The sequence below is a fragment of the Sporosarcina sp. SAFN-010 genome, from assembly GCF_059415065.1.
Genome location: NZ_JBPFDS010000004.1, coordinates 127,707 through 185,377 on the forward strand (window position 1 = coordinate 127,707; position 57,671 = coordinate 185,377).

Here is a 57,671-nt window from a genome sequence, read left to right on the forward strand (position 1 = left end):
CCACCGATTTGTCCCTGCATACCATCGAATTGCCCTTGCATACCATCGAATTGTTCTTGCATACCACCGATTTGTCCCTGCATACCATCGAATTGCCCTTGCATACCACCGATTTGTCCCTGCATACCATCGAATTGCCCTTGCATACCATCAATTTGTCCTTGTATACCACCGATTTTTCCCTGTATACCATCAAACTGTTCATCAACTCGATCAAACCGTTTTTCCATATCAAGTTGACCCGTTTGTATATCTTTTAGTTCAGACAGTATTTGGTGCAACAATACCTCGCTCAATATTTCCACCTCCTTCATCGATAACAAAAGTATAGCATGTGATGAAGAAAAATTGGCTGGAAAAAGTAAGCTGAAATTGTTTGGACATTTTTCAGAGTGGTTATTTATTGACATGATATAATACAAGTGAGTGAAAAATTAGTTAATGAGAATAGAAAAAATAGGAGGAATTAGAATGGGATTTTTAGATTCATTTCTAGGTAATGCATCGACGGTAGAAACAGCGACGGTGGAAAAAGAGTTAGCACCTATTTTAGTTACAGATGAGACTGTGGAAGCAGCGTTCAAGTTATTTCGAGACATGATGGTATTTACGGAAAAGCGTTTGATTTTGGTTGATAAACAAGGGATGACTGGGAAGAAGACAGAGTATCATTCTATCCCTTATAAGAGTATATCTCATTTCAGTATTGAAACTGCCGGAACGTTTGATATGGATGCCGAACTGAAAATTTGGATATCGAGTGCGACAGAACCACTTGTAAACAAGCAATTCAAAAAGGATGCTAGCATCTATGATATTCAAAAAATATTAGCGGCTGTCTGTTTGTGAAGAGGAGAGTTAAGAAAATGGATTCTTGATGACTGTAGAACCAACAAGGGAAAAAATACGTCCGTAGTAATAAGATGGTGAATGTGGAGGTAACAAAGTGGATGAAGTTTTACTGTTACATGGATTCAATAAGACTGCGAAAGACATGGAGACGCTAGCTAATCATCTTGAAAAGTTAGGATTTCGTTGTCATTCTATCACCCTTCCGTTGACCCGCCGTGAGTTCGATTATTCGGTCCATTTTGTTTTGGATAGATTGAAGGATATTGAGGAGAATCATCCCGAAAGAATCCACCTTGTAGGTCATAGTACAGGTGGTTTGCTCATTCGTAAGGTGCTTACCCATTCTGACATTCCTGCTCGTATCGGTCGCTGTGTACAACTTGCAACACCAAACCAAGGCAGTCAACTTGCAGCACTTGCAGGGTCCTTAAAAGGATATAGCTCTTTGTTCCGTACTGTTAAATCCCTGCATGCAACCTATATTCAAAAGCTAAACATGACGAATGTCGCAGGGGTTGAAATTGGTGCAATTGCGGGTACAAACAGTAATTTATGGTTAGGACAACTAATCAAAGGACAAAATGACGGGCGCGTAGAAGTTTCCTCTGTGCATTATGCAGACCTGACAGACTTTACAACCCTTCCGTATGGACATAAAGATATTCATCATCAACGAGAAACAGCTGCGCTAACCGCACAATTTTTACAATCAGGTCACTTTTTAGCTGAACAAGAAGGGGATTTATGAGATGTGTAAGAAATCAAACGAATTCACAGTAATTGCAGAAACTAAGCGGATCTGTCTTGTAAATCTTGAGGAGTCCCACATAGAACCATTGAACCTGATTTGGGGTGATGAATCTGTCATGAAACTTTGCGGTGGCGCTTCAGATTTTTCGAAGTTCCACAAAACGATTCAAGCTTATAGCGAACAGCAATTGAATTATGGTTTGTCCGTCTATGGTGTGATGGATAAGAAAACGGGAGAGTTAGTAGGGACTGCTGGATTTAATTGGTACGGGGACCCTACGGAAACCGAGCTCATCTACCATTTCCGAAAGAAATCATGGGGACTTGGATTTGCATTTGAAGCTGCTTCCCTTTGCTTAGAAATCGCTAAAAACCATTCATCGCTTTTACGAATTTCCGCATCTGTTGATTCCCGAAACGCTGCATCTCTCCGTATTTTAGAGAAGCTTGGATTTAGGTTTAAAGCCATTCAATGGTTTGAGGATACACAGCAAGAAGAACCGACATTTGAATTGTTGATAAATGACATTAAATCAAAAGGAATGGAGGAGATGTAATGCGCCTTGTAAGACCGTCTCTTGAGTGGAAAGAGGAACACGAAGCATATATGAAGGAATGGGATGAGGAACGGATGACACCGAGTAGCTTTCATTTAAAAGAAGGCATCTCTTATGAAGACTATTTAAAAGAGTTAGAAAAGAGGGAAGCTGGTCATGATAAATGGCTGCCATGCACAAACTACTTTCTCGTAGACGATACAGATCGGGTTGTTGGGATGATTGATATCCGGCACGACTTAAACGAATATTTGCACCAAGTAGGCGGACACATCGGCTATGGCATTCATCCATCAGAGAGACGTAAAGGGTATGCAACCTGGATGCTTGCAGAAGCATTGAAACTAACGGATACGTTGGGGATAAATTCTGTGCTCATTACATGCAACGAAGAGAATATTGGATCTGCGAAAACGATTCAAAATAATGGCGGAGTAGAAGATGAAAGCTTTACCGAGGACGATGGTACCGTTGTAAGACGATTTTGGATTCATCGATAGACTATTTCAAAAACGCTTGTTTTTTACAGGAGGAATATTGAACATGTACGATCCGACGATATTTGATAACTTGAAAGTTGCTCTAGAAAATCAGCTATATGATTTGGACACTATAGAAGAACAAATCGAAATTAGAAATCGCCGGGATGTGATGGACTTTGCGGTGCTATCTCGCGAGTTTGCTTTACGGTTCGTCCTTCGCAACCATCCTGAAATTGAAGTGGAAGTCACGCTGCGTGCAAGTGTCCGTGATCTTGCCGGTGAAATCACGGAGGACCCTAATGCGAATCCAGCCTGTTCGTTGTCACTCTGTTTTCAAAAAAGTGTTGTCGATCCTGACGCTGAATGTGCTGGGATTGAACAAGTGATGGCATCGATTTGGGAACAGGATGTAGAACTCACGCAAACGATTCGTTACGTGTATGGTGAAGAAAATCCCAAGTTGATGAATTCCATTGAAGCTGCATTCAAACCACGGCTCACAGAGGACCACATGACTGAACTCTCGCTCTTTTTAGAGCATGTTTTGGATACGTTACATGTATTGAGCCGCATGCAGCACTGAGGAAGGAGAATGAAATGGAAGAAACTATTTTTATCGTAGAAGACGATGGAGCAATTTTTTCTTCATTGAGAGACCATTTGGAACAGTGGTCGTTTCGTGTAGTTGGACCAAAAAGTTTTCAAGACATCATGACTCCATTCACAAAAGTTAATCCGCAACTCGTCATTATGGACATTCAACTCCCCGCGTATGATGGCTTTCACTGGTGTCGGGAAATCAGAGCGGTGTCCAATGTACCCATCATCTTTCTTTCTTCGAGAGATCATCCGATGGACATAGTCATGGCGATGAATATGGGTGGAGATGATTACATACAAAAACCATTTCACATGGATGTACTACTTGCTAAGATTCAGGCGACGCTACGACGTGCCTACTCATATACAGAGACAGAAGAATCTAGTGATGAATTGAAATGGAATGGGACGACCATCGATTTAAAACGGTGTGTTATCCAAGGGAATGACCAGGAAATCGAGCTCACGAAAAATGAGTTTTTCATCCTTTCTATCCTGGTTGAGTCAAATGATGAAATTGTGTCACGGGATGATTTAATCAGAAAGTTATGGGATGATGAACGCTTTGTCAATGACAATACGTTGACTGTTAACGTGACACGTTTACGCCAAAAACTGAGCGATTTAGGTTTGGAAGAAGCAATTGTCACAAAAAAGGGAATGGGCTATATGGCGGTTACTCTACAGGGGAAATCCTGATGGTACGCTCATATATTGCTGATAAGAAAAGCTGGATTGCCCTATTTGTAGGATCGCTCCTATTAACGGATCTGTTGTTAGTTTTGGATAAAGGACTGTCTATCAGTAGTGTATCCATCGGGTATTTGAACCTATTGTTGCTCACAATCTTCATATTGTTTTTCATATGGCGGTATCGCAAGGAGACTGCCTACCTACGAAATCTAGACCGTCTCTTAGAAGAGTTGCCCGATGACTGGCAAGAAGGACTTCCTATTTCTGTTTTTCGTCAAGAGGCAATGATGTCCGAACTGCTTCAGAAAGTTGACGTTTCCTACCGTAAGCGGATGGCACGGATGCAGGAATTTGTGCATGCTGGGCAAAATGATACTGCAGCTTGGGTTCATGAGGTGAAAGCGCCACTTACTGCAATGAAGTTGATAATTGATGCAAATCGTCAACAGCCAGTGTTTCGGAAAATCGATGCAGAATGGTTGCGGATCCATTTACTTATTGATCAGCAATTGTATATTTCTCGACTTCCTTCATTAGAATCTGATTATGTTTTGGAAGAAACCGATGTTGTCAGATTGGCCGCTGAAGAAGTACGTCAACTGATGCCATGGTGTTTGGAAAAGAATATTGCTGTCGAAATCGAAGGAGTACAAGTGGAAGTTGTGACTGACCAAAAGTGGTGCCGTTTCATCCTCCGACAACTGTTGACGAATGCTGTGAAATACAGTCCGGTTGGCGGTACGGTGACCATTCAAGCGAAATTAGATGAAACAGGGTACGTTTCACTAACTGTAGCAGATGAAGGGCCAGGGATTCCGGCACACGAAATGCCACGCATATTCGATAGAGGATTCACAGGAAATGTAGGTCGAATCCAACACGGTGCGACGGGACTGGGTCTATATTTAGCCAAACAGACGGCTGAAAAAATAGGAGTGCGATTGCACGGACAATCAGATGGTTCATCTGGCACAAAGATGGTGATGACGTTCTCTACAGAAAATGACTTTGACGCAACACGTAAGTAGCGAGTTTATGATCACATTTAGAGTTTTATGATCATTTTCATTGGTTTATGATCACAAATCGAGTTTTATGATCACATTTCGGAATTTATGATCACTTTCATGGATTTATGATCAATTTATCGTTTTTATGATCACTTTCCATGATTTATGAGCACATCGCAAAGCGTTGAGTCGTCCGGAATTGTTTCTCACTATGAAGAATACTTTCACCTCCCGAATACTGGTAGTAAATGCTTTGCAAGACGAGGCACACAACCTGAGTCTTTGTTTTGATTGGTGAAGAGCACTTTTGGAGAGAGCAGGTTTGTTGCTTGCCTTTAGTCATGCCGGGAACAAGGATGACGCTGGTATTTTCAAAGGGAAATGATTTGGTTCAACCCGTAAGTGACAAAACTGTAAGGTTGCCCGCGCAGTTTGTCATCCAAATCGAACGACCCCACTGTATTTCTGCAGTAAAGTGAGTGTATAGAAATCAGGGAGGCGTTTTAAGTGTCACAACAAATAACTATGTTAGAAGCCACTTCACTTCGTAAGTCGTTCGGAAAACGTGGACAAATACAGCACGTATTAAAAGGAATCGACTTCCGGGTGATGGAAGGTGAATTCGTAGGAATCATGGGTCCTTCTGGTGCCGGAAAGACAACATTGCTCAATGTACTCGCGACGATTGACCGTACGACTGAAGGCTCGATTAAGATAAATGGAACAGATATTTCTTCGATGAACGACCGCAAACTATCGCAGTTCAGACGCGATCAACTTGGGTTCATCTTCCAGGATTATAATTTGCTCGATACATTGACAGTGAAAGAGAATATATTGCTGCCGATTTCAGTGGGAAACGTAAAACGTGTGGTGGCGGAAGATCGCTTCAAATCAATTGCACGTACTCTTGGGATTCCGGAGCTAGCAAATAAATACCCAGGTGAAATTTCAGGCGGCCAAAAGCAAAGGACTTCTGCTGCACGGGCTTTGATCAACGAACCTTCGATTGTGTTTGCGGACGAGCCAACAGGTGCGCTCGATTCGAAATCAGCGGCGTCCTTGCTCGGAACATTAGCGAAAGTCAACGACGAACGGGATGTTACGATCATGATGGTAACTCATGATCCAGTCGCTTCAAGTTACTGCAATCGCGTTGTATTCCTGAAAGACGGTACGATTTACTCCGAGCTTTATCGAGGGGATCAGACGAGGCAGCAGTTCTTTCAAGAAATCCTGAAAGTGCAAGGGATTCTTGGAGGTGACAGCGTTGACGCTCTTTGACCTCGTTGTCCGCAGTATGCGGAAAAACTTGAAACATTACTACTTATACTTTTTTGCATTGATTTTAAGTGTTGTGCTGTATTTTGTATTTGCTTCGCTGCAACATGACACAACTGTGATGGAGAGGACCGCTACTTCTTTTAATATGTCATTAGCTTTTAAAGCAGCGGGAATTTTATTGCTGTTCATCTCAGGTGTATTTGTACTCTATGCGAATTCAATCTTCTTGAAACGCAGAAGCCGGGAAGTAGGACTTTATCAGCTGATAGGCTTGTCAAAATTCACAGTGGCACGAATGCTTATTACGGAAAACTTTTTGCTTGGAACCGGAGCACTTGCGATTGGTATTGGAATAGGTTTACTCGTTTCTAGAGTATTTCTACTTCTATTGATGAAATTAGTAGGGATAGATGGAGTGTTGACGTTGTCGTTTTCTGTAGCAGCGATTCTGCAAACTGTCATCGTGTTTGTCGCGCTTTTAGCGCTAACCTCACTACAAATGGCGTTTGCAGTTAAACGCAGTACATTGCTGGAATTGTTCAAAGCAGACCAGTCCGGAGAACGCATCAAAAAGCCGAAAGTAATTACTTCTGCAGTACTTGGAATTTTGGGCATTCTCTTAATTGGATTCGGCTATTGGCTGTCAGGAAATATGCTCAATAATATGCTGTTTTACAATATGATTGCTGTATTAGTTTCAGTCATTCTTGGTACGTATTTACTGTTTCGAGTTACGATTGGATGGGTACTTTACCAAATTCGGGTGTCTAAAAATGGTCATCTGGGATTGTCGAATAGCTTGTCATTAGCACCATTGATGCATCGAATGAAGGCTAATGCGAATTCATTGACGATTATTACAGTGTTGTCTGCAATGACGTTGACAATGCTAGCTGCTGCGTATTCTGTTTACTACTCCACAGAAAAAGAATCACGCTTGCTGCAACCATTCGATTATATGATTCAGGACAATGAAGAAGCTATAAATCAGTTTACGACATCACTGGATGAAGCTGGAATTGGATACAAGGCTGCCTCGATCGAAGAACTTCAGTTGAAAGCGAATTTTGAAGAGGCACCAAATCCCTTGCTGATGGGGACGGGGGTAAATATTCGAGTTGTAAGTGAGGATCAATTAGGTAATGCAGGCCACCTGATAGATGTAAAAGATCGGAATTCAGGTGTGTTTCTTGAAAGCTCGCTTTACTGGATGCTAAAGTCTGTTGATGTACCATTTAAACTGATAATGGATCCCCGCGATTTAAATAAGACAATTCCTATAGAACGATTCGCAGAAGGAAATGCATTCAATAGTGTGGAATTTTTCTCCACACTTGTTGTGAAAGAAAAGCAATTCCAGTCAATGAAATCTGAATATCTAGCACACGAGGATAATGAGCTGCATCATTCAACAGCAATTAATTTGAAAGACGAAGTACAATTTGAGGAAGCGACGAGACTCTATGATGAAATCGATGCTCGCTGGAAGAAATGGGACTACTATACACAATACCAAAACGCACTGCAGTCTAGCGGTATGCTAATTTTCATTGCCGGATTCCTTGGTCTCGTGTTCCTCATCTCAACAGGAAGTATTCTCTACTTCAAGCAGATGACAGAAGCTGAACAAGAGAAAGCAAGTTACACAACGTTGCGCCAGTTAGGATTCAGTGTTCAAGAAATCATGAAAGGCGTTGTGAAAAAGCAACTATTCGTATTTGGACTGCCACTTGCGATAGGATTGCTGCACTCGATTTTTGCTTTGAAATCTGCTTCATTTATCTTTATGAGTGATGTTACGGTACCGACCGTAATTACAATGTCTGTCTATATAGGAATCTATTTAGTATTCGCATTCTTGACTGTCGGATATTATCGTAAAACGATTCAAGCTGCGTTATAATCAAGTTATCGAAACGTCCACTATTCAAAATGAGTAGTGGGCGTTTTTTTAGAAGGGGGGATTTACATATGAAGGGGTTGCTTCATCACATTGAATTTTATGTATCTGATTTGGAGAGTTCAGTAGAATTTTGGGGATGGCTGCTCGATGAGTTAGGATACAAGGTGTACCAAGACTGGCCAGAGGGGAAGAGTTGGAAACTAGGTGATACCTATCTAGTATTTGTTCAAACGGAAGAACGTTTTCTGGATGTTCCGTATCATCGATGTAGGACTGGCCTAAATCATCTAGCGTTCCATGCGGATTCCAGAGAGCACGTGGATTTAATCACAAGGCAACTGGAGGGTCGTAACGTGCGCATTCTTTACCCTGATACCCATCCATACGCAGGTGGTGAATCTCATTATGCTGTGTATTTCGAAGATCCAGATCGCATGAAGGTGGAAGTAGTCGCTCCAAACGAATGAGTTAGGAGGTAGTTTGATGCGCTATTTGTTCATGGTAAGCATAGCTGTTTTTCTGCTGTCCTCATGTGTGCCTGATGAAAAAGACGGGAATACCGACACTAGACTAGGAGGAGATTTAATGACAACTGAGCTATTGAAAGCTGCCGATCAACAAGATACAGAGAAAGTGAAGGAACTGATTAAACAAAACGTTGAGGTGAACACGCAAGACAGCGAGGGAAGAACAGCGCTTATGATTGCAATATACAACCATGATCCTTATACCGCGAAAGCCTTGATAGAAGCCGGAGCTGATATATCTATCCAAGACAACATGCAAAACAACTGTTTCCTCTATGCAGGGGCGGAAGGCTATCTAGATATATTAAGGCTAGCGATAGAAGCAGGAGCCGATACGACGATCACGAATCGTTATGGTGGGACTGCACTTATTCCAGCTTCTGAGCGTGGGCATGTCGAAGTCGTGGAAGAGTTGCTGAACAAAACGGACGTTGACGTGAACCATGTGAATAGACTCGGGTGGACCGCACTTATGGAAGCTGTGGTTTTGAGTGATGGTGGAGTTCAGCATCAGGAAATTATTAAGATCCTACTAAACCACGGAGCAGATCAGTCGATTACGGACAATGATGGCATAACTCCGTTGCAGCATGCGAAGGACAAAGGGTATTTAGAAATTGTGGATATTTTAGAAGCGGCTAAGTAAAAAGTTTGTAACCCCATTACTCCTAATGAGACTAGGAGTAATGGAGTTTTTAATGTGAATCATACAAAAGAGCCCTTGCATTGCGAACTATATTTGATTTTAGAAATAGAGGAGGATACAGTGGATCAGGAAATAATGAAAGGCAGCATAGATTTCCTCATTTTTCCTTGATCGCCCAGTGAGATATGTAAGGGTACGAAATGGTGAAAGTACTGAAAGAGCTCAGCGACGATACGTATGAGGGGATATTATATGCGGCGTTGAAGCGTCTTGAAAAAAGACATGGATTACTTCCTACTGGCAGCAGACGGAAAGCGGCCCCAGAAAATCTTATCATCTATCCTACACGATTTCTTTGTTACGTTTGACATCTAGGCTGTTAAAACTTATAGTGAATTTACATAATGATATATTCAACTTCCGCTAAGGGGAGTAGCTAATACAGTAAAAGTCGTCAATACAGGATTTAGATCCTCGGCTTTATTGGCAACAATCGTTGTTTGCGAGACCTTACCATTTATTTGGTGAGGTCTTTTGTTTTCTTTGAGACATTATGACCGAGAATTGGTTATAGTGTCTCTTTTTTATTTTATGAAAGTTATTGGAGGTTAACCTTTGAATAATTATCTAGAACTTGCAAATTCAGTTGTTTTTAATAAGAAGAATCACCTTGTTAGCTACGACAAATCTTTAAAACTTATCGGAACAGGGAGAAGTGCATGTGTTTTCAAAGTGAAGTCAGTAAATAAAGCAATTAAAGTGTTCTTTCCTGATTTTACGTACATTGCTAAAGAAGAAGCTGAAATTTATAAATCACTTCAAGATATTAGTTATTTTCCATTTATCTATGAAGCTGGAGTGAATTATATTGTCATGGATTACATCGATGGTTATACACTATTTGAATGTATGACACATGGGAGACTCATTACATCAGATCATATTAAAGAAATTGATTACGCATTATCATTGGCTTCAGATTTGGGGTTAAATCCTTCTGACATTCACTTGCGTAATATTTTCATCACATCTAATGATGAGATAAAGCTCATTGACGTTGCACGTTATAGACAATTGAAAGACTGCAGGCAATGGCGTAATCTTAAAAAAGCCCATCGTCAAGTTTACTCCAAACGTTACTTTTTGAAGAAAATCCCTTCTCCATTCTTGAATATCGTGGCTTATCTTTATAAAAAGGGTCTTATACCATACTACCGATTGTGAAGTGCTAATCGTCCACTCGCACCATTAAGATACATCCTTTTATTTCATACGATGAAATAAAGGGATGTATCTATAATTATCTGGTTGTCGATGACAAGTGTCTAACGACTCTAGTCCAGATTAAAAGTGCTCATTGAATATTCTTCAACTGCTAGAGATATTTCCATCATAAAAGTTAAAAAGCGCAACATGTGCAGAGAAAGGTAATGAACTTAAAGCGAAAAATCGTTCTGATCCATCTCTTTTTAATAGTAGAGTAACTATTTGTCACTAAGTGAATTTTTCAAGTACTTTTATATAACTCTATTTTAAACATCATTCCCCACTAAAAGAGGGCATTGTCACATGCCCAGCATAATGGTAATCTGAAACAAATGCTTTCATTGTATTGTGGGGTATCAATCTGTGGGACTCTATTTGAAAAAATTGCCGGTAGGCTTATCTATCTTCTCGCTTCTATTTATATATACCATCTATCTGTTCCACCTATTCAGCTCGGGAGATGCCCATATGAGCTTTTTGCTGATCGGGGTTTTAATAAGTTCAGCACTTCTACTTAGCTCAACGAATTTAAAGAATTGGATGAGCAGACGTCGTGCAGTGATGAATACTTTGCTCATTGTGAATGGTTTCTTAGTAGGTTATGGAACGATTCTCGCAAAGTATTTAGAACGCCCGTTTTCAACAAGTCTCTCAATCATCGGTTATCTGTTGGTAGTGTGTGTAATCATTTGCATTTATCGAACGAGTCTTCATGATGAACTGGCAACAAACGCGAAGGTATTACATGCTATCAACATCACAATCGGCATCGCGTTAACAGCTGGTACGTTGTATTTTACATACATATTCTTTTTATTCAGTGAAGATGGAAACGGTGAGATCTGGAAGTTATTTGTTCCACTTATATTGTATGGAATCGCTTATGTAATTCAAATGAAGGCATTAGGAGCACAGCGTAAGAGTATTGTGTATACAGTTGCTATCATACAAATCCTTATGCCAATTGTGCTTCTTCTATTACGGATGGTAGTACCAGGGGAGGGAGGGTTTTGAGAAAAACTATTCTGTTCGCTAGCATAATTATACTAGTGACAGGAATTTGCTTGTTGCTCGGGTTCACCTATAGCATTCCAGACGAGGAAAAACAACAAGGACTGACGGGGCAATTTGATGTTTCCGCACAAGGGGATATTGCATATGTAACATACGAAAGAGGAAAGCCCACGCTATACGTGAAATCTGATCAGTTGAGACAAGTCGTTCAACTTCCTCCTGATCAGTCGATTTTAGACCTTGCAATGATGCCAGACGGAAAAACAGTGCTCTATGTAAATTCGGACAAAGAGTTGGATGAGCATAGTAAAAGTGTCATACACCAAGTTAATATTGAATCGGGGAAAGATGAAGTCCTTTTCACAAACGATGCCATAGTTATGGAGCTAGTGATCGACCCGAAGGATGAAAATCGAGTATTTTACGTGCAAGCAGCCCAATTCTCCAACTATTCACCGGTCGCGAGCTTGTATCCACATGACTTCGACGTGCACAGTGTTCAGTTGAAAACGGGGGAGCATCAGCAACATACGGAGTTAAACAAATACAGTATGGCCTCTCTTCAAGTTTCCAGCGAAGAGGATTCCATCTATATACAAATGGATGACGATGCGGATGTGGAAACAGCTGAAGACACCTTTGAAACGAAAGGTCGTGTTTTTAAAATTCCATTATCCAACCCTGACCACAAAATGGTGATTAGTATTCCAGAAGATACTCAGGATCTCTATGATTTCGTGCTCATTCCTGACCGTTCCGAACTTGTTTATCAAGCGGTAGCTGGGACGAATTCGGAGGGGATTTTTGAATATGAGTTGTTCACGTATAATTGGGATACGCAAAGCATTTCACAACTCACGCACTTACATGAGTATGCTGAGTACCCCATCTATGGAGCTGACGGAAAAGTGTATTTTATGGTCGATCAAGACTTTGGGGGAAGTCGTCCAAACAATTCGTTGTATAGGATGAATCCAGATGGAAGCGGTGTGGAAGAAGTATCGCTTGAGGAATAAAATTGGTTTGTAATTGAAAGACATGAAAAAGCAGATGCCCACGTTTAGTTGTGGGCATCTGCTTTTTGTATAATTTAATTACTTTGTACTCTCCCCATATACTCACCGGTTTCAGGGTTATAAAAGATTTCAGCTTGCTTGCCGTCGATCAAGCCTTCCACAGAGATGAAAATATTTTCAGCATCCCTTAATAGACGGAAATGAAAACCGTTGGAAAACGAATCACTCTTGGGGCCAGATTTTAGATTGAACTCTTTGATTGCTGATTTCACGATCAAGCTACTGTCGATTTTAATTGAAGATGGTTTGATTGTCTTTTCATAGGAAACATCTCCAACCCTATAGTTTATTAACTTCCCCTTTTCAATAGCGAAAACAAGACTTTTATTGCTATCCGTAAGCGAGATATAACCTTGCCAATTCCCGCGCTTGCCATCCCTTCCACTAACTTCACCATCATTTACGCTATTCATAAAGACGAGTTCAGGATTCGAATCGAATTCCTTGGCCTTTTTCATACCGATGAAATAAGCATCCAGCAAGGTGATTTCCGTCTTTTCGACAATGGTAGGAAAGCATATTTCAAGCAAGGACTTGTTCGGAGCTAGTTTTTTATAACCGATTATTCCTATAACGACCAGTATAAGGACGAAGATAAGTTTCCGTTTCAAAAGTGGTTCCTCGCTCTCTAAAGGTGATCAAAGACAATGAAGCTTTAGAGATCATATGCGGGACTGTTCTGAAATAGTGTTTTTATAACTGTACAGGGAGCCCTATTTTTAAGTGGAGACCGTCTTCAGATCTTCTTCAGATTTCACGCCAGTCACTTGGCGGATTACAGAAGCCCGTAAAAGAATGAACACAGTCAAGATTTGCAGTATGCTCGAAGTGATTAAAATCCAAGGCGCTGGCAAGAAATCATACAAAAATCCGAAGAGGACCATTCCGAGCGGCATGAGCGCCATCGCCATCGTTTCCAATATGGAGAACACCCGGCCTTTGTAATCGTCGTCGATCATTTTCATCATGAACACTTGGATAGGGGTGTTAATAAGCGGTCCCAAGGCTCCGCTTAGGAAAGAAATCGTTAAGTAAAAAGCAAATACGCCGGCGTATGGAAGGAAAAACAACAGCGGTACTGAGACTAGCCCCATCGCAAGACCCATTGCTGCGATTCCCCATTTAGATACTAGTAGTGGTGAAGCAAACGGTTTTCGTGTTGCTAAGAAGATGGACATAAGAAGGGTGCCAACCGCCATTCCCCCTTCAATCAGTCCGAAATGAGAAGGGAGTATCTTCAGTTTTTCAATAAGGATGAACGAATAGCCGACCGTGACTGCTCCAAACAGAAAGTTGACAATCAGCGCGACCCAAATCACAGACATTAGCAATGGCTGCAGTCGGGCATACGCAAAACCCGCTTTCATACTGTCTAGCATTTTTTCTTTAACGGCCCCTTCTTCCTTCACTTTACGCTTTGCAAACAGGCTGAAATTCATCGTCGACTCTAGCAAAACTGCAAGAATCGATGCACTCGCATAGAGAATAAGAAACACAGGCATGGGAACAGCACCATAGATCATTCCGCCAACTGCCGGACTGCTGATTGCTGCTAAGGAGACAGACATCTGGTTCAGGGACATCGCTTTTTGGACCCGATTTTCATCTACCAAACCTGTGATGGAAGACGTAAAGGCGATGCTCGAAAATGTTGACGCTAACGATAGAACAACGGTTGTTGTGTATATGGCAGCTAACGACAACCCATAAGTCAAGCTAACAGTTAGCAGACCAAGGATCGCTAGGGAAGAAGCGATTTGTGCCGTGATGACAATTTTTTTGCGAGAATACGTATCTGCAACGTATCCGGCAAATGGCGCCATAAGAGTACGCGGTAGGATGCTGCAAATGAGGTTCGCCGCAAAACTAGTGGCAGAACCGGTTATCTGCAAAATGTAAAAGCTAATGGCAAATGCATAAATCTGCGCACCGAATGCACTGATCATCTTACTCGCAGCAAAAGTCCACAAGTGATAGGTGGCACGCTTCAACTTTTTGACGCTTTCATCCAAAATAGTCACTCCATTCAGAAAGTTTAATAGGATTAAACAAAGAATAGCACGATAGCTCTTTCATTTCAAGAGAAAGTTTAATATAATTAAACTTAATAACAAAAGCAGGAGTGATTAGCTATGGGAACATTAGGAGAGCGGATCCGAACGCTTAGGAAACAGCGGAAATTGACATTAGAAGCCTGTGCAGGTGAGCAGATGACTAAAGGTATGCTCAGTCTGATTGAAAATAATAAAGCGAATCCCTCGATGGAGAATCTCAATTATTTAGCGAAGCGTCTCGAGGTAGAAGTATCTGAACTGATGGAGGAAGTGAGTGGCAGCGAGCTCCAAGCGCTACTGGACAAAGCCGAACAAGTTGTTAAATCTGAAGAGAAAAAAAACTACGAGAAAACTTTGGAAATGATAGAGCCGTTACTACCAAAGCTTTTGTCTGGTTACACCGCTGGCCGTTTATTAGAAATCTACAGTAAATTCTCTTATCTAATAGGCCGTTCAAATTGGCAACCAATAGCGGAAAGAGCATCAGCTATTTACGAAGAGCTCAATATTGTACCAAGGCGGGCATCAGTGGGAATCTTCTGGGCCATGGTGTTGTTCACTGAGCATCGGTATGAAGAAGCACTCACTCGGCTGTTAGAGGAGAAAGTAAAAGTGGAAAGCCGGAGTGGCTATATCGATTCTCTGACACGTCTAGATTTATACACATATGAGGTGATATTCCGTTTTGCGGTCAATGATACGGTTGAAGCGACCCGGCTGATGAATGAAGCAATTAGCTATTCGAAAGACAAAAAACTTTTTTACCAGGTCGAGCAGCTTTACCGACTGGCGGCTTATCGAGCGATAATAGATGAAGACGATGAAAAACTCGATTACTACGAGCGGAAGTTACTCCAATACGGGGAATTTGCAGAAGATGATCATGCGTTCTGGTTCACGAAACTGGTCCGGATCCATCAGTTGAATTCGTTCCACCATGACCATGAAACGGCACTCAAGAAGCTTTCGGAACTGACGGGTCCTATGCCTGAGCATGAATTCTTCACGAATTTCTTTGTTCTGGAACGCGGAAAGGCACTCTACGGGGCAGGCAAGTTCCAGGAAGCGCTTCACATGCTGCAACAAGTAGTCATCAGTGAGCAAGTGCATCATCCTTACGACCTGTCCATGTATTATGAGAAGGATGCTTATGCTGCATTGTGTGCTGAGCAACTTGGGGAGTTGGCTTACGCTCGCGAGCTCGCAGAAACAGCGGAATCTAATATGGCTCAGATGCCGGATACGCCTTACACACAGTTTGTCAGGGAGACTGCTAAACGCTTAGCGTCACAATAAATAGCACGAAAAAACAGAGAAGGCATCGTATCGATGCGTTCTCTGTTTTTTGAGGATGGACTTATTTGAAAACATGCAAACGTTCTTCGATAGGGAGGAATTCCTTTTCTCCTGCAGGCGCCACTACTTTACCAAAAGGCATTTGCGACATGAGTTTCCAAGTAGAAGGAAGGTTCCATTCTGCTTTTACTGCGTCATCGATCAATGGATTGTAGTGCTGAAGACTCGCACCATAACCTTCATCAGAAAGAGCTGTCCAGATAACAAATTGAACCATTCCAGAAGATTGTTGAGACCATGTCGGGAAATTATCCTTATATTCCTCAAATTGCTCTTGTAACGACTCGACGACTTGCATATCTTCAAAGAAGAGAATTGTTCCGTATCCACTGCCGAACATCGTCATACGTTGTGCAGTCGATTCGAAATTCTCTTCAGGTACGATTTTCTTCAGGGTATCACTTGTGATTTCCCATAGTCGTTTGCTTTGTTCACCTAACAGGACAACGACACGTGCCGTTTGTGAATTGAATGCAGAAGGCGTATGTTTCACTGCATGCTGGATGAGTTCCTCCAGTTTTTCATCGGAAAGGATCGGTTCATTATTAATGACATAAATAGAACGCCGGTTTTCAACGGACTTCAAAAATGTTTGTGACAAGATGAATTCCTCCTTAGTTTTGCGTAAAGGGCTCATATAAGAGCTGCTTCACTTCTCTTCCAGTATAGTCAACCAACTTCTTATGTGGAAGTACGCACTTTAAAGTGGTATAGTATCCAAAAAGATACCGTTAGGGGGAGTATGTGTGGAAGGTGAAGTGTCTCAATGTCGAGTAGAAGAAGCGCTCGGAATTGTTGTGGGGAAATGGAAACCTGTCATCATTTTGTATTTGTTACATGAAGGGACAAAACGATTCAGTGAATTGAAACGTAGCATGCCAGGAATTACGCAAAAGATGCTGACGAAACAGCTGAGAGAGTTAGAAGAGGAAGATATCATCCAACGCGTGGTGTACCCCCAAGTTCCTCCTAAAGTGGAATATTCGATGACGGATTATGGAAGAACTCTGAGCCCGATTTTAGAAGCGATGCATGAGTGGGGGACCCATCATGTTGTCCACAAACAGCATATGGGGATTGTTGAGAAACAAGCAAAATAGGAATAGATGTAAAAGAAGCCGCTCAGACTATTCTGAACGGTTTTTGTGATTTCAGTTTTGAAGATTCAAGCAAAGTAATTTACTTCACGAAAAATCGTGCTATGCTAGTAAACATTAAATGGAAGTGACTTACTAAAATCAAAAAGTTGTACAAGGGAAAGAAAGTTAGGAGGTTACTAATGGGCGATAAAAAAGATGGATGGCTTCGAGAAAGTACAGGCGTTAGTCTGGAAGAGGTCAATAGTACGATTAATGTACGAAACAAAAAAGGATTTTGGCGTAAACTTTTTGCATTCGCTGGCCCCGGCTCACTCGTAGCAGTAGGATACGTGGATCCGGGTAATTGGGCGACTTCGATTGCTGGCGGTTCACGTTTCGGATATCTATTACTTAGTGTAATTCTAATTTCAAACTTAATAGCCGTACTTCTTCAGTCTTTGTCTGCAAAACTTGGAATTGTAACGGGAAAAGATTTGGCACAAGCTACAAGTGCTTCCGTTGGCAAAAAGATGTCTATATTTTTATGGATTATTACAGAGTTAGCCATTATTGCGACAGATCTGGCGGAAGTGATTGGATCGGCGATTGCACTGAATCTGCTATTTGGGATTCCGTTATTAGTCGGTATTGCCATTACGACATTGGATGTTTTGCTCCTTCTCTATTTACAGAAGAAAGGTTTCCGTATTATTGAATCGATTGTCATTGTGCTAATGGCCACTATTTTTATAGTATTTGTGTTCGAAGTGATTTCCTCTAAACCGGAATTATCTTCATTGTTTGCTGGATTTATCCCGCAGACAGAGATTGTAACGAATCCGAGTATGTTGTTCATAGCCCTCGGAATTTTGGGTGCCACTGTCATGCCGCACAATTTGTATTTGCACTCTTCTATTGTACAAACACGAAATTATGAACGTACTCAAGAAGGGAAAAAAGAAGCGATTAAGTTCTCACTGATCGATTCGGGGTTCTCGTTGACGGTTGCGTTCCTCATAAACTCAGCGATCCTTATTTTAGGAGCTGCTGCGTTTTACGGAACGGAACTGGATGTCTCTGAAATTGAAGCTGCTTATAATTTGTTGAGTCCAACTCTTGGAGTGGGGATTGCCAGTACGTTATTTGCAGTGGCATTACTTGCATCGGGTCAAAATTCTACGATTACAGGAACGATTAGCGGTCAAATTGTTATGGAGGGGTTCATTAATTTACGGATTACTCCTTGGTTGAGAAGACTGATTACTCGCCTACTCGCCGTTATTCCTGCTTTTATCGTCACATGGATTGCGGGTTCAAAAGGTACAGGGGAATTGTTGTTGTGGAGTCAAGTAATCTTAAGTTTGGCACTTCCTTTTGCGGTAGTTCCGCTTGTTAGGTTTACAAGTGATAAGAAGAAAATGGGCGAGTTTGTGAATTCGTTGCCTATCAAGATTTTGGCATGGACGAGTACAGTCGTCATCATTATCTTGAACGTGTTCCTTATTGGATATGTTGTTGTGACGGGGCATGACCTCGGTTAAATGGAAAACGTCTCTTTTATAGAGGCGTTTTTTGATGGAGAAGGTGGCGGTCACCCTCTGTTTTTAGTATGATAGCGAATAGATGTGAATTGGTTATACTTCCACTTCACTTGAATCTGGGAAGAAAGAATAGGTGTACAACATGAGTTTATTAACTGTATCAAATTTGAGTCATGGTTTTGGAGACCGTGCAATTTTTGAAGACGTGTCGTTCAGACTGTTGGCTGGCGAGCATATAGGTCTTGTCGGTGCGAACGGAGAAGGAAAGTCGACGTTTATGAATATTATTACGCGGAAACTTGAACCAGACGCGGGAACAGTCTCTTGGGCGAAACGTGCTCGCGTAGGGTACTTAGATCAGCATGCTGCACTTAAGCAGGGGATGACAATCCGCGATGTATTGCGTACCGCTTTTCAATATTTGTACGATATGGAAAGTGAAATGAATGAGTTGTTTGCGAAGATGGCCGAAGTAGATCCAGATGAACTGGAAGCTATTTTAGAAGAGACTGGGCAAATTCAAGAGGACCTTGAACAACAGGATTTCTATATATTAGATGCAAAAGTGGAAGAAGTGGCAAACGGTCTTGGGCTAGATGAATTTGGCTTAGACCGTGATGTTCATGATTTGAGTGGTGGACAACGTACGAAAGTGTTGCTTGGTAAATTGCTTCTAGAAAAGCCGGATATTTTACTATTGGATGAGCCGACGAACTATTTGGATGTGGAACACATTGAATGGTTGCGTACGTATTTGCAAAACTATCCAAGTGCGTTTGTTCTAATCTCACATGATATTCCATTTTTGAATAGTGTTGTGAACTTGATTTATCACATGGAGAATCAGGAAATTACTCGTTATCCAGGAGATTATGATGATTTTTTACGTGTCCATGAGATGAAGAAACAACAAGTGGAAGCGGCTTATAAGAAGCAGCAAAAGGAAATCGCGGGATTGAAAGATTTTGTTGCGCGTAACAAAGCCAACGCAGCGACGAGTAAGATGGCACAATCTCGACAGAAAAAACTCGATAAGATGGATATGATCGAACTTGATTCTGAAAAGCCAAAACCTCGTTTTGACTTTAAGATGGCACGGACACCAAGCAAGTATTTGTTTGAAACAAACCAACTCGTGATTGGATACGACGAACCGTTATCTAGTCCACTGGACCTTGAGATGGAACGTGGTCAGAAAATCGCTTTGTCAGGTGCCAATGGGATTGGTAAAACGACGTTGCTGAAGAGTTTACTTGGAGAGATTCCAGCATTGTCTGGATCGGTTGAGCGTGGCGAGCACTTGGCCATCGGTTATTTTGAGCAAGAAATGAAGTCAGATAGTGACAAGACTTGCTTGGAAGAGATTTGGAGTGAATTCCCTCACTTTACACAGTATGAAGTGCGCGCAGCTCTTGCGCGTGTCGGTCTGACAACAAAGCATATTGAGAGTAAAGTAAAAGTATTGAGTGGTGGCGAACGGGCAAAAGTACGTTTGTGTAAGCTGGTCAATCAAGAAACGAACTTACTTGTGCTGGATGAGCCGACGAATCACTTGGATGTCGATGCAAAAGCTGAACTGAAGCGCGCGCTGACCGAGTTCAAAGGGAGTGTCCTGCTCATTTCCCACGAGCCTGATTTTTATGAGGGTGTCGTGAACAAAATGTGGAACGGCGAGACATGGACGACGAAGATGTTTTAATAGGATGAACTGCGAGTGTGCCAATGAAGGTTGGTGTACTTGCAGTTTTTTTGGTTAGCTAAATTAAATTAGCAAGCCGATACTATGAAATCCCTTAACTATGCTGAAGTGTGTCCTGTAGCCAATTAAATCCACTATATGGCTGAATCTTCTCGTGATCTGGCCGAGATTCAATAACTTAGCTGTGGTAGCCCATCCTAAAACAAGCGAAGCGCTACCAATTAATCCCTTAACTCATTTGAATTGTGTCCCGTTATCGACAAACTCTTCGTTGTGATGGAGAAATACCTCGGAGTGTCGGACAAAATTGAGTGAGTGATAAAGAACCTTTTGGGAGTGATAGGTAAACTCAACGGAGTGATCGAGAACGCAAGCTGATGGATGGAGTGCGTCAGGGCACGGTGGAGTCGCGTTTAATAAGAAGTTGAGAAGTGCAAACTCTGATAGAATTTTCAGTAGTACTCTGTTTATGAGCGGAACCCGTGATTTATGAGCACAATGCCGAGTTTATGAGCGGAATCCGTGGTTTATGAGCACAATCCTGAGTTTATGAGCGGAAAACGCGATTTATGAGCACAATGCCGAGTTTATGAGCGGAACCCGTGATTTATGAGCATAATCCTGAGTTTATGAGCGGAAAGCGTGATTTATGAGCGCAATGCCGAGTTTCTGAGCGAAATCTGCGGTTTATGAGCACAATGCCGAGTTAATGAGCGGAAACCGTGATTTATGATCACAATCCTGAGTTTATGAGCGGAAAACGCGATTTATGAGCACAATGCCGAGTTAATGAGCGGAAAGCGTGGTTTATGAGCACAATCCCGAGTTTATGAGCCGAAATCGTGATTTATGAGCACAATCCCAAGTTTATGAGCGAAATCACAGGGGATATGAGCACAAACAAAAATTTATGATTCCCAATTCCCCTTGAGATTCGCCCCTCCACATAATGGGTACAATAAATCAATTGAGGTGAAATCATGGAAATCATAACGATATTAGAAATAGAACAAGGATTACATGAAGTACCTTTTGAAACAGCGTTATTTGGGATGGGATGCTTTTGGGGACCTGAAGCTAGGTTTGGAGGAATTCCAGGTGTACTCAGGACCCGTGTAGGATTTGCGGGAGGCACTACTGAAAATCCGACGTATCGGAAAATGGGTGATCATACGGAAACGGTGGAAGTGGATTTTGATCCAACACTAGTCTCCTATGAAAAGTTGCTGAGTGTTTTTTGGAACAATCATTATCCGAATCGTGACGCTTATAAAGGACGACAGTATTTGTCGATCATCCGGTACCGTAGCGAAGAACAGCGTCGCGACATCGAGCGCGTCAAAAAGGAAATGGAAGCCGTTTTAGGAGAGGGGATTGAAACAGAAATCGCTCCTTTCGAATCGTTTTCGCTCGCAGAAACACGTCATCAAAAATACTATCTCAAGCGCTATCCAAGGGCGCTTGAACAAATTGAAGCTTTGTATCCTATTCCAGAAATGCTAATTGACTCAGCGTTCGCCGCCCGTCTTAATGGCTTTGTGAAAGGTTTTAGCACTCGTCAAGAACTGATTACAGAAATCACGAGGTGGCCAATCACCAGTGATGCTCAGCGGGTTTTATTCGACACACTTCAGACTATGAAATGGTAGCAAACAATCACTAAAAAAGTAGCAGCTTCCCAAAAACAGGGAGTCTGCTACTTTCTTGTTTTCAAATTGAGAAACTCTTCATTTATCAAATGAATGATTAAAAAGTATATGAGTGGTAATACTTACAAACAGCGTCGAAAGATTGATAAAAGCGGCGCGCATTTTTAATCATTGAAGGAGGAACTCATTTGAAAAAGATTGTACAAGCAATTGTTTTCCTGTTGGCAATTGTACTGCTAGCAGCACCTGTTGTTGCCGAGTCGAACGAATCAGATTCAGTAGATGAATCTGAAGCTACAGAGGGTCGGGATGTCTATCCATTCCAACCTGCAGTTGGATCCGAACTTATTGCAGATAACCCACTGTTAGAAGAGGAAACTTCTCTTACGTACAAAGTGCAACCTGGAGATAACTTATACAGAATTGCGTTAGCTCACTCCGTTCCCTTGCAATCATTAATAGAGTGGAATGGGCTGTCAAGCGAACTCATACACCCGGGAGATGTATTGAATGTCTCTCTAGACGCACCAGGTTCAACAACTAATATGAAAAAGATGAAACAGGCTATTGCTGCAGCTCCGGTAACAAAACAGGAAACGAATGCTACCCCTGCTACTAAGAAAGTGGTTTCGACTAAAACCGCTTCTGCTCCTGCAACGGTTCCTGCTTCAACCCAGACCGGAAGAGAGCTTACCATGACCGCAACCGCATATACCGCATATTGCAACGGCTGTTCCGGTACGACAAAGATTGGCATTAACTTGCGTGCGAATCCGAACCAAAAAGTAATTGCGGTAGACCCTTCTGTCATTCCACTTGGCTCACGAGTATGGGTGGAAGGATATGGAGAAGCGATTGCTGGTGATACAGGCGGCGCAATTAAAGGTCATAAAATTGATGTGTTCATACCCGGGCAAAATTCAGCAATGGCTTGGGGCGTAAAAAAAGTTAGAGTCAAGGTTCTAAATTAAATACCTGTCCGGAGAGGCGACTCTCCGGTTTTTTTCTGCAAAAAATTCGATTATAATGTAAGATGGACAGAGGGGAAGCGTGTACATATTAGTATGAGACAGGAGTAGAACAAACGATGATAGATTGGAATAAGGAACTAAATATCTACTTAATGGACAATATTAAAACAATAACAGATGAATGGCTTGCACTTCGTGATCCTGGTCAGCAGTCCATCTACTCAAGTGATGCGGGTGTAGCCACTGAGCAAACGTTGAGAGAGCAGAACAATTTAACGAACCGAACGATTGCTAGCAGTTTGTTAGGTCCTAGCGGGAACTTTGAGGAGCAAAAAACGGAATGGGCTGAATTGATTGCTAAGAGCCGTATTGCATCAAATACGTCGATATCTGAAGTGGTCGATGCCATTAGTCGTGTACGAAAAGTTTTTTGGCGGCAAATTGAACGTTTTGTCGGACAGCATCCTGAAACTGTTCCTGTTGCGGTTGTTTTACAGTGGGGAGAGACGATCCATTTAGCGTTTGACGAATTACTGACAGCCTTCTCGGACATGTACTTTACCTTAATGACGACACGCTTAAATGCCCAGCAAAGTCTGATCGATGAGCTGAGTTCTCCTATTATTAAAATTAACGAGAATATCGGAATTTTACCATTGGTAGGAGATATCGATACTGAACGCGCAAAGGCAATATTGGAAGTCGTTCCTGCTAAATGTATGGAAGCAGATATTTTAAAATTATTTATCGACTTATCTGGTGTTTCGATTATCGATACCATGGTCGCCAATCAAATTTATGAAGTCATTCAAGTGCTTAACTTGCTTGGAGTTAAGTCGACTATCACTGGAATTCGTCCTGAAATCGCACAGACATCCATCCAATTAGGTTTGGACTTCTCAACGATTGAAACACATAGTTCGTTGCAACAAGCTTTAAAAGACAAATATATTGTGAAGAAAGTGGACTGAAGCATTAAAGGTATGTGCTTGAATTGTGCAAGATTATATTCAGTTCAAGTTCGCTAGGAGGAATGGAATTGACCAATAAAAAAATCGTATTTTTTGATTTGGATGGTACATTAATGAGTCATGACAAAACCATCTTGCCGTCAACAAAAGAAGCATTGCATGCACTTCGTGAAAAAGGAGTCATTACTGTCATTTGTACAGGACGCGCCCCAAGAATGTTCCAGGAACTACTGACTGAATTAGAATTCGATTCGTATGTTTCTATGAACGGCCAACATGTTGTATATGAAAGCAACGAATTATTCTCCAATCCGATGAACACGGACATTCTGACAGAACTGAGTGCGCTTGCGAAAGAAAATGGACATGGCATTACGTACTCCAATTCGGAAGTGTTCGCCGCGAATGCAGCTGAACATCCACTCGTTGCTGGAAGTCTAGGTCGACTGAAGCTGAAGTATCCGGAAGTGGATGAAGAAATCTTCGCTCATTCACCTGTTCACCAAATTCAGTTGTACGGCAATATGGATGATATGCAGTCTTACAAAGATCGCTATCAAGAGGATTATGTCTTTATTCACTGGGATGAAAATGCGGTGGACATGTTGCCAAAAGGCGCATCAAAAGCAGTTGGTATTCGTAAATTGATGGAACACCTTGATATTCCTGTTGAAAATAGTTACGCATTCGGGGATGGGCCGAATGATTTTGAAATGATTGAATTCGTTGGCACAGGAATCGCGATGGGGAATGCAATCCCAGAGTTAAAGGAAAAGGCGGATCTTGTAACTGATACATGTTCAAACGACGGCATATTAAAAGGCTTACTTGCTTGTGGATTGTTAGAAGAAGCGGAAGTTTCTTTGCACAACAATCACTAAAAGTTTGTATAGCATCTTTTGCTTTGAACCTTAAAACTTAACGACTATAGGAAATTCACCTGCTATTGTTCCACAAAGATAGCGGGTTTTTTGCGTTCACTTTAAAACTATATCTAGATTCTTTGTAGTTAAATCCATGTAACTCATCTAGTGAATTAGGAATCATTATTCTTGCTACTTATCATCTTGGAAATGCCCCATAAGTTCTAAAAATACGAGGTATTAAAAAATAGTTTGACATTTATCGATGAGAATGGTTATCATTGAAAATGAAATTCATTCTCAATTAAACATTCAAGAGAATTGTAAAACCTTGTACTAATACATATTTAGGGGGAACTAAATTGAGAAAGATCTTAACTGGATTATCAATTGGGTTGCTTGTAGTCTTAACTGCATGTGGACCAACAGAGAAAGAAGAAGTTAAAAAAGAAACACCAGTAGCGAGTGACACTGAGCAAGTAGAGAAAGCGGATACGAAAACGGCTGACGGTGTGGATGAAAAAGAACTAAAAGATACACTTGCCGAATTCCCTGAAGGTTCACCTGAACGGATTATTACGACATCTGTGCCATTAGCAGAGATGCTTGATTTACTAGATGTAACACCAGTAGGCGTGCCAACTTCAACAAACCCACTACCGGCAAACTTTGAAAAGATCGATCAAATCGGATCTCCTATGCAGCCGGATCTTGAAGTGGTTACGAGTTTGACGCCTGATTTAATCTTAGGGGCGGAGTCATTGCGTAGCACGTTAGACAAAAGCTTGGAAGGCATGAATCTACCAACAGCTTATCTTCCAACCGATTCGTTCGATGATTTGAAACTCAGTTTCAAAGCACTAGGAACATACTTTGATAAGACAGATGAAATGGACAAAGTCCTTAACCAATTAGTATCTAAAGAGAACGAATTAGTAGAGCAAGGAAAAGGTAAAGACTTACCTAGTGTATTACTTGTTATCGGTACTGCGGATTCGTTCATGGTCATGAATGATGAATCATATGTTGGAAGCTTAGTGAAAAAATTGGGTGCTGACAATATCGCGACATCTGTTTTGAAAGTGAAAGATCGTTATTCACCAATTAATATGGAAGACGTTGTCGTCGCAGATCCTGACATCATCCTCGTACTAGCTTCAGGAGATCATGGTGCCTCTGAAGACGCCTTCAAAAAAGAAGTAGAGAGCAATGATACGTGGACTAAGCTTTCTGCTTATCAGAACGACAAAATTGAAGTATTGGACTACGGAGTGTTTGGTGTCACGTCTATTAAAAATGCAGAAAAGGCGCTTACCGATATCTCAAATTATTTTTATGAATGAAGAGAGGCGAGCGTTGTATGACTAAATCACGAAGCGGACTCATTGTTGTCATTACGTTTCTTCTAGCAATTGCGACAGCGGTGATCGCGATCGGATTAGGAAGTATTCGAATCTCAGTACCTGATATTTTAGAGACACTCTTTCACTCAACGGCTGGCAATGTAAACGACACGATTATTTTCAATATTCGATTGCCACGTGTGATTTTGGCTTTGATTATAGGGGCGAATATCGCGATCTCCGGGGCAATCTTGCAAGCTGTCATGGGAAATCCACTTGCAGATCCAGGTCTAACAGGAGTTACAAGTGGAGCGGCTGTTTTTGTTCTAGTCATTATGTTGGCGAAGCCTGAGTATACCCAGTTCATGCCGCTCGCTGCGCTCATTGGCGGGTTGCTGGCGGCGACGATAGTCTATGCGCTAGCCTGGCGTAGAAACGGGATTTCACCTATTTCAATTATCTTAGCTGGAGTTGCGGTCAATGCATTATGCGGTGGAGTGGTCGGTTATCTGTCGATTATTTACAGCGACCGACTTCCTTCTGCCGTCCAGTGGATGAATGGAAGTTTAGCAGCAAAGGGGAATTCAGTCGTCTCCATGATTCTTCCTTACGCAATCGTTGGTTGGATTTTATCCTTCTTTGCCATCAGAAAAGCAAATGTGATTCGAATGGGAGACCAAGTCGCCGCTAACCTAGGTGAAAACGTCAATCGTATCCGGATTATCCTTTCCATCTTAGCGGTCTTTTTAGCTGCCATTTCTGTTGCGGCAATTGGAATGATTGGATTTGTCGGACTCATTGTTCCACATATGGCCAGATTTTTAGTCGGCTCCAACTACAAGTATATGATGCCGATGAGCATGGCTCTTGGCGCATTAGTGTTGTTAGTGGCGGATACAGGTGGCCGAACATTGTTTTCGCCACTTGAAATTCCAGCAGGGATTCTAATGGCGGTAATCGGAGGACCTTATTTTCTTTATTTGATGAGAAGGAGTGTATTTTAATATGTTAACGGTAAACTCAATTTCAATTCAATATGAACAGAAAAAGGTAATTAACGATTTTTCATTTAGTGTAGAAGAAGGAGAAGTCGTATCGATTATCGGCCCAAACGGATCTGGGAAGTCGACGTTACTCAAATCTATTTCTCGCCAAATACCCTACCAATCTGGTTCGGTGGAACTGGGTGGCATGAACATGAAGGCGATGAATCCCAAACAAATTGCCCGCAAGTTGTGTATGCTTAGTCAAAAAAATCAGGCACCAAGTGATATGACGGTATACGATCTTGTTTCATATGGGAGGTATCCACATAAGCGTTGGTTTGAAAAATTGACTAACGATGACCGGGACATTATCGAGTGGGCGATAGAAAGAACTCATTTAGCGGATTACCAAGAACGAACTGTCGCTTCCCTTTCAGGGGGAGAGTCGCAGCGCGCATGGATTGCAATGGCACTCGCACAACGACCTCAAATCCTTCTATTGGATGAACCCACGACGTACCTAGACATCTCCCATCAGCACGAGGTTCTAGAACTTGTGCGCGAGCTTAATGAGGAAATGGGCATGACTGTCATCATGGTGTTGCATGATTTAAACCAGGCGGCCCATTATAGCGATCGAGTTATCGTCGTACAAAGTGGTGAAAAGGCGATGTGCGGTACACCGGATCAGGTTATGACAACAGAGATGATCCGGGAAGTCTATAGAATGGATTCTGAAGTGATGTACAATCATGCAGAACGAAAACCCCGTATTCATTTATTACGGACAGCACGATAATTAAATTACTGGAGGAATGCGACATGGCGAAAGCAATCGACCTAGAAAAATACAAAAAGTCTTATTTGGAATTTATGGAGACACGTAAAGGGCTTGTCTTATCTATGTTAGATGGAGAAGGGAAACCGTTTACAAGTTGTGCTCCATTTGTGAAGAAAGACGGCAAGTTGTACATTTACATAAGCCAAGTTGCAGAACATTATTACCATATGGAGAATAGTGAGTGGATCGATGCAATGATGATTGCGGATGAGTCTACGACTAAAAATCCATTTGCAACTGAACGCATGCGCATGCGTTGCACACCAAAGAATATTGGAAACGCTGGACACGATGAGATATTCGAGCTTTTCAATACACAGTTCGATTCAAAATTGTTGGATGTGCTTCGCGGACTCGACTTCTCACTATTCGAACTGACACCGTCAATGGGACGTTATGTCGTTGGATTTGGAATGGCTTTCGATGCGGACATCTCAGGTGAGGTCTTCACACACGTAGTTGTCGACAAAAAGAACAAAGCAAACGTCTGAGTCTAACCAAAAGGAGAATTACTATATGTCTTATACGACTGTACTCCCAATTTGGGAGGCACTGCGTCAACGCTTTACAAAAACGACGTCTGCATTACCAGAATCAGATCTTAATCTTACATTAGGTAAGTCTTCCATCCGTGGGCTCATTTATCATACGGCTGAAGTTGAATATATGTTTGCAGAGTGGTTCTTCGGCAAAACAAAACCTGAATATCCTGCACAAACTTCATCAGAATCGTTACAGGACCTTGTGGAGTTACTGGCAGCTTCCAATGCACATTTAGTCCAAGCGATGCAAGAACTTCCCGAAGACCAATGGGGAACTCCAGTGGAATCTCCAATGGGTTCTTCTTCACCTCTGGAGGCAGTAGGACGTCTGATGTACCATACAGGGATGCATGCAGGGCAGATTTCATTGATACAGAAAAATGGCTCATGTGAATAAAAAAGAATTGCTACTCTAAAACGCATCCTACATGTAGAGGATGCGTTAGACTGTAGAAAAAAGAGAGAAAAGTCGATTTGACTTCCATCCCTATTGTTTTTTGCATCTTTGACTCTGAAAATGAAGGATAACAGACCGTTGATTTCCGTTCCGGACGGACGCTTTCCGGGGGCTTGCCCTCAGCCTCCTCGTCGCTTCGCTACTGCGGGGTCTTCGAAAACACGTGCTCCTAACGCTTCGCTTTTACTCGCAAAAGCTGTTCTTCGTGACAGCTTTCGCTGATCCCCAGGAGTCGCCGTCCTGCACTTCAATCAACTGAATGTCCCATGACACATTCACATCATTCAAGCAAAGAATGCAATTGGGGGCTCCATGTCCAGCTGGCAAGACTAACTAGATGTAACAGAAGACTTGAGACACCGATATGAAATCAAATAGCTGTATGGAAATGTAAAAAGACCGTGAACGAGTCTTTGTCGATGCCAAGAAGAAGTATGGTATGCGATGGACAATCCTAAGATGGCTTAGTGTATTGAATGAATGACATTTTATTGAGAACAACAGGGTCTATACTGGGTATCCTGAATAGGGAATATAAATGTGCAACCAATGGATAAATGAAGGGAAAATCAAGTGCTGCCTCTAATTTACAGACCAGATATGGTCTTGCGGAACAAACTGATAGATTGAAAGCATCACCATCTGTTCCCGTTCTTTGATTCTTCATCATCATTCCCATTACCTCATTTGATAGTTGGGAGATACTGTTGATTGTAGCGGAGAGCGGCGACTCCGGAGGGATAAGCGAAGCTCGAAGACCCTGGACTGAGCAAGGCGAGGGAAGCGGCTGAGAGCAAGCCCCTCGGAAAGCGTCCGCTCGCAGGGGAAATCAACTTTTCATAGTTAATTCTATTGAAAAATAAAAAAGACTGTAGGCAATCCCCATGTTTAACAGAGTTTGTCTACAGTCTGACGCATCCTACAAGTAGAGGTTGCGTTTTTTTTTATGTCTATTTTTGCGGGACTACAATTCAGTGAAACAAAATCGTGGCCGCCGTATAAAGAAGTAACATAGCCATGATGATATTGAAAACCGTCTGATATTTAGCGATCAATTCCTTGAATAATGCTCCAAACAAACTCCAGCTGTATGTCCCTAAAAATCCAATCACAGCTAACAAAATCACCAAGATAAACTGAGTCAAATAATTGTCATAAACAGGCGTCACGAATGTTGATGTGACTGTAATGGCATAAATAGTTGCTTTAGGATTGATGAATTGCAACATAGCACCGGACATTAGATTGTTGTATCGATTATTAAATTGCTGTTCTTCATCAAGTTTGCTCGTAATGATTTTATAAGCTAGATAAAGTAAATAAAGACAACCTAATAACTTCATAATCAACTCGACTTCTGGAAAAGCGGTATTTAATGCAACACTAAAATAATTAGCGAATATGAGTAAAATGAAAAATCCAAGACCGACGCCTAAGCAAAATCTGAAAGTCCTTCTTAACCCGAATTTATTGGCATAATACAACGACATAATATTATTGGGGCCAGGAGTGAAACTTGCAACAAAGGCATCAACCAATAGTGACAACATTGACATCATAACCGCCCTCCTCTTTGTATGCTATAGTGAACAAAAACGCATGATAACGTCTTGTGCTTTATAGTGTAATTTATGGACGTTATAATGTAAATAGGGAATGGAGGTTACGATGTGAAGGAAATACATGTAGTGGTAGCTGAAAATATGAAGACCTACAGAAAGGCTAACAACTATAGTTTAGACAAAGTTTCGGAATTAACAGGAGTCAGTAAAACAATGTTAGGTCAAATAGAACGGGGAGACTCTATTCCAACAATAACGACCATGTGGAAAATAGCGAATGGATTAAAGGTTTCTTTTACTTCTTTGATTAAGGAATCGGCGAATGATGTAACGGTAACTTCAAAAAACGACATATTAGAGTTACCGGGTAATGATGGAAAATATAGAGTGTATCCATATTTCCCATTCGAAAATGATAAGCAGTTTGAAATATATATGGTAGAAATCGAACCGGGAGGATATTTATTAGCGGATCCCCATCATGAGGGCACAGAGGAATACATAACTGTATTTGATGGGCAGCTCGAATTGACGATACGAGGGAAAAACTACTTACTGGAGAAAGATCACGCCATCAGATTCCAAGCTGACTGTAAACACGCCTATCACAATCCAGGTAATAAATTGACCAGACTCAATATGACGATTAATTATCCAAGCATGTAGGTTAGTTCAGATGTGATAATTCCGTTGATTATTCATCAGTTCTTTAGAATTTTAACCCCAGTTTAACCTCAACGGCAAAAAGGCAAAAAAAAACGCACCCTCCACATGGGAAGGTGCGTTTTCGTTATGGCCGCCTTTGCCGTATTACGGTTCATAGAAAGTTTTAAACCACCACTCCTCAAAGTGGGTGTTCGCAGAACTGTTCCTGTCTGTCCGACCATAAATGATCGGCGTGTCATTCCCAGCCTATATAAAACTCCCTTTTACAGCTTAAAGGTTAAAACTTTATGGGAATACGAACAATGCAGCTTATGTACTTATCTTACTGCTACGTTAGAAGAAATGCAATGGAAATGTTTGTGTGCGGGTGTAGGAGATAAGAATAGGGAAGATAAGTTTTAATAAGTTTATACTGAGTTTACAATTGTGTACTATTATAAAATCATGTGAGCGGATGTGAATTGATTTTATCAGCAGCGGATGAATGCGAAGGAGTGATTGTGCTATGGCTAAGGTGTTAATTGTAGACGATGACCCGCATATGAGGGAGCTGGTCAAACTCTTTTTGCTTCCTGAAGGATTTGAAGTGGCCACTGCGTGCGACGGGTTAGAAGCGTTATCGAAGCTTGAGTCATTCAAGGCGGACTTGGTTATCTTGGACATCATGATGCCGAATATGGATGGCTGGGAGCTGTGTCGTGAATTACGTAAATCATATGACATGCCGTTGCTCATGCTTACTGCAAAAGGGGATACGACACAAAAAGTGAAAGGGTTCGAACTAGGAACAGACGATTATCTCGTCAAGCCCTTTGAACCTGTTGAGTTGGTCGCGCGGGTCAAAGCATTACTTAAACGTTATCGAATCGCGATTTCGCAAACTGTAATCGTGGGAAGTCTATCCATGAATCGAAAAACCTTCGAGGTGGAACTAGCTGGAGAAAGTTTGGAACTTCCACTTAAGGAATTTGAACTACTTTTTTTGTTGGCAAGTTATCCAGGTAAAACATTCTCCAGAGAGCAGTTGATCGAAACGATATGGGGATATGACTATGAAGGAACGGATCGGACTGTGGACGTTCATATTAATCGTTTGCGAGAGCGACTTCCTACCTCGCTCGAAACTGATTTAAAAATTACAACTGTCCGTGGATTGGGATATCGCTTAGAGGCAATCACATGAAAAAAGCCATTCATATATTCAAAGTAGTTTGCTCGTTTTGGGTACTGGTTTTTATCTACTCAGCACTCGTGAACTTCGGATTTCGATACATCAGTGATTTATTGAACTTCCACTTAACTGATTTTAGTGAGGGCTTTATAAAAACAATCCTCACAATTCTTTTATTCTTCCTCACGATCTGGCTCGTCTCGTTAGCGGGTGTATCACGGCGTATGGAATTTCTCACATCGATCATCGATGCGATGAAAAGAATCTCAGCAGGTGATTTTAATGTTCGACTGAATCACCAGTTTGGTCATGCGAAAAATCATCCTTTTGAAAAGTTTGTGGAAGGCATTAATGATATGGCAGTGGAACTGAAAGAGCTAGAGGAGATGCGGCAAGAATTCATCTCCAATGTTTCTCATGAAATCCAATCTCCACTCGCTTCCATAAGTGGATTTGCAAGGGTGTTGAAGAGAAGTGAATTGACTGCGGAAGAGCGAAATCATTATTTGAATATCATTGAAACAGAAAGCTTACGGCTTGGTCATTTGAGTGATAATCTACTCAAGCTAACCTCCATGGAGTCGGATAGATATCCTTTTGAATTGAAAACTTATCGATTGGATAAGCAAATCCGAAAAGTTCTCTTATCGTGTGAGCCGCAATGGGTGGCGAAGTCGCTTCAATTGGATATTTCGTTAGATGAATTCGAAGTGCATGCAGACGAAGAGCTAATGGATCAAGTATGGCTGAACCTCATTACGAATAGCATTAAATTTACGCCAGATGGAGGAATGCTTGCAGTCAAGCTTCGTAAACAAAATGAAGTTGCAGAAGTGAGGATTTCAGACACTGGTATCGGAATTAGTTCGGATCATCAAGAGCACATCTTTGAACGTTTTTATAAAGTGGATCCATCCAGAAATCGAGCTCTTGGTGGGAGTGGATTAGGTTTGTCCATTGTAAAGAAAATCATTGATATGCACGAAGGCTCGATTATGGTGGAAAGTGAGACTGATGAAGGAACTGTCTTCACCATTCACTTACCAATTTCAAATGGGTAACTAGAAAATGAAGTAAGGAGTCAGTAGTATGATAAAATTATTGAAAAATTTATCTGTATATAAGTGGCTCGTTGTAGCGATTGTTGGATTGGTTTTCATCCAATCTATGGCGGATTTGTTCCTCCCAACGCTGATGGCGGACATTATCGATAAAGGCGTGGTCGTAGGGGATATTCCGTATATTTGGAAAATCGGTGCTGCCATGCTCGGTGTCACTGCAGTAAGCGCACTGGCTGCGATTGTTGCTAGTTATTTTTCATCAAAAGCTGCGCTTGGGATGGGTCGGGACATTCGACACAAAGTATTCCGTCACGTTGAAAGTTTTTCACTACAAGAGTTTGACAAACTTGGAACAGCGTCTTTGATCACTAGAACGACGAACGATATTACGCAAATTCAGCAAGTGGTTATTATGATGCTACGCATGGTCATCAGTGCACCAATCATGTTAGTCGGTGGTCTGATTATGGCCCTTTCGAAAGATGCGAAATTGTCTCTTGTTATCGTAGCAATCATGCCGGTGCTGATTTTGACAATCGTGTTAATACTGAAAAAAGGAGTTCCGTTATTCCAAACCGTACAAAAGAGGCTCGATCGTCTGAACTTGGTTTTCCGGGAAAACTTAACGGGAATCCGGGTAGTCCGTACATTCAATCGTGAGAAAGAAGAGCAACAGCGCCTTCAAAATGCAAATAAGGAGTTAACGGATGTCTCTATTAAAGTGAACAAATTGATGGCATTCATGATGCCGACGATGATGCTCGTCATGAACTTAACTGTTGTGGGGATCATTTGGTTCGGTGGAATGCGCATTGACAGTGGAGGGATGCAAATCGGTGATTTAATGGCATATATCCAATATGTCATGATGATCATGTTCTCACTCGTGACAGCTTCGATGATGTTCATTATGATTCCTCGTGCAGCTGTTTCCGCGAAACGGATTAACGAAGTGCTGGAAATGGAGCCGACTTTTTTGGATGAAGGATCTCTGAAAGCAGATAAAGAACCGGGAACATTGGAATTCGACCAAGTATCATTCTATTATCCAGGTGCGGATGAACCTGCATTGTCGGACATTAGTTTTAAAGCAAGAGCTGGAGAAGTGACAGCAATCATCGGAGGTACTGGTGCTGGAAAAACGACATTGATCAATCTGATTCCTCGGTTTTACGAAGTATCGGGCGGCTCGATTTGTATCAACGGAGTCAATAGTAAAGAATCTTCTCAAGAAGAGATTCGTTCGAAGATTGGCTTCGTTCCTCAAAAAGCGACGCTATTCTCAGGGACGATAGAAGAGAATATACGCTTTGGAAAAGAAGAGGCAACAAAAGAAGAAATTGAACATGCAGCGCGTATTGCGCAAGCGGAAGATTTCGTTGTCAAAATGGAAAAGGGATATGAATCTGAAATCACACAAGGCGGATCGAACGTGTCAGGTGGACAGAAGCAACGGTTGTCCATTGCACGGGCACTCATCCGGAAACCAGATATCTATATATTTGACGATAGTTTTTCAGCACTGGACTATAAAACAGATGCCAATTTACGTTCTGCGTTAAAAGAGGAAACGAAGGAAGCGACAGTTGTAATTGTTGCCCAACGTGTCAGTACAGTCATCGATGCCGATCAAATTCTTGTATTGGATCGTGGCCAACTCGCTGGAGTAGGTACACACAAAGAGCTTCTTGAAACGAATGACGTGTATCGTGAAATCGTCGAATCTCAACTTGCAGAGGAGGAAATCGCATGAGTGAGAAGAGACAACAACCCGCACGTGGAGGAGGCCCTATGGGTGGCCCTGGCGGTGGCAACATGATGATGGCTGGGAAAAAGGCAAAGGACTTCAAAGGGACATTACGCCGTCTGCTCGGGTACTTAAAACCTCGTAGAAATCAATTGATGGCTGTATTCATAGCAGCGGTCCTCAGTACATTATTTAGTATTGCTGGTCCAAAAATAATGGGGAATGCGATCACTGAAATCTTTACAGGTGCCTACGGAAAACTGTCAGGTGTTCCTGGAGCTATGATTCACTTTGATGTCCTCGGGAAGATATTACTTTTGTTAGCTGGTCTATACGTATTCAGTAGTGTGTTCACTTACTTACAACAGTTCATCATGTCGAGTGTATCGCAAAAAACGGTTTATGATTTACGGGAAGATGTGAATTATAAACTGGAAAAACTACCTCTCAAATATTTTGATGGACACCCAGTTGGGGACACATTGAGTCGTGTGACAAATGATATTGACACGATTGGAAGTACGTTACAACAAAGTATTACGCAATTCATCACCTCGATTATCACATTGGTCGGAATACTTGTGATGATGCTAACGATTAGTCCATGGTTGACGTTGATCGCACTCGTCAGTCTACCGCTTTCTATTTTTGTCATTCGACCACTTATAAAGCGTTCGCAAACGTATTTTGCAAAGCAACAGCGGACATTGGGGCAACTGAATGGTCATATTGAAGAAATGTACACTGGCCATCAAGTGGTGAAAGTGTTCGGACACGAAAAAAAGGCGATTGAAGAATTTGTTGAAGTGAATGAGGAATTATATGATGCAGGGCGTCGAGCACAATTCATCTCTGGAATCATCATGCCGATGATGTCACTGATCGGAAACCTAGGATATGTGCTGATCTGTATTGTAGGTGGAATCCTGGTTACACAACGTGCAATCTCGATTGGTGACATACAAGCGTTCATCACGTATACCCGTCAATTTTCACAACCAATCATGCAAACTGCGAACATTGCTAACATCATTCAGTCCACCGTTGCAGCAGCGGAGCGTGTGTTTGAACTGTTGGATGAAGAAGAAGAAATCCCGGAAGTTACGACTGCGACTTTGAAAGAAGCCAAAGGCGAGGTTGAGTTTGAACATGTCGATTTCGGATATGGCGATCAGTTATTAATCGAAGACATGAACATTCACGTACAACCTGGTCAAACCGTAGCAATTGTCGGTCCTACGGGTGCTGGTAAAACAACGTTAATCAATTTACTGATGCGTTTCTATGAGTTGAATGGTGGCGCAATTAAAATCGATGGTATTGATACACGAGAGATGTCTAGAACGGATCTCCGTACAACGTTTGGAATGGTTTTGCAGGATACTTGGTTATTCAATGGAACGATTAAAGAAAATATCGCGTATGGCAAGAAGGGAGCAACTGAAGAAGAGATTCTTGAAGCTGCAATTGCTGCGCGAGCGGATCACTTCATCCGGACCCTCCCTGACGGCTATGACACGATTCTGAACGAAGGGGTATCCAATATCTCTCAAGGACAAAAACAGCTGATCACAATTGCCCGGGCAGTCTTAGCGAACCCATCGATTATGATTTTGGATGAGGCGACCTCAAGTGTCGATACGCGAACAGAGTTACTCATTCAACAAGCGATGAATCGGTTAATGGAAGGGCGCACGAGCTTTGTCATTGCACACAGACTTTCAACTATTAGAGATGCTAATCTCATTTTGGTGATGGATGAAGGACGTGTGATTGAACAAGATACGCACGATGAGTTGTTGGAAGCAGATGGCTTCTATGCAGACCTCTACAATAGCCAGTTTTCATCGAATCCTGCGGTATGAGGTTGGAGCTGTTGTTAAACAAAGTTAGCTTAATCTCAATGTAATCTGCCAGCTATTTTTTCATAAGTAAAACCAGCGCCTGTCAATTATAGGCGCTGGTTTTCTTTTTACTTACTCCATCAATAGGATCTATCTCTTTCTGATTTGTCCCGTTGGTTAGGCGTCATCGGCTCGTGTTTTGGTTTTAGATTTCCGAGCTCAGATAACTCTAGTGAAATTTCTTCTTTCATTTTTTTGATTGTTTTGTTCGATTTTTCTTCTGCTGTGGAGAGTGTTTGAAAGTTTCCGTTTGCACCTTTTCGGACTTCTTTTGTGATACTAAAACCTCCCTAGTTGTTGTTGTGTCGTTCATTGTTAATATGGCTTTACCAAATCGTTTTATGTATTTTTGTTGAAGATTATTTAGTAAGACCCTGCGATGGATTCTATCATTTGTGCAATATACCGTTCACGAGATAGACAAGAAATTGTAAGATAACTTATTGTCTTTTTATAAAAAGACTCCCTATAATGGAGATATCTTATTTAAGGAGCTGGGGAATTTGAAGTCATTCAAGTCGTTTACTTCAAAAACATTTATCGTCCTGTCCCTCCTAGTCATTGGCATAGCATCTTTTCTGTTATGGATAACAAGTGATGCTCATCGTGCGACTCCGCTGTCATACCCTGCGTTAGAGCAGAAGCTTGCAGCAGCAGATAGTGCGACGTTAAAAGAAACCTCATCGGGATCTCTCTATTTAAAAACAGCGAATGACCTATATGTTACAAATGTACGTCCCGAAAGTGAACTTGCAGAACAGCTTGTTAAGACATATAACGTTTCGTATACGTATTCAGGTGGAAATGCATCCAGTTACCTAATTGCAGGGTTACTGTTAGCTGCGCTTCTCACGTTACTTATTCTTCAACAAAAAGGAAAACTGGGTGTAGGCGCAGCTTCTATGAAACATAGCGCATCGAAAGAAACACCTCTTCCGGACATTACCTTGAATGATATCGGAGGACTGTCACAAGAAATGAAAGACGAGATTCACCAAACACTGGATATCATTAAAGACCCGAAACGATCGGAAGCACTTGGTGTGAAAGCACCGAAAGGAATCTTGCTCGAAGGACCACCCGGAACTGGTAAAACTTTACTAGCCCAGGCAATTGCACATGAAATCGGTGCTTCGTTCTATTCTTCAAGTGGTGCTGCATTTACTGAGCTCTTTGTCGGTGTAGGGGCATCTCGAATCCGTACCATGTTCCAAAATGCACGAAAGCAGGAGATGGCAGTCATTTTCATTGACGAAGTGGATGCGCTTGCTGGAAAAAGAAAAGCTCACGGTGGAGAAGAGTCTGAGAAAACGTTGACTGAGCTTCTTGTCCAACTGGATGGCGGGGCGGATAATGAAGGAGTTTTGTTCATTGCTGCAACAAATCGGAAAGATATGTTGGATGAAGCCTTCTTACGACCAGGACGCATCGATTATTCTTTCCAAGTTCCTCTCCCTGATACACATGGGCGTCGAGAAATTATGGACATCCATATTAAAGGGAAGGCATTGGCACCTAACGTGTCTGCGTCACTGGACATGTTGGCAGAAAGTACATCCGGCTTTTCAGGTGCACAAATAAGTGCACTCTTTACAACGGCAAGTAAACGAGCGATTCGAGAAGGGCGAGCTGAAATAGACACGAGCGATATGGATTTTGCAATTGACCGGACCATTCTTGGCAATGCGTCCAGGAGCATGAATGATCCATTAACTAAGCGTCGTGTTGCAATTCATGAATCTGGTCACGCATTAATCGCTGCGATTACAAAACCACATTCAGTGCGAAAAGCAACGATTATACCAAGAGGGCAAGCGCTTGGTTACGTTGCGCCAATTCAAAAAGAACTGCATTTACAAACTGCAAGTGAACTCCTTGACCAAGTCAGTATGATTCTTGGCGGTGGTATAGCAGAACGTATCTACCTGGGAGAACATAGTATTGGTGTAAGTGGAGACGTTCAACAGGCAAAAGATATTATTGAACGGATGGTCGACACGGGGTTACTTCAAGATGGGTTCACGTTAACGTTCAGTAAAACCGACAAAGAAATTAAGATGCAAGAACTCTTTACTGTCGCTGTTGAGCGGACTGAAGAATTGATACGTGGCCATGCTAGCCAGTTCGAGCATTTGGTCAATGAATTATATACAAAAGAAACATTGGACGGTTCTGAAGTGCATGAGATTGTGTGCGGTGTGAAAAAAGAACTCGTTCCAAGTTCGTAATAAAGAAGAGGGCGGCCAAATATATGGCTTGCCCTCTTTTATCTTTTTCGGTTAGGAATCTTATCACTGTGCTTTTTATCATTTACGAATTTCATAACGACCGGTAAAATAATTGGTCCCCATTTAACAGCTGTCTTAACGACTTTAGTAATTTTCATATGCTTCGCTCCTTAAAAGAAGTTATACCCCTCTTTTCCCATGTTGAGGGGGTATTTAAACCTGTAAGAGAATCCCAAGTAACTAACTGCGTAACAGATTATAGATTTCCCTTTTTAGAGCGAGGAATGGGTCACTCATCAATAATTCCTCAGAACGGGGTCTATCAAAAGGAACGGTGATTTCTTTTTTCACAACGGCAGGTTTGTCAGATAGGACGATAATCCGGTCAGATAGAAACAGGGCTTCGTCGATATCGTGTGTAATGAAAAGAATCGACTTTTTGTACGTTTCCCAAATAGATAAGAGCCACTGCTGCATTTCAAGACGTGTGAATTCATCTAACGCTGAAAAAGGTTCGTCCAAGCAAATTATCGATTGTGGGGCATTTAAACTGCGGATGAAAGATACGCGCTGTTTCATACCACCGGACAGCTCATTAGGATAGGCATCTTCGTAACCGGACAAACCTGCGCTTTTAATGAGTTCCAGCGTTTTAGTACGGTCTTGTTTGGTACCAGCAATTTCCGCACTTAGCTCAACATTTTGTAATACAGTCCTCCAAGGAAAAAGCGCTGGACTTTGTGGCATATAACTAATATGTCCACGGGAATTATTCAGAACAGAACCGTCAAGAGAAATTGTGCCAGATTCAGGTGTGTAAAGTCCACCAATGAGCTGGAAAATCGTGCTTTTCCCGCTTCCTGAAGGACCCACAATAGAGACGAACTCGCCTTCTTTCACGGACAATGTAATGTCTTGAAGAACATGGTTTAGACCATATGATTTTGATAGATTTTCAAGAGTGAGTTGACCCATCCGATTCTTTCCCTCCTTGACTTCGCCAACGTAGGACGCTTTTTTCGACAGCTAAAATAATTCCGAAATACGTTAAACTCAAAATCATGATCAGTACAATGGCAACAAAAACACGGTCCGTTTTGAACGAAGAAGAAGCGAGTGTCATATAGACACCAATTCCTTTGTTCGCACCGAGCCATTCAGAAATGACAGCCCCCATAACACTGTAGGTTGCTGCGATTTTTAGTCCTGAAAACAGTGAAGGCAATGAGTGTGGCCATTGCAATTTCCAGAAAATCTGGCGATTGCTTGCGCCAATCATCTTTAAGTAGTACAACATGTCTCGATCTGTTTGTCTGAATCCATCCAGTGCAGCAATCGTTACTGGGAAAAAACAGACGAGAACGATGACGATGACTTTCGGTAGCATCCCGAACCCGAACCAAATGACGAGAAGTGGAGCGAGTACAATCACCGGAATGTTTTGCGATAAAATCAGGAGCGGATAAAAGGCTTGCTGAAGAAATGGGATCCGAAATAACAGAATGGCTACAACAACTCCTACAGTAATTCCGACAAGATAGCCAGTTGCTGAAAGAGTGATTGTGGACATAATATGAGAGACATACAATGAATAGCCGGTGAATGCCTCTTCAGCAATTTGAGTAGGTAAAGGAAGAAGCCAAGCGGGCACATCGAAAAGCCGAGCAGCGCCTTCCCACATAACGAGTAAAAGGATGAAGACCAGAAGCGGCCGCCATCCTTTATTTACTGCCGATTTCATCTGTATTTCTCCGTTAGCTTTTCCATAGAAGCACCTTCAGGATTGCTGTAGATTTTCACTTGGGAAATGACACTTGATGCTCCTAATTCAGTCATACGAGTGTTCATTTTTTCAATAATGCTGAGCAAGTTTCCAAGTTCGCCTTCCATCGTCGTTTCAAGTGGTGCGACCCGATAAGGAACACCAGATTGTTCGATCACTTCAATCGCCGCATCTACATACGGAATGACATCTTCGCCGTTTGGGGTCTTTGGTATTATTTGAATACTAACAAGTGCATTCGCCATTTTCATTTCCTCCTTAGTTTGGTAAAAACTCGTTTGTGAATGCATCTTTTGCGTTGAATTCGCCTTCAAGCAAGTTGTTCTCATCCATCCACTCCGCGTAATTTTCCCATGTTTTCAGTTGTTGTTCGCCGAAGCGAGGTGCGTCATCCTGATATTTAGGGGAAAGCCATTGCTGACTTTTTTTGACGAGCTCTGGATCTAAATCAGGGACGGCTTTTATTAAGATATCTGCAGCTTCTTCAGGATGATCAATTGCAAACTGGTACCCTTTTACAGCAGCTGCAACAAAGGCTTCCACCTTCTCGGGATCTTTTGCAATGAGTTTTTCATTTGTAGTAATGACGGGTGTATAGTAATCCAGATTCTCTGAGTAGTCCTTCAAATATTGCATGTTCAGTTCCATTCCACGTTGTTCGGCTTCGATGCCTGTCCAGCCATAGTATACCCAGGCAAGGTCGATATCACGTTGAATCGCTGTGAAGAAATCAGAAGAACCCATGTTGATATACTTTACTTTACTGCTGTCGCCGTTATCTTTTTCCATCAGGGATTCGACGACAGCTTGCTCAACAGGAGCACCCCAACCGCCATAATTTTTCCCTTCGAAGTCTTTCGGCGATTCTATGCCTGCCTCTTTTAAGGAAGCAAATCCAGACGTATTGTGTTGGATGATTGCAGCAATCGAAACGATTGGAATACCTGCCGCACGTGCTTCTGTGAGTGCTTCCTGTGCACCGATTCCAAAATCAGCTTTTCCTGATGCTACGAGCTGATCAGCACCAGCTTCGCCCGGAAGCATGATTTCTACATCCAGTCCTTCATCTTTAAAGTATCCTTTTTCTTGAGCTACATACAAACCAGTATGATTCGTATTTGGTGTCCAATCGAGCGCGAAATGGACTTTTTGGGTAGCTTCTTTGTCGTCTCCACTTGACGAGCTTGGTTCGTTTTCTGCTCCGCAAGCTGTGAGAAGCGATGCAGCAAACAGAACTGTGAGTATTCGTTTCAATGAAATTCCCTCCTGGAGTTTCACACTGCAACAAAAAAACGCGCACTCCCGATTTTCGGAAGTACGCGTCACATAATCATTATGGAATGAATATGTTCCCTCCGCTGGCGTTACCCAGATCAGGTTCAAAGGGTCTGCATGTCGCATGCATCTCAACCGGTTCTCCGGTACCCCTACATATTGTCAGTGATGAAGTTGTATGGTGTTCACTTATTACTTTGCCATACTTTTCTGTAAGTAGCAAGTCTCATAGTTTCAGCGTTTTTTACTTTCCGCAATGAATTTAGTCATGATATACTAAGAAAAGGATTTTCTACTCTGATTCATCCAAACAGAAAGTGAGTGGTCAAAATGGGCCGTAAGTGGAATAATATTAAAGAGAAGAAAGCGTCAAAAGATGCCAACACGAGCCGGATCTATGCAAAATTCGGTCGCGAAATATATGTAGCAGCAAAGCAAGGGGAGCCGGATCCGGAATCGAACCAAGCTCTTAAAATCGTTTTAGAACGTGCAAAAACATATAGTGTACCGAAAACAATTATTGAACGTGCAATTGAAAAAGCTAAAGGTGGAGGAGAAGAGAGCTACGATGAGCTTCGCTACGAAGGATTCGGACCAAATGGATCGATGGTCATCGTCGATGCGTTAACGAATAACGTCAATCGGACGGCATCAGAAGTACGCGCAGCGTTCGGTAAAAATGGAGGCAACATGGGTGTGAGTGGTTCTGTTGCATACATGTTCGACCACACTGCTGTTTTCGGAATTGAAGGGAAGTCAGCAGATGACGTCCTTGAATTGATGATGGAACACGACGTGGATGTCAATGACATTAGCGAAGAAGACGGGCAAGTTCTAGTTTACGCAGATCCGACAGCATTCCACGAAGTTCAAGAAGCGTTTAAAGCTGAAGGAATCACTGATTTCACAGTCGCTGAATTGACTATGCTTGCACAAAACGATGTCGAGCTTGACGCGGCATCAGTTGAGCAATTCGAAAAAATGATCGATGCAATCGAAGACCTCGAAGACGTTCAACAAGTCTATCACAACGTAGATCTTGGAGAATAAAACACAATAAAAAGCGACAAGAGCGGTCTAACGCTCTTGTCGCTTTTTTAGTTGTCACCAATTATTGTTCTTATACTTTTTATAATAATTCACTTGTCTAAGGAACAAATAAAGCTTCCGCTTCAAATGCTTGTCCCCTTTGTAGAACAGCGGGTTTACAAACTGCTTCTGTTTCAAAAGACGTTTAATGTCTCTCTTAACTGCCTTGTTCGTTACAAACTTCTTTAGCACAATCTTTGGAACTACTGTGAACAGGAAAGGTTTGTTGAGCAATACTAGTGGCTTTTGCTTGTTGTAGATCAAATCATCCACAAAATAACTTGCCATGTTATGTCCTAGAGCCGTTGTATAGTAACTAGAACGACCTTGGCGGATATTCACTTCAAAAACTTTGAATTTCTTATCGCGAGGATCATATTTCAAATCGAAGTTCGCAAAGCCTCTATAGCCCACAGCCTCTAAGAAGTTTTTCAACTTGTACATCATTTCTTCGTTGTATCGTGTAATCACAGCTGTGTAGTTTCCGATTGCAGTCACAGTATGTTCTTGCAAAACAACTTGTGCAAACGTGACGAGCTGGGTTTGTCCAGCTGAATTTGAATAGATAACCGAATCCCACATATATGTATCATCACCTGGGATGAAATCTTGAATGATCAGCTCTTCGTTGTACCCACTATTCTTCACCGTTTCAATGACTTCGTTTAATTCAATCAGAGAGTTCACTTTGTACACTTTTTGCTGTCCGGCAAACTTGTTTTGGTTATAGACAACAGTATCACTCGGCTTCACGATTACAGGATAATTCATGTCTTCCTTGAAAGGTCCATCCACTTTGCAATCGTAGAAGAATGTTAATGGAGTATCAATACCATGTTCTTTGCACAACTTATAAAAGTGGGACTTAATCTGTAAATTGTCCATGAGCTCACGGTCGATATAATTGAAAGTAAAGTGCTCTTTTAACTGTTCTGCATGTTCAATGATAAGCCGGACATACAAATCATTCGTACCTACTAGTAATAGTTCGCGCCCTTCAGCTTTATATTTAGCAGCAATTTTAATTAGAATGTCAGCAAACTTATTTTCTTCAGATAGCTCTGTATTGAGCTCGATTTTATAGGGAATAGTACTGAGTTGTGTAAATGATAACGGCTCTTTCCCGATCAATACAGGATTGATATGGTAGGCTTCGTGAAAAGAAATTGCCATGTTGTATGCGTTCATATCTGTACCAACTATGATTGGTAAGAATGGAAGTTTTTTTGTGTTCATTGTATCCTCCTAAATCTCGATGGAATTGTCGTTCCTAAAATCCTAATCTCTATATTACATGGAAAACACTTTGGTATACAACAGTTAGCCTACGCGGGAGTGTACCTAATCAGGTTTAAATCTGGATAAAAAAAGGAATAGAAAAATGAGGTTCATTTCAAGGAGGAACAAGCACCATGTTGAAAATTGAAGAAACAAAAATGGATATGAAGCGTGAGGAAGTCATCCAAAGGCTAGTAGGGCGAGGTATTTTCAAGATTGAAGGAAAGCAGCTCTATGAACTACCATTACTTATATTAATGAAAGAATATTATAGGCACATATAATGGCAATTGCCGGTTGAGGAAATTCTCCTTAGCCGGCTTTGTTTTACCACTCTATTAGTGAAGAGGTGAATGGACATGAACGATAGTCAATCAATTCGTAGTAGACTCGAATGGGTGAATGAAGCCACCATAACTATGATTCAACGAGCACTGGAAGATGAATCGCTCAGCTCTGAAGAATTAGTATTATTTTATATGGATCGGATATCCAGAGAAGGACAAATAACTAATGCAATTCTCGAGTTAAATCCCCATGCCTTACAAATCGCTCAGACACTCGATTTTGAAAGAAGGATATCAGGTAAACGTTCAATGCTACATGGTATACCAATTTTACTGAAAGATAATATAGATACAGGAGATGCCATGCATACGAGCGCAGGTAGTTTAGCATTGGAAAATTACTATGCACCGCAGGATGCTTTTCTCGTTAAACAGCTTAGAAAGGCAGGAGCCATCCTACTTGGAAAAACTAACATGACAGAGTGGGCGAATTTCATGTCTGCTGATATGCCAAACGGGTGGAGTTCTAGAGGAGGTCAAGTGCTCAATCCATATGGACAGTTCGAAGTGGGAGGGTCCAGCTCAGGGTCCGCAGTAGCTGTTGGGACTAATTTAGCAGTTGCATCGATTGGTACTGAAACGACGGGATCGATTATTCACCCGGCTTCACAAAATGGAATTGTTGGTCTGAAACCTACAATTGGGGCGATCAGTCGAAGCGGCATCATACCATTATCAGTGACACAGGATACGGCGGGTCCGATGACACGTACAGTAACAGATGCTGCAATCGTCTTTGAGGTGTTACTTGGACAAGATCCAGACGATCCTATAACAATTTACTCGCAAAAGTATGATTCCACGCATGGTCTTGACTACTTAAAAAAAGAATCACTGCAAGGAATAAGTATTGGTATCGCGAGTTCAGTATTTAGAAACGAAGTATCTCCAGAACGGATGAAATTATTTGAAGATTCATTAAAAATATTAGAACAATTAGGCGCCAAAATTATCCCAGATATCGATCTTGGAACAAAAGAAAGTGATCTAGGCTACAATGTTCTCTTACATGAGTGTAAAGCAGCACTTAATCATTATTTAGGCAAAACCCCAATAACAAATCCCATTCGATCAATTGCGGATATAATTAGTTTCAACAACAATCACCCAGAACAGACTTTACGATATGGACAAGAACTGCTCAAAAAAATAAATGACCGGACTGGTTTACTAGTCGAACAACCTTATATCGAGGCTCTACTACGAAATCGTCACTTAGCAAGAAAGGTAGCACTTGGAAAAGCCTTAGAACAAAATGGTGTCGATATCTTAGCGTTCCCTCAAGATCATGGCTGCAGTTTTGAAGCGGCTGCTGGTTATCCCGCTATAACTGTGCCTGCAGGAATGACGGATTCGGGCGAGCCATTCGGTTTAACATTTACAGGACCTGCATATTCTGAACCGTCTTTACTAGGGTACGCATATGCTTTTGAACAACAGACGCAAGTACGTCGCAAGTTCAGGATGGCACAGAAGAAATAAGCAAGCTAATAACAAACTGTGGTAAACTGAGAGGAAGAGAGCGAAAGTAGGGATGGAAATGTCCTTTTTAGAAGGAATGAGTCAAGCAGTTAAAGAAAAATGGAAATTTGAAAACGCAATGCCGATACAAGAACAAATGATTCCGGAAATGTTAGCAGGGCGTGATGTAGTTGCGGAATCCCCAACAGGTTCAGGGAAAACGCTCGCTTATGTGCTGCCACTACTGGAACTTGCGGATGGTTCTAAACAGCAAACTCAGGTTCTTATCATGACCCCATCTCAAGAATTATCCATGCAAATTGTAAATGTAATTCGTGAATGGATTACGGGGACGGAAATTACGGTCACGCAACTGATTGGCGGTGCAAATATGCAACGCCAAATTGAAAAGTTGAAAAAGAAACCTACAATTGTTGTCGGAACACCAGGTCGACTCAACGAGTTGATCAAAAACAAAAAACTGAAAATGGGAGAGATTCGTCATATTATTCTCGATGAAGGCGATCAGCTGCTGTCACGTGAAAATCGTGTATCAGTGAAAAATATGATTGAGTCTGCCCATTCAACACGTCAAGTAGCCGTTGTATCAGCAACGATTACAGAGGACATTGAAGATGTCGCAATACGATTCATGAACGACCCAGTTCGTTTGAAAGTGACGGCAGAGGAAATGCCAGCAACAGGAGAAGTCGTACACTCTTATGTGAAAACAGAAGAACGAGATAAGACAGATCTTTTACGCGGGATGTCTCATATCCAGGGTCTCCGAGCATTGGCATTCATTAACAACGTGGATCAGTTGCGCATGAAAGAGATGAAACTCCACTATGAAGGCGCGCCCATTGCGGTTCTCTATTCAGATATGAACAAATTCGAACGTCAAGATACGTTAGATAAGTTTCGTAAAGGGGATATCCGAATCCTTATTGCAACTGACCTAGCAGCACGTGGATTGGACATCGAAGGACTCACACATGTGATCCATGTCAACGTTCCGCACACAGTGGAGCAATACGTACACCGATCTGGCAGAACAGGACGTGCAGGATCTGACGGTGAAGTACTGACATTATTATCCTATCCAGAAGAACGGGATTATCGAAAACTTGCAAAAGGATATAAACCAGTTCAAAAAGTATGGCATGGCGGCAAGCTGATTGAAGGGAATTCTAAAACTGTGAGCGGCCCAAAACCTTCATCACCTAAAAAGAAGAAAAAGTAAAAAAAAGTACGCCATGAGAGCTTCTCATGGCGTACTTTTTTGCTTAAAGTTCTGTCAAAATAATCGGTTTGTCTTTTGTAACGATAATCGTATGTTCGATTTGAGCAACAAGGGACTTGTCAGGTGTGATGAATGTCCAGCCGTCGCCTTCTTCAATAATGTGCTCAGCCTTTTCAGAGATGAATGGCTCAACAGCAATGACCATACCTTCTTTCATGATTGTAGGTTCCCATGCATCATAATAATTAAGGACATGCTGGGGCTCTTCATGAAGTGTCGTTCCGATTCCGTGACCTGTAAGGTTCTTAATCACTGTTAATCCATTATCTTTTGCTTCGCGTTCTACAGCTTTCCCGATTTGGTTAAGTCGTGAACCAGCCTTCACTTTTGTCATCGCACGGTCAAAAGCACTCTTTGCAGTATCGCATAACTTTTGTTTGGCTTCGTCAGCAGTACCGAGCACAAAAGAAATACCTGTATCTGCAAAGTAACCACCAAAAGAACCGGAGACATCGATATTGATGAGATCGCCGTCTTTTAGAACTCGTTTGCCTGGGATTCCGTGAGCCACTTCATGATTGACACTTATGCACGTATATCCAGGGAAATCATATTGATCAATCGGAGCAGAAATGGCTCCTTTTTCAGTGAAAAGTTTTCCACCGAGTTCGTCAAGCTCCTTCGTCGTCATGCCAGGGGTAGCTGCTGCTTTCATCTCTTCACGAATTTCCGCTACAATTCTTCCGATTTTTCGCAAGGCAGCAATTTCTTCTTCTGTGTTTGCAATCATGTGAAATCCTTCTTTCTGTACTTTCTTTATCCTCTACAACTATACCACATATAAAGGGAACTACCCGAGCAGACAGTTTACTGTTATTTAAATACTTTCACGCCTTGCACAACATTCCAGACGAGAACAATCAGAAACAGAAAACTGTACATCATCATAAAAAGAATTGGTGCCGCACCCCAAAAGCCTATGGAGTTAGGTGCTGTGAGTAAACTTTGAGAGTCCAGAAAGTCTGTTGAGGTTTGACGAAATGAAAAAAACTGAAAAAATGAAATTAAACTAGCCGCAACTAATAGAACTGTTGGGATGAGATGAGAGATGAGAGCTCGTTTGGAATGATGTTTGACATCACTATTATCAGCAACAATCCAAACGATGAAGGGCAATAACAAAGGTGCAAAAAGAACACTAAAATAGCTGAGTGAAGAAAGTAATTTCGAGTTATCCAAAATAGTTCTTCTCCTTTCTAACAAGTCCGTATAGGTAGTATTGCCAAACGGACATCCAAAAGCACAACTAATTTAATTGTTCCTTGAAAAAAGGTTGTTTCAGAAAAAAACGTCGTTTTAGCAACCAATAGTTGCTAAAACGACGTCTCTTCATTTTTTTTAGAGGGAGCTGAAGGTGAGAACATGAACATACCTATTATCATAATCACTATTAAGAAAAGGGTAGATAAGGTTACGAAAAGTTCTTCAAATTGAATATTCACGAGAATACCAAAAAATACCCAAATGAAAATTGTACTAATGATCCAGTCCCGATGGTGATAACTAAAGTGTAGTGCAATGGCTGCGAGTAACGTTAAGTTTATAATCGTCCAGAGAACCGAACTAAGGCCTAAACGATTCCATTCATCCCAAACAATTAAATAGTTGGCATTCACAACAAAACTGATGAGTGTCCAGGAAAACAGGAGAGCAATTGGAACGCGATGTCCCCAACTATTTTGCTTTGATGGATAGGAACGATACAAGGCGTAAAGTGAGAATGCCCCAACCAATGTAGAGAGACATGCCCATCCGAAATAGCCAAAATGCCAAAATGGAAACCATGCTGAATTTGTCAGACAAGCGATAATGAATAGCACAATACGTTTTGTGGAAATCAAATCACCGGAATTGAATTTAACAACCCAGTATGCGAGAAATACAAAAATAATGGGTCTAATAAAGAAAGTAAAGTCTGCAGGCATAAGAAGAATAGGTAGTTTATGGGCTATTTCTATTGTAGTCATCCCGTTTAGCAGTGTTGAATTTGAAATAGTAAGTGCAGCAGTTAAAAGAAGAAAGGCAAAAGCTAAAATCATTTTTTTCATGAAAAATCCTCCTTGTACCAGTATACTAGTAAATAGGACGTTGTAAAAAAGTAATTATGAAGTTTTCGCAACAATTCTCATAAATGTGCATGTATAGGGCAGTTGTTTAAGGGAAGAACATGGTATACTAAGCAAAATGATTACATAAACATTTATGTACGAAAAGGAAAAAGGAATGGCTAATGGCCCGTACAAAAGGTGGAATAGAATGTGATACTACTTGAAGGAAAAACATGCTATTTACGGATTTTAACTGAAGAAGATGCTGTGATTTTTACAGAATTAGTCTCACGAAACAAAGAGTATTGGACAGTGTTCGAACCACGTCATGATGCTAGCTATTACACAGTACCCATGCAAAGGGAAAAGATTCGTGAGTCTCTTTATCAAATGCGTGATCGTCGAGAGTATAATTTCGGTATTTTCGACAGCGAAACTAGCCAATTAGTTGGACAAATCTCGCTTTACAGCATAAAGCGATTACCTTTTTCAAGTGGATTTGTAGGTTACTCGATTGATCATGAATCAGCCGGAAAAGGGTTAGGAACGGAAGCACTCGAAAAGGCAACGAAATTCGCTTTCGAAACAGCAGGATTACACCGTGTGGAAGCGTATGTATCTCCTCGTAATGTCGCATCTATTCGAGTCCTTGAAAAGACGAAGTTTGAACGTGAAGGATTGCACCGGAAATTACTTTACATAAATGGTGTTTGGGAAGACCATTATATGTATGCACAACTTGAAGACAATTATTGAAAGGGTAAGACCGCATGGCGATTTTTTAAAAGTCGCTTTCGGATATGGTTTTACCAATAAAAAACACATTACCACAAGCTTCTACAAGCTGAATGGTAATGTGTTTTTTATTGTCTATTTCCCGGGAAATAAAACGGAATTAGTCGTTTTGTACAGTTGTTTTAGAATAACCATCTTCAATGACATCTAGCTTTCCAGTATCGGGATGCATGACAAGGCCATGTACAGGAACTGTTGTATCCATCAAGGGGTGGTGACGGACAGCATCGACACTTTGTTTAACGCTTGCAGTCACATCTTTGAATCCATGAAGCCAACCTTTAAGATCTACTCCAGAATAAGCAAGAGTTTTAAATAGATCACGGTCAATCCCTCTAGCTACCATTTTGTCGATAATTGAATCGGTGTCAATGGAGCTCATACCGCAATCGTAATGACCGATAATGTATACTTCATCAGCCTGTAACTCATAAATAGCGATGAGTAGACTACGCATAATACTACCGAATGGATGAGCAACGAGTGCACCAGCACTTTTAACGATTTTAGCGTCTCCATTTTTTAGGTTCATAGCACTCGGAAGGAGCTCTGTCAGACGAGTGTCCATACAAGTTAAGATAACAATTCGTTTGTTCGGGAATTTTGTTGTGGCAAATTTTTCATATTGATGTTCAGTTACGAACTGGTCGTTATGCTCTAAAATTGTTGAAAGTAGTGTCATAATAATTCCTCCGTTTTATAAGTATATAGAGAAAAAGGGCGCCAGTTGGCAGCCCTTTTAATATTCTCAAAAATCCTATATAGGATTATGCTTAATAGGTGACATCTGGCTTTGGATCGATAACTTCAGCATCGTGAGACACTAAAGAATCATTCATGTAATGAATCATGAACATCGCAGCTAAGCCGAAGGTAACTGCAAAACCGACGATAGTAACGATTAGTAAGGCCATTATTAGTCTCCTCTCTATTGATAATCAGTGACTAACACCATTATAACGCATTTACATGAAAAGATTAAGAGCTTACGCGAAACTTGTCTAGAATCTAGTGTTAAAACGCCCAAGTCCCATTTCGGAAGAGAGGTTCAACTGTTCCGTCAGGAAGGACACCGTCAATGTTCATCTCACCGGACCCAACCATGAAGTCCACATGAGTGATACTTTGGTTCAATCCATTTTTCTCAAGTTCCTTACGATCCATTTCTTTACCGCCATCTAAATTGAATGCATAAGCGCTACCAATGGCTAAGTGATTGGAAGCATTTTCATCGAAAAGCGTATTATAGAACAAGAGCCCAGATGCTGAAATAGGGGATTCATGGGGAACAAGGGCAACTTCACCCAAATATTTCGCACCGTCATCCGCTTCAATCATATTTTCTAGCACGTCTTGTCCCTGTCCTGCAACGATGTCTGTAATCTTACCATCTTTGAATGTAATTTTGAAGTCATCTATGATTGTTCCGCCATAGCTCAATGGCTTTGTACTTGAAACGACACCATTCACTCCGGTTTTCAAAGGAGCTGTAAATACTTCTTCAGTAGGCATGTTCGCCATGAACGTAGCGCCATCTGCATTTACACTACCAGCACCACACCATGTATGTTTTTCCGGTAATTCAATCGTTAGGTCAGTGCCTGGAGCTGTGTAATGCAGTTTGTGATAATGTTTGCTATTTAAATAGTCCACTTTTTCATGGAGTTTCTGATCATGCTGTTTCCATTCTTCAACTGGATTTGATGTGTTGGCACGCACAGCTTTGAATATCGCGTTCCATAGGGCTGGTACTTGTTCTGCTTCCGGTAAATTAGGGAAGACAAGAGATGCCCAATCAGCTGAAGGAGCGGCAATGACTGTCCAGCTAAACTTGTCTGCCTGCATCATTTGACGGAATCCGTCGAGAGCTTGACCACTTGCTTTTTGTGCATCTCGAATACGTGAGGGATCAACATTTTTAAATAAGTCCGGACTTTGTGAAACGATACTCATAAAGGCAGTTCCTTGCTTTGCAAGCTGTTCGCGCTCAGCAATTTTCCAAGAAGGAAATTCTCCGAAGGAATCTGCTGGTGCTTGTTCATAACGAATACGAGAGACGACATCGTCACTCCAGTCAACAAAGACTTGTCGCGCACCTGCAGCATACGCCTTTTCAACGATGATTCTGACAAACTCTCGAACGTCTGTAGAAGCACTTATAAAGAGGTTTTGGTTAGGTTGGATATTTACGCCGACTGTAACGGCAAGTTCTGCATAGTTTTGTAATTGTTGTTCAAATGTATTCAATAGATTCATACCCCTTTTCTCAATGTTATCTAATAGTACCAATATTGGTTAGAAAAGTGCAAAAAGAAAGTTTTGAATCCGCTTTCAACTATTGATAAAAAGTTTCCTGAGATTTCTCGACCAGATTCTCTAAAGAAAGTTCAAAATCTGACGAAATAAATAGAAGAATGAAAGACATGGAGGTCTTTGCATGGATTTATCAACGGTATTTGGTTTAATTATCGGTGTCGTAGCAGTATTTGTCGGCATGTTTTTAAAAGGTGCGGCACTCTCAAGCTTGATTAATCCCGCAGCTATTTTAATTATTATCTTTGGTACGATAGCTTCGGTAGTCATCGCATTTCCGATGAACGAAATTAAACGTGTCCCGAAACTTTTTGGGGTGATTTTTAAAGAACAAAAGCTATCTTCGGATGCTAATATTATTCGTATGTTTTCATCTTGGGCTGATGTAGCTCGTAGGGAAGGATTACTTTCGCTAGAAGCCCAAACGGATTCAATCGAAGATCCTTTTTTGAAAAATGGATTGGGACTAGCAATTGACGGTCAAAATGCAGATTATATACGAGATGTTCTAGGTGAAGAAGTCGATGCGATGTCTGATAGACACGCGGCAGGTTCACTCATATTTTCACAAGCCGGTACCTATGCGCCAACGCTTGGTGTGCTCGGGGCTGTTATTGGTCTGATTGCTGCACTTGGGGATATGAACGATATTGAAAAACTAGGTCATGCCATTTCAGCAGCATTCATAGCCACTTTGCTAGGTATTTTCACAGGATATGTACTCTGGCACCCATTTGCTAACAAACTAAAGCGTAAATCCGCAGAGGAAGTAAGACAGAAGAATATGATGATTGAAGGGATTCTCTCTGTTCTTGAAGGGGAAGCGCCACGTGTCATCGAACAAAAGCTATCTTCTTATCTATCTATGGAGGAACGTCGTAAGCTTGCTAACGGAAGCTCGAATGGCAAGGAGGCGGGGGAAGTTGCCGAAGAAGCGTAAGCGCAAAAGAGATGATGGACACGTCGACGAATCCTGGCTCTTGCCATATTCAGACTTGTTAACGTTGCTACTTGCCCTGTTTATCGTATTGTTTGCTTCCAGTTCTATTGATGAGGCGAAGTTCAGTCAAATCTCATCAGTGTTTAGTGAAGTTTTTGATGGTGGTAAAGGGGTAATGGATAGTTCTTCTCCAACCACTGTTCCTGTACCGCAAGAAGATGCAGGCGCAGGAAATGAAAATTCTTCCTATTTAGAGGACCAGCGATCTCTCGGAGAGATTCAAGAAAATCTAGAGGACTATATAGCTGAAAATGAATTGGAAGGTCAGTTTGATACAAAACTTACTGAAGAGGGATTACTGGTCACGATTCGTGACAGCGTTCTGTTCAACACAGGTAGTGCCGAGATTGACACTCAATACCGTTCGGTTGCATCTGATATTGCGAAATTGCTCGTATTTGAAAAGCCACGACAAATCGTAATTGCAGGTCATACGGATAACGTGCCGATGGCAAGCGGTCAGTATAAATCGAACTGGGAGCTAAGTGTCATGCGTGCAGTTAATTTCTTATCGATAATTGCTGAAAATGATAAAGTGGACCCAATGGCGTTCAGTGCGAAAGGGTACGGTGAATTCCGTCCAATCGCTCCAAACGATACAGAAGCTAACCGAGCTAAAAATAGACGAGTTGAAGTTTTAATTCAACCGCTTGTGTTAAAAGACGGTACAGCATTTGAATAATTCTCAAAAAAACAGCGACTCCCATTACGAGGGAGTCGCTGTTTTTGTGATAAATCTTATAGGAGTTATCCGCGAAGCGAACCGAGTTCTGCAACAATGGCTTGCATTTCGTTCGGTGTAATCGTTTCGCGCTTCATCACCATTTCATAAATGTAATGGAGATCTTCATATTTTGATGTGCTGAAGTTCTCTGACTTCATCGCATCTACATTCACCATACGAAGTTTTTCTTTAATTTGATTAATCATATACGAAACATTTTCAGTCGTTGGTTGAGTTAAGTCCATAGTTTTTTCCGCCTTTCGCAATCTAAGTACTTAATCATTCCATTAATTTAAGTCACTGTCAACCTGCATTTTTTCTTTCTCTTTCTTCTCTTCCTGCATTTTTGCCTGGAACCGTTTAGACTCCATTACAATGACACCAGACAAGCCAAGAAGACCAATTAGGTTCGGTATAGCCATTAGACCGTTCAGAACATCTGCAAGCGTCCAGACCACGTCTAGAGTAGCTGTTGCTCCAACGAAGATGAAGAGTACGAATACGATGCGATAAGTGAATACAGCTTTCGGATTCGGGAATAAGTATTGGAAACACTTCTCACCATAATAACTCCATCCTAGAATGGTTGAGGATGCAAAGAAGATAAGACCAATCGTAACAATCATCGGTCCAGCTCCACCTAGGAAGTAACCGAATGCTTCACCAGTCAATGCACCTTTGTCGATGCCTTTGTTCCATTGACCTGACATGACAATAGTTACGCCAGTAATCGAACAGATAATCAATGTATCAAATAGAACTTGCGTCATGGAAATAAGTGCCTGACGTCCAGGCATATCTGTTTTTGCTGCTGCTGCTGCAATTGGCGCGGAACCGAGACCAGCTTCGTTTGAGAAAAGTCCACGTGCAACCCCAAAACGAATGACCGTACCAATTGCTCCACCTGCGATGGCTTGACCAGAAAATGCATCGCTGAAAATTAAGCCAAATGCAGCCGGTACCAAATCAAAGTTTAAGATAATAATAATTGCTCCTGCAATGAAATAGAAAAGAGCCATAATCGGTACAAAGAATGCTGTAACTTTACCGATTGACTTAATACCGCCTAAAATTACAAGGGCTCCAAAAATGACGAGCGCAATTCCTGTAACCCAGAATGGTACGTTAAACGCATTATTCATAGCATCTGCAATGGCTTTGGATTGAGTTCCATTACCAATTCCGAATGCTGCAAATGCCCCAAAGATGGCGAACATAACGCCCAGCCACTTTTGTTTCAGACCATGCTCTAAGTAATACATCGGTCCACCGGCCATTTGTCCATTGGCGTCTTTTACACGGTATTTAACCGCTAGGACTGCTTCCCCATATTTCGTCGCCATTCCGAATAGACCGGCAACCCACATCCAAAAGATTGCTCCTGGTCCACCAGTTGCTACAGCACTGGCAACCCCTACGATGTTCCCAACACCGACAGTTGCTGCCATAGCGGTCATAAGCGCTTGGAATTGAGAGATGTCACCGTCTGCTTTTTTGTCATGATTTCTAGAGAACACTTGTTTTAAAGAATACGGTAATAATCGAAACTGAATGAATGTGAGTCGGAACGTTAAGAATATCCCTGTTCCAACAAGTAAAATTAGTAGTGGTGGCCCCCAAATGATATCGCTTAATTTACCTAGAAATGCCTGTACTTGTTCCATCCCAATTCCCCCCTTGTTGTTTGACCAACTATATGTCTATAAATACGAAGAAAGAAGTCCGCACCCCCTTTGTAGAAAGAAAATTCAAACTAATATAACTAGTTACTGTTATTAAGTACTAATATTGCGAAACTTCAGTGCATCCGTCAAGTACTTTTTTAAAGATACGGACTGATTTGTTTGTTTTTTACTTCGTGGGGTATAATACGGTAAGCAATTAAGTAATCTATTTGGAGGTATTTTATATGGGGAATAGTAAACTTGGTAAATTTATCTTGTTAGGTGCTTTACTTGGTGGGGCAGCTGCTCTGCTCGATCGTTCGACACGTAATTCTGTAATGGGAACTTCGAAAAAAGCGGCAAATGAAATTTCGTTCTATGCCAAGAATCCGGAAACTTTGAAACAAAAATTGGTTGATCAGAAAGACAAATTTCAAGCTGCCTTTGAACAGTTATCTGGAGATGTGTCTTATATTAAGGAGCAAGTAGAAGAACTTAAGGCATTGACGCCGCAAGTGAAAGAATTGGTAACAGATACTAAGGAAACATTTGTGGATTCAAAAGAAGAGTACGAAACCATAATGAAGGATTCACCATCTGCCACCTCGTAAACCGCGAAGCGAAAAGGAGGGATACGCGTTGAAAGAAAATAAAAAAAACCAGTTGTCCGATGGGCCGCCTTCACTCAAAAAGGCCCATCAGGACAAACCGTACATAAACGAACTCTCGCACCGATCCAATGATGACGGAAACAAATTTTCGGATTCTAAAATAGGCGGCTTTGTATCAGATATACAAGAAGGAGACCTACATACATTTGATGTAACAACAAAAGATGGGTTTTTGAAAGAATTGATTTTGCGCATTAAAACCGTCGATGTATCCGGGCTTGGTGCTGAACTCTCTTATTTTTTCTTATTTTCAATGTTTCCTTTGCTTATTTTCCTTTTCACGTTGTTGCCGTATTTAAATCTTGACCAGGCGCAAGTCATTCTGTTCATAAGGGATTATGCACCGGCAGAAGTGGCAACCATGATTAGCGATATTCTAGAGCAAGTGCTGGCTAACAAAAATGGTGGCTTGTTGTCCATTGGTATTTTAGCAACACTTTGGTCTGCTTCCAAAGGGATGAATGCATTAACGAAAGCGCTAAATCGCTCATACTTTAAAGAAGACTCACGCTCGTTTGTTGTCCAACGTGGAATGTCCATTGTCTTTACTGTAATGCTTGTACTTGTAG

61 protein-coding genes, 1 other RNA gene, 2 pseudogenes and 1 riboswitch (1 of these 65 only partly in view) are annotated in these 57,671 nt (G+C 41.5%); of the genes and pseudogenes, 43 read left to right on the top strand and 21 right to left on the bottom strand.

Going from position 1 to position 57,671, the window contains the following annotated elements; all coding sequences use genetic code 11:
- Nucleotides 1-296: pseudogene (locus tag ACR65F_RS07005) on the bottom strand (hypothetical protein); the annotation flags it as partial.
- Between the two features lie 175 nt (nucleotides 297-471).
- On the opposite strand from ACR65F_RS07005, the gene ACR65F_RS07010 reads away from it, so the two are divergent.
- From ACR65F_RS07010 to ACR65F_RS07080, 15 genes are all read left to right on the top strand, one after another.
- Nucleotides 472-849, top strand: coding sequence for a PH domain-containing protein (locus ACR65F_RS07010; RefSeq protein WP_440503800.1), 378 nt, complete (start codon nucleotides 472-474; stop codon nucleotides 847-849).
- A 97-nt stretch (nucleotides 850-946) separates the two neighbouring features.
- Entirely contained in the window at nucleotides 947-1,600 is a 654-nt protein-coding gene (locus ACR65F_RS07015) for an alpha/beta fold hydrolase (RefSeq protein WP_440503801.1), read from the top strand.
- A gap of 1 nt (nucleotide 1,601) precedes the next feature.
- Nucleotides 1,602-2,159, top strand: a complete 558-nt coding sequence (locus ACR65F_RS07020; protein WP_440503802.1) for a GNAT family N-acetyltransferase — start codon at nucleotides 1,602-1,604, stop codon at nucleotides 2,157-2,159.
- The gene (locus ACR65F_RS07025) at nucleotides 2,159-2,659 is read left to right on the top strand and encodes a GNAT family N-acetyltransferase (RefSeq protein ID WP_440503803.1); all 501 of its coding nucleotides are present in this window, start codon (nucleotides 2,159-2,161) and stop codon (nucleotides 2,657-2,659) included. The genes ACR65F_RS07020 and ACR65F_RS07025 overlap by 1 nt, the downstream gene beginning before the upstream one ends.
- 43 nt (nucleotides 2,660-2,702) lie before the next feature.
- Nucleotides 2,703-3,224: a hypothetical protein gene (locus tag ACR65F_RS07030; RefSeq protein WP_440503804.1), complete on the top strand. Its 522-nt coding sequence runs from the start codon at nucleotides 2,703-2,705 to the stop codon at nucleotides 3,222-3,224.
- A gap of 14 nt (nucleotides 3,225-3,238) precedes the next feature.
- Nucleotides 3,239-3,940: a response regulator transcription factor gene (locus ACR65F_RS07035; RefSeq protein WP_039042767.1), complete on the top strand. Its 702-nt coding sequence runs from the start codon at nucleotides 3,239-3,241 to the stop codon at nucleotides 3,938-3,940.
- Nucleotides 3,940-4,962: a sensor histidine kinase gene (locus ACR65F_RS07040; RefSeq protein ID WP_440503806.1), complete on the top strand. Its 1,023-nt coding sequence runs from the start codon at nucleotides 3,940-3,942 to the stop codon at nucleotides 4,960-4,962. The genes ACR65F_RS07035 and ACR65F_RS07040 overlap by 1 nt, the downstream gene beginning before the upstream one ends.
- A 501-nt stretch (nucleotides 4,963-5,463) precedes the next feature.
- Nucleotides 5,464-6,228, top strand: coding sequence for an ABC transporter ATP-binding protein (locus ACR65F_RS07045; RefSeq protein WP_440503870.1), 765 nt, complete (start codon nucleotides 5,464-5,466; stop codon nucleotides 6,226-6,228).
- A complete protein-coding gene (locus tag ACR65F_RS07050; RefSeq protein WP_440503807.1) occupies nucleotides 6,215-8,131 on the top strand; it encodes an FtsX-like permease family protein in 1,917 nt (638 codons plus the stop codon). Before ACR65F_RS07045 ends, ACR65F_RS07050 begins: the two co-directional genes overlap by 14 nt.
- A 68-nt stretch (nucleotides 8,132-8,199) precedes the next feature.
- The gene (locus ACR65F_RS07055) at nucleotides 8,200-8,598 is read left to right on the top strand and encodes a VOC family protein (protein WP_440503809.1); all 399 of its coding nucleotides are present in this window, start codon (nucleotides 8,200-8,202) and stop codon (nucleotides 8,596-8,598) included.
- A 16-nt stretch (nucleotides 8,599-8,614) separates the two neighbouring features.
- A complete protein-coding gene (locus ACR65F_RS07060) occupies nucleotides 8,615-9,304 on the top strand; it encodes an ankyrin repeat domain-containing protein (protein ID WP_440503810.1) in 690 nt (229 codons plus the stop codon).
- A 200-nt stretch (nucleotides 9,305-9,504) separates the two neighbouring features.
- Nucleotides 9,505-9,672 carry a hypothetical protein gene (locus tag ACR65F_RS07065; RefSeq protein WP_231567248.1) on the top strand — a complete coding sequence of 56 codons (168 nt, stop codon included), beginning with the start codon at nucleotides 9,505-9,507 and terminating at the stop codon, nucleotides 9,670-9,672.
- A gap of 247 nt (nucleotides 9,673-9,919) precedes the next feature.
- Complete coding sequence (locus ACR65F_RS07070; protein WP_440503811.1) at nucleotides 9,920-10,528, top strand: protein kinase family protein; 609 nt, start codon at nucleotides 9,920-9,922, stop codon at nucleotides 10,526-10,528.
- A gap of 510 nt (nucleotides 10,529-11,038) precedes the next feature.
- Nucleotides 11,039-11,584 carry a hypothetical protein gene (locus ACR65F_RS07075; RefSeq protein ID WP_440503812.1) on the top strand — a complete coding sequence of 182 codons (546 nt, stop codon included), beginning with the start codon at nucleotides 11,039-11,041 and terminating at the stop codon, nucleotides 11,582-11,584.
- Complete coding sequence (locus ACR65F_RS07080; RefSeq protein WP_440503813.1) at nucleotides 11,581-12,600, top strand: TolB-like translocation protein; 1,020 nt, start codon at nucleotides 11,581-11,583, stop codon at nucleotides 12,598-12,600. Before ACR65F_RS07075 ends, ACR65F_RS07080 begins: the two co-directional genes overlap by 4 nt.
- Nucleotides 12,601-12,674: 74 nt before the next feature.
- On the opposite strand, the gene ACR65F_RS07085 is transcribed toward ACR65F_RS07080, so the two are convergent.
- Together ACR65F_RS07085 and ACR65F_RS07090 are read right to left on the bottom strand one after the other, a co-directional pair.
- Nucleotides 12,675-13,271, bottom strand: a complete 597-nt coding sequence (locus tag ACR65F_RS07085) for a hypothetical protein (RefSeq protein ID WP_440503814.1) — start codon at nucleotides 13,269-13,271, stop codon at nucleotides 12,675-12,677.
- Nucleotides 13,272-13,379: 108 nt separating this feature from the next.
- Nucleotides 13,380-14,681 carry an MFS transporter gene (locus ACR65F_RS07090; RefSeq protein ID WP_369795209.1) on the bottom strand — a complete coding sequence of 434 codons (1,302 nt, stop codon included), beginning with the start codon at nucleotides 14,679-14,681 and terminating at the stop codon, nucleotides 13,380-13,382.
- Between the two features lie 111 nt (nucleotides 14,682-14,792).
- On the opposite strand from ACR65F_RS07090, the gene ACR65F_RS07095 reads away from it, so the two are divergent.
- Complete coding sequence (locus ACR65F_RS07095) at nucleotides 14,793-16,010, top strand: helix-turn-helix domain-containing protein (protein WP_440503815.1); 1,218 nt, start codon at nucleotides 14,793-14,795, stop codon at nucleotides 16,008-16,010.
- A gap of 61 nt (nucleotides 16,011-16,071) precedes the next feature.
- Here ACR65F_RS07095 and ACR65F_RS07100 read toward each other — a convergent pair whose 3' ends face one another.
- A complete protein-coding gene (locus ACR65F_RS07100) occupies nucleotides 16,072-16,671 on the bottom strand; it encodes a nitroreductase family protein (RefSeq protein WP_440503816.1) in 600 nt (199 codons plus the stop codon).
- 145 nt (nucleotides 16,672-16,816) lie between these two features.
- Between ACR65F_RS07100 and ACR65F_RS07105 the strand changes: the two genes are divergently transcribed.
- From ACR65F_RS07105 to ACR65F_RS07160, 12 genes are all read left to right on the top strand, one after another.
- Nucleotides 16,817-17,170 carry a winged helix-turn-helix transcriptional regulator gene (locus ACR65F_RS07105; RefSeq protein WP_440503818.1) on the top strand — a complete coding sequence of 118 codons (354 nt, stop codon included), beginning with the start codon at nucleotides 16,817-16,819 and terminating at the stop codon, nucleotides 17,168-17,170.
- A 179-nt stretch (nucleotides 17,171-17,349) separates the two neighbouring features.
- Entirely contained in the window at nucleotides 17,350-18,690 is a 1,341-nt protein-coding gene (locus tag ACR65F_RS07110; RefSeq protein ID WP_440503820.1) for an Nramp family divalent metal transporter, read from the top strand.
- A 142-nt stretch (nucleotides 18,691-18,832) separates the two neighbouring features.
- Nucleotides 18,833-20,389 carry an ABC-F family ATP-binding cassette domain-containing protein gene (locus ACR65F_RS07115; RefSeq protein ID WP_039042779.1) on the top strand — a complete coding sequence of 519 codons (1,557 nt, stop codon included), beginning with the start codon at nucleotides 18,833-18,835 and terminating at the stop codon, nucleotides 20,387-20,389.
- Nucleotides 20,390-21,369: 980 nt separating this feature from the next.
- Nucleotides 21,370-22,038: a peptide-methionine (S)-S-oxide reductase MsrA gene (msrA, locus tag ACR65F_RS07120; protein ID WP_440503821.1), complete on the top strand. Its 669-nt coding sequence runs from the start codon at nucleotides 21,370-21,372 to the stop codon at nucleotides 22,036-22,038.
- A 188-nt stretch (nucleotides 22,039-22,226) separates the two neighbouring features.
- A complete protein-coding gene (locus ACR65F_RS07125; protein ID WP_052245841.1) occupies nucleotides 22,227-23,009 on the top strand; it encodes a 3D domain-containing protein in 783 nt (260 codons plus the stop codon).
- Between the two features lie 116 nt (nucleotides 23,010-23,125).
- On the top strand, nucleotides 23,126-23,980 hold the full coding sequence (locus ACR65F_RS07130) for an STAS domain-containing protein (protein WP_440503822.1): 855 nt from the start codon (nucleotides 23,126-23,128) through the stop codon (nucleotides 23,978-23,980).
- Between the two features lie 68 nt (nucleotides 23,981-24,048).
- Complete coding sequence (locus ACR65F_RS07135) at nucleotides 24,049-24,861, top strand: Cof-type HAD-IIB family hydrolase (RefSeq protein ID WP_440503823.1); 813 nt, start codon at nucleotides 24,049-24,051, stop codon at nucleotides 24,859-24,861.
- 344 nt (nucleotides 24,862-25,205) lie between these two features.
- Nucleotides 25,206-26,186 carry an ABC transporter substrate-binding protein gene (locus tag ACR65F_RS07140; protein ID WP_440503824.1) on the top strand — a complete coding sequence of 327 codons (981 nt, stop codon included), beginning with the start codon at nucleotides 25,206-25,208 and terminating at the stop codon, nucleotides 26,184-26,186.
- A gap of 17 nt (nucleotides 26,187-26,203) precedes the next feature.
- Nucleotides 26,204-27,190, top strand: a complete 987-nt coding sequence (locus ACR65F_RS07145) for a FecCD family ABC transporter permease (protein WP_440503825.1) — start codon at nucleotides 26,204-26,206, stop codon at nucleotides 27,188-27,190.
- A 1-nt stretch (nucleotide 27,191) separates the two neighbouring features.
- Nucleotides 27,192-27,971, top strand: a complete 780-nt coding sequence (locus tag ACR65F_RS07150) for an ABC transporter ATP-binding protein (protein WP_440503826.1) — start codon at nucleotides 27,192-27,194, stop codon at nucleotides 27,969-27,971.
- A 23-nt stretch (nucleotides 27,972-27,994) separates the two neighbouring features.
- Complete coding sequence (locus ACR65F_RS07155) at nucleotides 27,995-28,504, top strand: heme iron utilization protein (RefSeq protein ID WP_440503827.1); 510 nt, start codon at nucleotides 27,995-27,997, stop codon at nucleotides 28,502-28,504.
- A 25-nt stretch (nucleotides 28,505-28,529) separates the two neighbouring features.
- Nucleotides 28,530-28,952, top strand: coding sequence for a DinB family protein (locus tag ACR65F_RS07160; RefSeq protein WP_440503829.1), 423 nt, complete (start codon nucleotides 28,530-28,532; stop codon nucleotides 28,950-28,952).
- Nucleotides 28,953-29,481: 529 nt separating this feature from the next.
- Here the strand turns inward: ACR65F_RS07160 and ACR65F_RS07165 are convergent.
- Together ACR65F_RS07165 and ACR65F_RS07170 are read right to left on the bottom strand one after the other, a co-directional pair.
- Nucleotides 29,482-29,654: pseudogene (locus ACR65F_RS07165) on the bottom strand (transposase); the annotation flags it as partial.
- A gap of 329 nt (nucleotides 29,655-29,983) precedes the next feature.
- The gene (locus ACR65F_RS07170) at nucleotides 29,984-30,571 is read right to left on the bottom strand and encodes a LysE family transporter (protein ID WP_440503830.1); all 588 of its coding nucleotides are present in this window, start codon (nucleotides 30,569-30,571) and stop codon (nucleotides 29,984-29,986) included.
- 111 nt (nucleotides 30,572-30,682) lie between these two features.
- Between ACR65F_RS07170 and ACR65F_RS07175 the strand changes: the two genes are divergently transcribed.
- Nucleotides 30,683-31,240 (top strand): helix-turn-helix domain-containing protein, encoded by a 558-nt coding sequence (locus tag ACR65F_RS07175; RefSeq protein WP_440503832.1) that lies wholly within the window; start codon nucleotides 30,683-30,685, stop codon nucleotides 31,238-31,240.
- A 123-nt stretch (nucleotides 31,241-31,363) separates the two neighbouring features.
- Here the strand turns inward: ACR65F_RS07175 and ssrS are convergent.
- Nucleotides 31,364-31,554: non-coding RNA, 6S RNA (gene ssrS, locus ACR65F_RS07180), on the bottom strand.
- A gap of 191 nt (nucleotides 31,555-31,745) precedes the next feature.
- Between ssrS and ACR65F_RS07185 the strand changes: the two genes are divergently transcribed.
- The 5 genes from ACR65F_RS07185 to ACR65F_RS07205 all read left to right on the top strand — a co-directional run bounded on the left by ACR65F_RS07185 (nucleotide 31,746) and on the right by ACR65F_RS07205 (nucleotide 39,351).
- Entirely contained in the window at nucleotides 31,746-32,423 is a 678-nt protein-coding gene (locus ACR65F_RS07185; protein WP_440503834.1) for a response regulator transcription factor, read from the top strand.
- Nucleotides 32,420-33,472: a sensor histidine kinase gene (locus ACR65F_RS07190; protein ID WP_440503836.1), complete on the top strand. Its 1,053-nt coding sequence runs from the start codon at nucleotides 32,420-32,422 to the stop codon at nucleotides 33,470-33,472. The genes ACR65F_RS07185 and ACR65F_RS07190 overlap by 4 nt, the downstream gene beginning before the upstream one ends.
- Before the next feature lie 28 nt (nucleotides 33,473-33,500).
- Nucleotides 33,501-35,225, top strand: coding sequence for an ABC transporter ATP-binding protein (locus ACR65F_RS07195; RefSeq protein ID WP_440503837.1), 1,725 nt, complete (start codon nucleotides 33,501-33,503; stop codon nucleotides 35,223-35,225).
- Nucleotides 35,222-37,084 (top strand): ABC transporter ATP-binding protein, encoded by a 1,863-nt coding sequence (locus tag ACR65F_RS07200; RefSeq protein WP_440503838.1) that lies wholly within the window; start codon nucleotides 35,222-35,224, stop codon nucleotides 37,082-37,084. The genes ACR65F_RS07195 and ACR65F_RS07200 overlap by 4 nt, the downstream gene beginning before the upstream one ends.
- A gap of 542 nt (nucleotides 37,085-37,626) precedes the next feature.
- Nucleotides 37,627-39,351: an AAA family ATPase gene (locus ACR65F_RS07205; protein ID WP_440503839.1), complete on the top strand. Its 1,725-nt coding sequence runs from the start codon at nucleotides 37,627-37,629 to the stop codon at nucleotides 39,349-39,351.
- 38 nt (nucleotides 39,352-39,389) lie between these two features.
- Here the strand turns inward: ACR65F_RS07205 and yxzF are convergent, their stop codons facing one another.
- The 5 genes from yxzF to ACR65F_RS07230 all read right to left on the bottom strand — a co-directional run bounded on the left by yxzF (nucleotide 39,390) and on the right by ACR65F_RS07230 (nucleotide 42,388).
- Nucleotides 39,390-39,509 (bottom strand): small protein YxzF, encoded by a 120-nt coding sequence (gene yxzF, locus ACR65F_RS07210; RefSeq protein ID WP_495160520.1) that lies wholly within the window; start codon nucleotides 39,507-39,509, stop codon nucleotides 39,390-39,392.
- Between the two features lie 82 nt (nucleotides 39,510-39,591).
- Entirely contained in the window at nucleotides 39,592-40,326 is a 735-nt protein-coding gene (locus tag ACR65F_RS07215; protein WP_440503840.1) for an ABC transporter ATP-binding protein, read from the bottom strand.
- Entirely contained in the window at nucleotides 40,307-41,092 is a 786-nt protein-coding gene (locus tag ACR65F_RS07220; RefSeq protein ID WP_440503842.1) for an ABC transporter permease, read from the bottom strand. The genes ACR65F_RS07215 and ACR65F_RS07220 overlap by 20 nt, the downstream gene beginning before the upstream one ends.
- Nucleotides 41,089-41,379: a thiamine-binding protein gene (locus tag ACR65F_RS07225; protein ID WP_039042793.1), complete on the bottom strand. Its 291-nt coding sequence runs from the start codon at nucleotides 41,377-41,379 to the stop codon at nucleotides 41,089-41,091. The genes ACR65F_RS07220 and ACR65F_RS07225 overlap by 4 nt, the downstream gene beginning before the upstream one ends.
- Before the next feature lie 13 nt (nucleotides 41,380-41,392).
- Nucleotides 41,393-42,388: an ABC transporter substrate-binding protein gene (locus ACR65F_RS07230; protein ID WP_440503843.1), complete on the bottom strand. Its 996-nt coding sequence runs from the start codon at nucleotides 42,386-42,388 to the stop codon at nucleotides 41,393-41,395.
- Between the two features lie 79 nt (nucleotides 42,389-42,467).
- A riboswitch (TPP riboswitch) is annotated at nucleotides 42,468-42,573 on the bottom strand.
- Nucleotides 42,574-42,739: 166 nt separating this feature from the next.
- Here ACR65F_RS07230 and ACR65F_RS07235 point away from each other — a divergent pair.
- Nucleotides 42,740-43,459, top strand: a complete 720-nt coding sequence (locus ACR65F_RS07235; protein WP_039042795.1) for a YebC/PmpR family DNA-binding transcriptional regulator — start codon at nucleotides 42,740-42,742, stop codon at nucleotides 43,457-43,459.
- A 54-nt stretch (nucleotides 43,460-43,513) separates the two neighbouring features.
- Here the strand turns inward: ACR65F_RS07235 and ACR65F_RS07240 are convergent, their stop codons facing one another.
- A complete protein-coding gene (locus tag ACR65F_RS07240; protein ID WP_440503844.1) occupies nucleotides 43,514-44,734 on the bottom strand; it encodes a carboxylate--amine ligase in 1,221 nt (406 codons plus the stop codon).
- Between the two features lie 176 nt (nucleotides 44,735-44,910).
- Between ACR65F_RS07240 and ACR65F_RS07245 the strand changes: the two genes are divergently transcribed.
- From ACR65F_RS07245 to ACR65F_RS07255, 3 genes are all read left to right on the top strand, one after another.
- Entirely contained in the window at nucleotides 44,911-45,060 is a 150-nt protein-coding gene (locus tag ACR65F_RS07245) for a Fur-regulated basic protein FbpA (RefSeq protein WP_082003357.1), read from the top strand.
- Nucleotides 45,061-45,135: 75 nt separating this feature from the next.
- Nucleotides 45,136-46,605 (top strand): amidase family protein, encoded by a 1,470-nt coding sequence (locus tag ACR65F_RS07250; protein WP_440503845.1) that lies wholly within the window; start codon nucleotides 45,136-45,138, stop codon nucleotides 46,603-46,605.
- A 58-nt stretch (nucleotides 46,606-46,663) separates the two neighbouring features.
- Nucleotides 46,664-47,827: a DEAD/DEAH box helicase gene (locus ACR65F_RS07255; protein WP_440503846.1), complete on the top strand. Its 1,164-nt coding sequence runs from the start codon at nucleotides 46,664-46,666 to the stop codon at nucleotides 47,825-47,827.
- Nucleotides 47,828-47,870: 43 nt separating this feature from the next.
- Here the strand turns inward: ACR65F_RS07255 and map are convergent, their stop codons facing one another.
- From map to ACR65F_RS07270, 3 genes are all read right to left on the bottom strand, one after another.
- Nucleotides 47,871-48,617 (bottom strand): type I methionyl aminopeptidase, encoded by a 747-nt coding sequence (gene map / locus ACR65F_RS07260; RefSeq protein ID WP_440503847.1) that lies wholly within the window; start codon nucleotides 48,615-48,617, stop codon nucleotides 47,871-47,873.
- Nucleotides 48,618-48,700: 83 nt separating this feature from the next.
- A complete protein-coding gene (locus ACR65F_RS07265) occupies nucleotides 48,701-49,066 on the bottom strand; it encodes a magnetosome magnetite crystal formation protein family (protein WP_440503848.1) in 366 nt (121 codons plus the stop codon).
- 134 nt (nucleotides 49,067-49,200) lie between these two features.
- Nucleotides 49,201-49,935, bottom strand: a complete 735-nt coding sequence (locus ACR65F_RS07270; RefSeq protein ID WP_440503849.1) for a TspO-related membrane protein — start codon at nucleotides 49,933-49,935, stop codon at nucleotides 49,201-49,203.
- A gap of 210 nt (nucleotides 49,936-50,145) precedes the next feature.
- On the opposite strand from ACR65F_RS07270, the gene ACR65F_RS07275 reads away from it, so the two are divergent.
- Nucleotides 50,146-50,691 carry a GNAT family N-acetyltransferase gene (locus ACR65F_RS07275; protein WP_039042800.1) on the top strand — a complete coding sequence of 182 codons (546 nt, stop codon included), beginning with the start codon at nucleotides 50,146-50,148 and terminating at the stop codon, nucleotides 50,689-50,691.
- 139 nt (nucleotides 50,692-50,830) lie between these two features.
- On the opposite strand, the gene ACR65F_RS07280 is transcribed toward ACR65F_RS07275, so the two are convergent.
- The 3 genes from ACR65F_RS07280 to ACR65F_RS07290 all read right to left on the bottom strand — a co-directional run bounded on the left by ACR65F_RS07280 (nucleotide 50,831) and on the right by ACR65F_RS07290 (nucleotide 52,977).
- Nucleotides 50,831-51,412, bottom strand: a complete 582-nt coding sequence (locus tag ACR65F_RS07280) for a beta-class carbonic anhydrase (protein ID WP_039042801.1) — start codon at nucleotides 51,410-51,412, stop codon at nucleotides 50,831-50,833.
- Between the two features lie 91 nt (nucleotides 51,413-51,503).
- Nucleotides 51,504-51,644: a hypothetical protein gene (locus ACR65F_RS07285; RefSeq protein ID WP_156137944.1), complete on the bottom strand. Its 141-nt coding sequence runs from the start codon at nucleotides 51,642-51,644 to the stop codon at nucleotides 51,504-51,506.
- 100 nt (nucleotides 51,645-51,744) lie between these two features.
- Nucleotides 51,745-52,977: an aminopeptidase gene (locus ACR65F_RS07290; RefSeq protein WP_039042802.1), complete on the bottom strand. Its 1,233-nt coding sequence runs from the start codon at nucleotides 52,975-52,977 to the stop codon at nucleotides 51,745-51,747.
- Nucleotides 52,978-53,167: 190 nt separating this feature from the next.
- On the opposite strand from ACR65F_RS07290, the gene motA reads away from it, so the two are divergent.
- Both motA and motB read left to right on the top strand, forming a co-directional pair.
- On the top strand, nucleotides 53,168-53,983 hold the full coding sequence (gene motA / locus ACR65F_RS07295; protein ID WP_251662966.1) for a flagellar motor stator protein MotA: 816 nt from the start codon (nucleotides 53,168-53,170) through the stop codon (nucleotides 53,981-53,983).
- Nucleotides 53,967-54,725 (top strand): flagellar motor protein MotB, encoded by a 759-nt coding sequence (gene motB / locus ACR65F_RS07300; RefSeq protein WP_025783923.1) that lies wholly within the window; start codon nucleotides 53,967-53,969, stop codon nucleotides 54,723-54,725. The genes motA and motB overlap by 17 nt, the downstream gene beginning before the upstream one ends.
- Before the next feature lie 65 nt (nucleotides 54,726-54,790).
- Here the strand turns inward: motB and ACR65F_RS07305 are convergent, their stop codons facing one another.
- Together ACR65F_RS07305 and ACR65F_RS07310 are read right to left on the bottom strand one after the other, a co-directional pair.
- The gene (locus ACR65F_RS07305) at nucleotides 54,791-55,012 is read right to left on the bottom strand and encodes a DUF1128 domain-containing protein (protein WP_125101222.1); all 222 of its coding nucleotides are present in this window, start codon (nucleotides 55,010-55,012) and stop codon (nucleotides 54,791-54,793) included.
- A gap of 42 nt (nucleotides 55,013-55,054) precedes the next feature.
- Nucleotides 55,055-56,431: an alanine/glycine:cation symporter family protein gene (locus tag ACR65F_RS07310; protein WP_440503850.1), complete on the bottom strand. Its 1,377-nt coding sequence runs from the start codon at nucleotides 56,429-56,431 to the stop codon at nucleotides 55,055-55,057.
- Nucleotides 56,432-56,676: 245 nt separating this feature from the next.
- Here ACR65F_RS07310 and ACR65F_RS07315 point away from each other — a divergent pair, with 245 nt between their 5' ends.
- A complete protein-coding gene (locus ACR65F_RS07315) occupies nucleotides 56,677-57,042 on the top strand; it encodes a hypothetical protein (protein WP_052245844.1) in 366 nt (121 codons plus the stop codon).
- A 28-nt stretch (nucleotides 57,043-57,070) separates the two neighbouring features.
- Nucleotides 57,071-57,671 carry the 5' portion of a YihY/virulence factor BrkB family protein gene (locus ACR65F_RS07320; protein ID WP_231567250.1) on the top strand. It continues 431 nt past the right edge of the window, so only the first 601 of its 1,032 coding nucleotides appear in the window; it begins with the start codon at nucleotides 57,071-57,073; its stop codon lies beyond the right edge, outside the window.

Coding starts and splice junctions, on each gene's coding strand:
- ACR65F_RS07060 (WP_440503810.1), top strand. CDS start 8,615: ATGCGCTATTTGTTCATGGTAAGCATAGCTGTTTTTCTGCTGTCCTCA.
- ACR65F_RS07195 (WP_440503837.1), top strand. CDS start 33,501: ATGATAAAATTATTGAAAAATTTATCTGTATATAAGTGGCTCGTTGTA.
- ACR65F_RS07170 (WP_440503830.1), bottom strand. CDS start 30,571: ATGATGTCAATGTTGTCACTATTGGTTGATGCCTTTGTTGCAAGTTTC.
- ACR65F_RS07095 (WP_440503815.1), top strand. CDS start 14,793: ATGGGAACATTAGGAGAGCGGATCCGAACGCTTAGGAAACAGCGGAAA.
- map (WP_440503847.1), bottom strand. CDS start 48,617: ATGATTGCAAACACAGAAGAAGAAATTGCTGCCTTGCGAAAAATCGGA.
- ACR65F_RS07250 (WP_440503845.1), top strand. CDS start 45,136: ATGAACGATAGTCAATCAATTCGTAGTAGACTCGAATGGGTGAATGAA.
- ACR65F_RS07240 (WP_440503844.1), bottom strand. CDS start 44,734: ATGAACACAAAAAAACTTCCATTCTTACCAATCATAGTTGGTACAGAT.
- ACR65F_RS07215 (WP_440503840.1), bottom strand. CDS start 40,326: ATGGGTCAACTCACTCTTGAAAATCTATCAAAATCATATGGTCTAAAC.
- ACR65F_RS07110 (WP_440503820.1), top strand. CDS start 17,350: ATGGGCGATAAAAAAGATGGATGGCTTCGAGAAAGTACAGGCGTTAGT.
- motA (WP_251662966.1), top strand. CDS start 53,168: ATGGATTTATCAACGGTATTTGGTTTAATTATCGGTGTCGTAGCAGTA.
- ACR65F_RS07030 (WP_440503804.1), top strand. CDS start 2,703: ATGTACGATCCGACGATATTTGATAACTTGAAAGTTGCTCTAGAAAAT.
- ACR65F_RS07130 (WP_440503822.1), top strand. CDS start 23,126: ATGATAGATTGGAATAAGGAACTAAATATCTACTTAATGGACAATATT.
- ACR65F_RS07075 (WP_440503812.1), top strand. CDS start 11,039: ATGAGCTTTTTGCTGATCGGGGTTTTAATAAGTTCAGCACTTCTACTT.
- ACR65F_RS07040 (WP_440503806.1), top strand. CDS start 3,940: ATGGTACGCTCATATATTGCTGATAAGAAAAGCTGGATTGCCCTATTT.
- ACR65F_RS07270 (WP_440503849.1), bottom strand. CDS start 49,935: ATGAAAAAAATGATTTTAGCTTTTGCCTTTCTTCTTTTAACTGCTGCA.
- ACR65F_RS07235 (WP_039042795.1), top strand. CDS start 42,740: ATGGGCCGTAAGTGGAATAATATTAAAGAGAAGAAAGCGTCAAAAGAT.
- ACR65F_RS07150 (WP_440503826.1), top strand. CDS start 27,192: ATGTTAACGGTAAACTCAATTTCAATTCAATATGAACAGAAAAAGGTA.
- msrA (WP_440503821.1), top strand. CDS start 21,370: ATGGAAATCATAACGATATTAGAAATAGAACAAGGATTACATGAAGTA.
- ACR65F_RS07305 (WP_125101222.1), bottom strand. CDS start 55,012: ATGGACTTAACTCAACCAACGACTGAAAATGTTTCGTATATGATTAAT.
- ACR65F_RS07155 (WP_440503827.1), top strand. CDS start 27,995: ATGGCGAAAGCAATCGACCTAGAAAAATACAAAAAGTCTTATTTGGAA.
- ACR65F_RS07285 (WP_156137944.1), bottom strand. CDS start 51,644: ATGGCCTTACTAATCGTTACTATCGTCGGTTTTGCAGTTACCTTCGGC.
- ACR65F_RS07255 (WP_440503846.1), top strand. CDS start 46,664: ATGTCCTTTTTAGAAGGAATGAGTCAAGCAGTTAAAGAAAAATGGAAA.
- ACR65F_RS07220 (WP_440503842.1), bottom strand. CDS start 41,092: ATGAAATCGGCAGTAAATAAAGGATGGCGGCCGCTTCTGGTCTTCATC.
- ACR65F_RS07315 (WP_052245844.1), top strand. CDS start 56,677: ATGGGGAATAGTAAACTTGGTAAATTTATCTTGTTAGGTGCTTTACTT.
- ACR65F_RS07225 (WP_039042793.1), bottom strand. CDS start 41,379: ATGGCGAATGCACTTGTTAGTATTCAAATAATACCAAAGACCCCAAAC.
- ACR65F_RS07010 (WP_440503800.1), top strand. CDS start 472: ATGGGATTTTTAGATTCATTTCTAGGTAATGCATCGACGGTAGAAACA.
- ACR65F_RS07145 (WP_440503825.1), top strand. CDS start 26,204: ATGACTAAATCACGAAGCGGACTCATTGTTGTCATTACGTTTCTTCTA.
- ACR65F_RS07245 (WP_082003357.1), top strand. CDS start 44,911: ATGTTGAAAATTGAAGAAACAAAAATGGATATGAAGCGTGAGGAAGTC.
- ACR65F_RS07200 (WP_440503838.1), top strand. CDS start 35,222: ATGAGTGAGAAGAGACAACAACCCGCACGTGGAGGAGGCCCTATGGGT.
- yxzF (WP_495160520.1), bottom strand. CDS start 39,509: ATGAAAATTACTAAAGTCGTTAAGACAGCTGTTAAATGGGGACCAATT.
- ACR65F_RS07020 (WP_440503802.1), top strand. CDS start 1,602: ATGTGTAAGAAATCAAACGAATTCACAGTAATTGCAGAAACTAAGCGG.
- ACR65F_RS07280 (WP_039042801.1), bottom strand. CDS start 51,412: ATGACACTACTTTCAACAATTTTAGAGCATAACGACCAGTTCGTAACT.
- ACR65F_RS07310 (WP_440503850.1), bottom strand. CDS start 56,431: ATGGAACAAGTACAGGCATTTCTAGGTAAATTAAGCGATATCATTTGG.
- ACR65F_RS07190 (WP_440503836.1), top strand. CDS start 32,420: ATGAAAAAAGCCATTCATATATTCAAAGTAGTTTGCTCGTTTTGGGTA.
- ACR65F_RS07160 (WP_440503829.1), top strand. CDS start 28,530: ATGTCTTATACGACTGTACTCCCAATTTGGGAGGCACTGCGTCAACGC.
- ACR65F_RS07185 (WP_440503834.1), top strand. CDS start 31,746: ATGGCTAAGGTGTTAATTGTAGACGATGACCCGCATATGAGGGAGCTG.
- ACR65F_RS07055 (WP_440503809.1), top strand. CDS start 8,200: ATGAAGGGGTTGCTTCATCACATTGAATTTTATGTATCTGATTTGGAG.
- ACR65F_RS07065 (WP_231567248.1), top strand. CDS start 9,505: ATGGTGAAAGTACTGAAAGAGCTCAGCGACGATACGTATGAGGGGATA.
- ACR65F_RS07025 (WP_440503803.1), top strand. CDS start 2,159: ATGCGCCTTGTAAGACCGTCTCTTGAGTGGAAAGAGGAACACGAAGCA.
- ACR65F_RS07035 (WP_039042767.1), top strand. CDS start 3,239: ATGGAAGAAACTATTTTTATCGTAGAAGACGATGGAGCAATTTTTTCT.
- ACR65F_RS07115 (WP_039042779.1), top strand. CDS start 18,833: ATGAGTTTATTAACTGTATCAAATTTGAGTCATGGTTTTGGAGACCGT.